Consider the following 57671-nt stretch of genomic DNA (forward strand, 5'->3'; position numbering starts at 1 on the left):
AAATAAATTTATGAGAGTAATAAAGGAGATGAATTCATGAGTTTTGGTTTTAATAAAGTTCAGGACGTTCTGGAAAATTATAAATCTGCAATTTATGAGAAAGATGTTGAGAGATTTGTATCTACATTCGCTTCTGACATACATATTTATGATTGTTGGGAAAACTGGGAGTGCATCGGCATTTCTCAATGGAAGGAAATAGTGAAAGAATGGTTTAATGGTTTAAGCGAGGAAGGTGTTTTACTCAAAACCGATATTGATGATGTAGTAGTTGAAGAAAATTCGAATCTCGCTTTCGTTCATTGTGCTGTTACGTTCGCTGCTTACAACGAATCTAGAGAGAAACTTCGTCAGATGACAAATAGATTCACATTCTGTTTAAGAAAAGAAAATGAATCTTGGACTATAACACATACACATTCATCATTGCCAATAAGTATGGAAACTGGGAAGGGCATTTTTAACTTAAAGTAAGAACCTATCCTATATACAAGTAAAAATATACTGTTTTAAAAAGGAAATTGTTAAACTAAACGGAGAACGATAGTTAAACATTTGAAGGGCTGCCGCGTGGGCCGCGTGGCAGCCCTTCACTCCGCTAACGGGCAGAAATGCTAAATTAGGGTAAACATATACATTACACTTAAAATAGCTTTGGTGGGTCGAATTTATGTAGTGCAACTCATTGATCTAAGGATGGAGGAACTAATGAGTCCAAATTCAAATACCGTAGGTTTACTTGTTGGGTTTGGGATGATGTTGTTCAGTGGTATCTTCTTTATATTCAATATTTAACATACAAGCAACTCAATGATCAAAATAAAATAAGAAGGATTATTTGGTTTCTGGTTTTTGACATGGTATTGGATGCATTATTATCGTTTTCTACGGGCATCCTAGGATTGATTGGAGTCTTTTTGTTAGGTTTTCTTATCGTTGTCTTAATTACCCTTGAGTTTTTTAGAGTAATACCCTTCAGTTAATATTGCTATGCGGCAGCTCCTTTTTCGTTTGTTGAAGTAACTGGCAGATATGTTAAATATTGAATAGTGGTTGCTTCAACGGGGGATGTTGTTATTGTATAACACTCATTTTTGGCTGGAGGAGCAGTATGAGGAAAACAGGATTATGTCTTACGGTATTGGTTTGTCTAACATTATTAAATCCATTTCTACCACTGTTAAGAGCGAAAATGTCAGTATTCTCTCCACAAGATATGATTGGTATTTCGGATTATATTGTAGTTGGAGAAATTAAAAAAGGCGTTACTACAAAAAAACGAAATGCTGAATATACAGCCACACACAAGGAAGTAACGATTTCAATCGAGTCCGTTCTAAAAGGCGATATGGCTCAAAAGGAAGTTGTATTAAAGCGTGATTTTCGAACAGATATCATGCTTACAGATGGTGTTGACTTCAATTTCCCTAAAAAAGGCACAAAAGTTATGCTGTTGTTAAGGAATTATGAAAGAAGTGGAATATCACTTACGTATGCTAATAGTATTTGTGTAATTAAAAAAGGCAAGGTTCAACTATATGATGGTATGGGATTTGGTAGCAATGATGTAAACTTTGAACCAAATGATTATGAGAAAGCTTACCAAACCTTTTATGACAAACGGAAACGAGAGATTAGCTATTGAACTAACGGGAGAAGTACGACAAGTTCTGCCATAAGCACCAAACAGTGCGAAAAGCAGGAGATTACAATGAGTAATTTTAACTTTACAACCAAGGATGGGAATGACGGAACCATGTATCCGGAAACCATCCCGCCAATACTCCTGCACGCGTCATAGCGGCGCTACGTTCCTCGTTTGCTTGAATTTTAGCTTATTCCACGTAAATAGCGTCGCTACGTTCCCATAGGTGGAGGCTGGAAGGAATATCCATCCAAGCTTCGGATGGCGCCACACGCGAGGAAATACAAGAATTGATTGATGTGGCACTGCAGCTTTGGCCTAAATAAATTAGAACAAAAACCCGCATAATTGCGGTTTTTTTGTTGCAGTCCAATATTTCAGAGATATAAATGGACAGCATGCAAATAACGGGATAACAATCCCTTGGACAGGCTTGTCATTTATTAATTAACCAAATTCTTGTAATCAACATATAAATAACAATGTCAAACTCATGATTCCTCTCTCAACCACCTACCCAATTAGGTGGCCTTTTTGTGTAAAAAATAAAGTATTCTAATGAAGGCGGGGATTGAATGCCTGGTAAGTTAGGTCTACATTTATTTTTTTCAAAGGATCGTCATATCCGTTCGTATTTGCCCCCGACGTCCGTATTGAATCGGAATTCTTTTGTTCACTTCATGAGGCGATATCACTCGGTGTACATCAAACCGAATATGTCCCACATGGGTAAAGGTATCATTAAGACTTGGTTGACGAATGGACAATACCGATTAGTCAAAGTGAAAGGGACCGTTAAGACCTTTAGAACGCTCGAAGCCACCTATAACGCTGTTCGCAAACAATCATCAAATGGCCTCTATATCATCCAAAAAACAATTGATTTAGCCAAACTCAAAGACAGACCTTTTGATATCAGAGTCATGATGATGCGTAACCCACAAAATGACTGGCAGTATGCCGGGATGTTAGCCAAAGTAGCGGGACAATCCAGCGTTATTACCAATGTGAATCGTGGAGGAGGATACGCCACTCCAATTGGAAATGCTTTATCCGCAGCACTTCAATTGTCCAAGAATGAGCAGCAAAAAATGATTCAAGAGCTAATTCGTATAAGCTATCGCATTTGTAATCGATTCAACTACTACAAGTATTCTTCTCAAATAGGTATTGATTTTGCAGTCGATCACCATCGCAGGATATGGATCATTGAAGTTAATTTTGATTATCCATCCCATGGCCTATTTGAGAAACTCAGTGATAAAACCATGTATAGAAAGATTAAGGTTCTAAGAAATTCCTATTTAAAATCTTTGCGTGCAGGGAAAATAATACGAAAGTAAAAAGATTTCAAACTAAACCCACGAGCTTCGTGGGTTATATGTATTTACAAGTTTCTCATCCAATTCCTATCTAATACTCATTGAGATCTAATTAAGCAATGATAAACTGTGTGCTAAGTGGTAAAGGAGGGGGATTCGTATGATTCTTGCTGAAAAATTAACAAAACGGTATGATAACGGATTTATAGCTGTAAATGAACTTCAACTTCATGTTAAAAAAGGGGATATCTATGGTTTCCTCGGTCCCAACGGAGCTGGGAAAACGACGACAATACGTATGTTAACAGGTCTACTCACTCCAAGTGAAGGGAACATTCGTATTAATGGCATGGATCTTCAAGAGCATGTAACTAACATAAAACAATACATTGGTGTTCTTCCTGAGTCTCATGGTTACTACGATTGGATGACAGGTACCGAGTATCTTACCCTATTTGCTGAACTATATGGCATTGCGAAAGAGAAAAGAAAACTGCGTGTGGCTGAGGTCTTGGAATTGGTGGGTTTGTATGATAAATCTCACATAGCCGTTGGTCAGTATTCCCGCGGCATGCGGCAACGACTTGGAATCGCCAAGGCAATTGTGCATGAACCGGCTATTATTTTTTTGGACGAGCCAACGCTCGGATTGGATCCTCAGGGTCAAAAAGATATTCAATCCATCATTCGTGATTTGAATACGAGACATCAAATTACCATTTTCATCACCTCGCATTTATTGAAAGAAATCTCTGAAATATGCAATCGGGTAGCCATTGTGAACCGAGGAAAGCTGGTAGAAGAAGGAGAGATTTCTACTTTACTTCAGGGCTATCGGGAAATCATAGGGGTTGAAAATCCTACCTTAGAGGAAGTATTCTTTTATCTAACCAATAAAAAATAAGATGAGGAGGGGGAATAACGAATGATGGCTTTATTTCGCAAAGAACTTCGGGAACATTTGTTTTCCAGGAAGGGATTGCTTATCTTTTTCATCATTTCTGTACTGTATAGTGTCCTGGCATTTAGCTTTATTTCCGTTAAAGAGCTAAGCTTATTAGCCCAGGTCGAGGTTAATATGACTTTTATGAAGCTGATGTTAGGTGTAAATAGTCTTGTACTTATCATTCTGGGATCGACGATGATTTCCGGAGAAAAAGAAAAGGGGACACTCGAAAGTTTACTTTTGACGCCTTTGTCTAAACTGAAAATTATGATGTCTAAACTTTTGGCTATGACATTGTTTTGGGTCGTACTCATTTTGCTGTCTTTACCTTATCTCATCGCGTTAACCTCTGGAACGAATCTGTTCTCCATTGTGTTGTTATTTATTCTTTGCAACGGGTCCGTACTTGTGCTGAGTTTCTCAGCTCTTTCACTTGCGATTTCGGCATGGCTAACGTCCACGAAGAACGCTTTGATGATTTCAATCATTATGTTTGTCGTAGCCGTTATTCCGATGTTTTTATCCACAACGATGAAGAAAGTAGGATTTGCTCATCTGGTTGATAAAAGCAGTCCTGTATCCTCGAGTATGTTAGCGATGAAAGATAGCTTGGTTAATAAGCTTGGGTTCAATGCTTTTGTCATGGATAGCCTCCCCGTATACATCTTTTTTGTGATCGTGCTGCTACTATTCATAGGTGCAAGCAAAAAAGTTAATTTCTTGGGGGGCGAGTAAAATGAGAATAAAAGCAGTCTTCTTCCTACTTTGCTTCCTTTGCTTAAGCCTGCCGCTTACTGTTTCTGCTGCCGATAAGCCGGGCGTGGAAGTAGAGATTATTGCTCCCGATAAGGTCAAAGATTTCCCAGGCATTGAGATGAAAATCACAGCTAGAATAATGAACCATTCAAATCAAAAGATTGATGACATGATGGCCTATATTACTATGGCTGATCTTAACAAGCATTGGACTGTAAATCTTGAAGATTATGGCGCGGATCAGCCCATAACCATTGGGACGCTTTCACCCAATGAAACCAAAGAAGTATCATTGCCTATACGGTTCGTGTACACGAGTCGCTATCATTTATACGTTACGGCTACAAGTACCAAAGAACCTTGGATTTATTCCAGTTCGGCGATACCCATCGAGATTATGGGGAACACTCAAATCGATCCGATAGTTGTAAAAGTTGTATCGATCGTAGAGCCGGTATTACTTCTAGGCGTCTTCATTCTTCTCACGATCAGAAGAAGAATGAAAACGATATGACAAGTGTTGGAACCCAGCCTATTTCGTCATTGAAATAGGCTGTTTGTTTTTTATCCTAGAGAGAAGCTATAATGGATGACAACAAAATGAGGGAGAAAGGACGAAAACAAATGAAGGGGAACATCCTTATTATCGAGGACGAAGATAAAATTGCCAGACTATTGGAGATGGAGCTTACCTATGAGGGCTATACCGTAGCTTGTGCATCAACCGGGAGAGAGGGATTGAATAAGGCTCTATCAGGCGGATTTGATGTGATACTTCTTGACATCATGCTGCCCGTATTAAGCGGCTTAGAGGTACTGCGCCGACTGAGAGAGACAGATAAACAAACAAGCGTCATTCTACTAACGGCCCGCGGCGCTACACCAGATAAGGTAAGCGGCTTGGACCTTGGGGCAAATGATTATATGACCAAACCGTTTGAGATTGAAGAAGTATTCGCTAGGATAAGGTCTTGTCTACGAAATCGAATGACAAACGCAGCCCCAATGAAAGAAAATACAGAACTTGTCTTAGAAGACTTAACGATAGATCCAGTGACTAGAGAAGTGGAGCGTGGCGGAATTCAAATTGTTCTCACACAAAAAGAGTTTGAACTCCTTCTTTACTTGGTCCAAAATCGGAACCAAGTCCTTAACCGAGAGCAAATTATTCAAGCTGTGTGGGGGCATGATTTTGTAGGGGAAACGAATGTGGTTGATGTTTACATTCGCTATGTTCGGAAGAAAATGGACTACCCCTTTGATAGACAGCTGATTCATACTTATCGGGGTGTTGGTTATTGCATAAAGGAGAGCGAAAAATGAGTATCAAACATAAGATTGCTGGTCTCGCTACTTTATGGCTTGTAGGAATCTTGATAGCCGTAAACGTTACCATTTACTTCGCCTTTATGCAAATTACAACGGATAACGAACGAGATTCTTTATCCAATCGCGCTAATTCACTAATGAAAAAAGTGAAGTTTACGGAAGCACTGCAAGGAAAGCAAATGGACTTGCTTCAGAGTTTCGTTCTGGAAAATAGCATGCTCCGGTTATTGGATCAAAACGGTTCTGTCCAGCAGCAGTTTCAAAGTGACGATGAAGTGACGGCCGTTGAACCGAAACGTGTCCAATCTGATGAAACTCAGCTTTACCAACTTGGTAAAGTGAAGGTACTGGTAGCGAGAACACCAGCCATTGTGGACGGTCAGGTAGTAGGTACCTTGGAAATAGCGGAGAAACTGGATTATCTGAATGAAAATATAGGCATTCTTATTTCCATCCTGATGCTGACATCACTTGGGGCTGTAGGAATGAGTGTTATCGGAGGCTTATGGCTAGCCAAGTGGATTTTGCGACCGATCTCATCGATGGTTAAGACCATGGAAGACATTGAGAGAAATCTTGTTTTTCATAAAATTCCTATCCGTGATGGCGGGAACGATGAGCTCCATGCAATGGCGTCTACGTTTAACCGTATGATGGACCGCATACAAGTCAGCTTCTTTCGGCAGCAGCAATTTGTTTATGATGCATCTCATGAACTGAAAACACCGCTTACGATCATCGAAGGCTATGCCCGAATGCTGCAACGATGGGGGTTGCAAGATGAGGTGAAAGGACGAGAAGCCGTTGCGAATATTTATTCAGAAGCGGTTAGGATGAAACAATTAACCCAGCAGCTGCTTGACTTGGCAACATTGGAACAAGAACAAAAGTTGGAACGAGAAGAGATGGAGTTTGTTTCCTTTTGTAAAAGCACGGTCGCTTTACTCCAAAATTCTTATCATAGAGAAATCACTGTTCAGACATCAGTGGATAAGATTTCTTGCCGCGCAGATTCTTCGAAAATGAAGCAATTGCTTCTTATTTTGCTTGATAACGCAATTAAATATAGCAAGAAAGAAATAAAAATCATTCTAACGGAAGTAAAGCCTGATGATAGTGAGCCTATTGGGGTAGAAATTAGAGTTGTAGACAATGGCATTGGCATTCAAATGGAAGAGCTCCCGCGCGTATTTGAGAGATTTTATCGAATCGACTCCTCTAGATTTCGCAAGACTGGAGGTACTGGACTCGGGTTGTCAATCGCCAATGAAATCGTCAAGCTTCATAACGGTACGATAGATATCCAAAGCGAAAAGAACACGGGGACAGAGGTCATTGTCTTCCTCCCATTTCGATAAGGAGAGTAACGACGAAATTCTGCCCCTGTGTCCAGAATAGTTAAATCAAGTCACGATATGGGGCTAGCCTGATCTTGCATGGAACGCTGCCGCTTCCTTACCAACGTTAGAAGGGTTAAAAGGACAGGTATGATGACGGTTGGGAGGAGTGAGGAGAAGGGAAGAATTTTAAAGTCATAGGCAGCCAAATCCATCATCCTTGTATAACTAATCTGGGCCAAAGCATAGAACAATAAGCCCGTAGGTATAATAAAAGGTTTCGTTTCTTTGATCTTGAAAACTTGTTTTATCACGATTAAAAAAACGTAATGAAGCACAATAAGTTCAAATAAAGTGAAAATAGTCCAGATCGCGATGATAAGAATTTCAATCCTTTCCATATATTCTCCGAATTTAACTAATTGAATGGCTGTGAAAAAGGGAAACGCAGACAATTTGGTTAAATGTATGCCAAGCGCACCAAACGTCAAATAACTTGCCATTAATAAATAAATGCCTGATAAAACTACTGCTGCTGCTAAATTTACGAATGTTTTTTTTATGTTTTTCACCCTTGATAGAAGAAAACCGAATACAACAGCTTTTCCAAATGGAAAACCGAAAGAGAGCATCCCTCCATAAATGATTACGGAAAGTTTGCTTTGTAACATGGGTAGGAAAGGATTAATCTCCACTTCACGCAGAATAAACAAACTAACGATGCAGATACACACAATGAAAAATGGAAGAATAAATTGAACCGTGCGGACTAAAGTACCTAAACCTAAATAAATGGAAGAACTAACCAACACGATGAGTATAATTAAGACGTTAGGGGCAGTGTTTGGAAGGATAGCCGTCGTATAGAACCAAGAAATAGCACGATAGGCCAACACACCAGTTTCAAGGAAATAGATAAGATAGATGACTAGTGCGAGTTTGGAAAACCATTTCCCCAACAATTTTTCGAACGCCTCCACCATACTTAATTGAGGATGCTGCGATTGAACAAAGGTTAAGAGCCATAAGACCCCTATTGAAGTTACAATAGCCAAAAGATTTGACATCCACACATCCTGCTTGACCAGCTTCGCCTCGATTAAAAACAAAGTTGAGAATCCACCATTTTCCAATCCCCTCAGTGAATGTTCTAGGTCAAATCGGAAACATTTCATAATAAAGGAATTATTGGCTTTACTCCCTAGGATTATGCACAAAAAAAGATCAAGCTCCCAATCGGTGAGGACTTGGTCTTTTTTGTATAGAAAATAGTTGGATGAATCCCGATGTAAACCTAATGCAATGTTGAAATAAAATTTCATAAATGTATAGACAAAGTGAAATAAAACTCTATAATAAGGGTATGCAAGTTCAAAGCTACACATGAAACCGTGGAGGGTGACCCCATGTTAAAAGGTGGATTAATAAGTATAGAAGCGGCTATTGGGAGCTTAAAGCCGATGGAGCGCAGGGCAGCACAATATATATTGGAGCATCCGGAACAGGTGGTAAGCCTTTCCGTGCAGAAGCTGGCAGAGTTTGCTGACGTAAGTGAAGCAACGATTGTAAGGCTTTCACGCTCCCTTCACTGTAAAGGATTTCAAGAGTTGAAGCTGAGGATCGCGGGTGATATATCCCAATCGTCGCTGCCTGCAGAATCGTACCAAGAAATCCGCACCGACGGATCCATCGTAGATCTCATTAAATCGGTTTCCAACAACAATATTGTTTCTATCCAAGATACGTTAACGGTACTTTCTCCGGAAAGTGTGGAAAAGGCCATTCATTCACTGAGCAGCGCAAGAAAAGTTGGCGTTTTCGGGGTAGGCGCATCGGCGGTTATCGCGAAGGATTTCATGCAAAAGCTAACGCGTATAAATCGCTGGTGCGAAATCGGCACCGGGTTTGATGCTCAAGCAACCATCGCTGCCAATTTAATTCCCGGTGACGTTGTTTTCGGTATTTCCTATTCAGGCCAAACCGAAGACATGATTCGTGCACTTGCCGTCGCTAAGAATAACGGTGCTTCTGTCATTACGCTGACCCGGTTCGGAGCTAATCCAGTATCGGAGCTTGCGGATATCCAGTTGTTTATAAGCACCTTAGAGAAGAGTATTCGCAGCGGGGCGATGGCCTCAAGGATTTCTCAACTGAACGTGATCGATATTTTGTACGCTGGCATCGCTGGCCGACATTATGAGGAAAGCATCAAATCTCTGGAAAAGACGCGACAAGCCGTCAGTGTGGGGAAACGAAATGGATAAAGTGGATCGCTTGGTTGAAGGATGGGTGCGCGATGGGCTCTTACCCGGCGCTGTTCTAGACATTACGGTATTGAACCGCTTACGATTTCAAAAATCATATGGATCATTCTCCGACGGCACAAAGGAACATCCGATTCGTTTGAACACCATGTTCGACATCGCATCTCTTACGAAGGTAACCGCTACGCTTCCAGCTATTCTGGTACTCGTAGCCAAAGAGAAGCTGTCGCTTGACAGCTCCGTGCAGACTTACTTGCCTGCATTTCGTCATCCGCAAGTCACACTGCGTCATCTCTTGTTGCATGTGTCAGGGCTGCCGCCGGATATGCCTTATCTTCCGCGCAAAGAAGCTCGGCCTAATTTAATCGAGGATATTCTGGCGCAAGAGCTTTTATTTCAGCCAGGTAAGGAAAAGCTGTATAGTGATATCGGCATGATCCTCCTTGGGATCATTGCAGAGCGTGTGTCAGGCGAGCCTTTGGATCGATTTGTTAAGCAGCATATCTTCGATCCGCTTGAGATGCGGCATACGGTTTTTAACCCCGGCGCCGAACTTCAAGAACGTATTGCCGCAACCGAACTTGTAAACGGAGCTTACATCATCGGCGAAGTTCACGATGAGAAGAGCTTTCACCTCGGCGGTGTTACCGGCAGCGCAGGATTATTCGCAACAGCGGACGACCTAGCACGCTATGCGGCATGGTGGTTGCAGCCGGAACAGTGGGATATTGTTCCGCCATCGCTGATGCGAGAAGCCACTGCGGCTCCAGTACGCGGCCGCGGACTTGGCTGGGAAGTCAAGCATGATTCAGCTGACGTTCCTAGCTGCGGAGAAAGCTGGCCTACCGGTAGTTTCGGTCATACAGGATTTACCGGAACGAGCTTGTGGGTTGCGCCCGAACAGGGCATCAGTGTTGTCTTTCTTACCAATGCTGTTCATTTGGGTCGAAACAACAAGATCCGGGAGCTGCGTCCAATTTTACATGAAGCGGTTTTGTCCTCATATCATTCATGAGGTTAAAATAGATAAGTAAACATTAAAGGGAGGCTTTCAAAATGAAACGTTTATTCAGTGGGGCATTATTAACTATGGTCGCTGCTTCTTCCATGCTTGTCGCTTGCAGCAGCAACAATACCGCAACTCCTAGCACAACCCCTGGTGGAGCTAGTACAGCGCCATCGGCAGCACCTCAGGAAAAAGTAAAGTTGACAATGGGCAGCTGGCGTACCGAAGATTCGGATGCTTACGCTAAAATCATTGCTGAATTTAAGAAAACCAACCCGAACATTGATATTGATTTCAAGCCGATTAAAAATACGGAATATAACACAGCCCTAAACACAGGTCTGCAAAGTGGAAATGGCCCTGATATTATTCATCTTCGTCCTTATGCTGCAGGTGCTGTATTGGCAGATGCCGGTTACTTAGAGCCGCTGACTAGCCTCAAAGGTATGGACGTTTTCTCGAAGGACACGTTGCTGGCCGCTACAGGATCAGATGGTAAAGTATACGGCGTACCGACTGTATTCAGTTCGACGCAAGTATTTTACAACAAGAAAATCTTCCAAAAATATAATCTGACAGAGCCTAAAACGTGGGATGAGCTGTTGAAAACGGCGGAAACTTTGAAGAAAAATAAAGTGACTCCGTTTGCTTTCGGCTCTAAGGAAGGTTGGATTCTTTCCCTGACACAAGGTACGCTTGCACCTTCCGTTTACGGGACAGATTTCATTAAGAAGATACTTTCTGGCGAAGCGAATTTCAAAAGCCCTGAATATGTAAGTTCGATTAAAATGCTCAAAGATTTGACACCATACTTCCCAGATAACTATGTAGGGATCGGTATGGACGACATGAGAAACATGTTTGTTTCCGAGCAAGCAGCCATGATGGTCATGGGCGATTGGGAATATGCCGTTATGAAGAAAACGAATCCAGATCTGCAAATGGATGTGTTCCCAGTTCCGCCGATGAAAGCCGATGGCAAAGCAACGGTTACTACTTGGGTAGACGGATCTTTCTCCGTAAATGCGAAATCTGCTCATAAGGCGGAAGCTCTGAAATTTATGGAGTTTTTGACAACAAAAGAGTTCGGTGCACTAGCTGTCAATGAACTGCAAAAACCAAGCACAATCCCAGGTGTGGCTGCGAAAGATCCGCTTGTAGCCAAAATTGCTAAGAATGCAGATACGATTTCTACACCTTACGCATCCGTTGTCTATTTCAATGCAGGCAACCCTACAACTAAATCTACGTTAGAAAACTCCATTCAAGGGATGTATTTAAACAAATTGACTCCGGAGCAAGTGGCGGAAGAAGTTCAGAAGAGCGCAGATACATGGTTCAAGCCTAAGAAATAAATCAGTTTATACAGAGGGGGGGGGCACATGAATAACTTTGCAAAATCGCCTTGGTGGAAAAAGGGAGCAGTTCATCTGTTCCCGGTTCCTGCCCTCGCAGTTTACATTCTCTTCGTGATCTATCCGATCCTTTCGGCTTTCGGTTACAGTTTTTATGACTGGAAAGGTCACACCCGCGGGGAGTTTGTGGGGCTGGGCAACTTTGTGAGCCTGTTTACGAAAGAACCGTTCAACCACTTGTTTTGGAATGCGTTTGGTCATAATCTTTATTATTTTGCTGTTGAAATGGCTGTTCAGAACGTGATTGCGTTCATTCTTGCCTATCTGGTTTACAGCAAACTTAAGGGTTCGAACTTTCTGAAAATGGCTTACTTTTTACCGAGGCTGCTTTCTGTCATCGTCGTAGGCTTTTTGTGGAAACTCATGTTGAATCCGAACAACGGTATTGTCAACGTGCTGCTCAAAAAGATCGGTCTTATTTCGTGGGCTAAGCCTTGGCTCGGGGACCCGGCTTATGCGTTAACATCCATAACAATCGTCAACAGCTGGTTTGGCGTCGGTTTCTCTATGTTGATATTTCTCGCAGGTTTGCACGCTATTTCGGCCGAAGTCATTGAAGCGGCGAGACTGGACGGAGTAAAAGGTTTCCGCTTGATCCGTTCCATCATCCTGCCGATGATGAGTCAGTCATTGATCATCATTACTGTGTTTACCTTTATTCATGCTTTCGAAGCGTTCGAACTCATCTATGCCATGGAAGGTTCGCAAGGAGAACCGTACAACTCCACCGACACGCTGGCTGTGTTCTTTTATCGGATTGCGTTTGGCGGCTCGTCTGGCGGCGATTCAGTCGCATTAGGCTTGGGCTCGGCATTGGCAGTGGTCCTATTTTTCATTATCGCAACCATATCCGCATTGTTCCTGTACTTTACTAGGAATCAATCGTCTCATTCATAATGAGAGACTTTGGACTACGCCAAAGATCCCTATATTAGGAGGCACACCATGAAAACCAACAAATCCGTTCGGGGGCTCCAATACGTTGCGGCGTACGTGGGAGCACTGGTCAGTTTGTATCCGATCTTTCTGATGCTGACCTCCTCTTTCAAAACGAATATCCAGATCTTGAAAAACCCGATGTCGCTCCCGACTTCTATATCGTTTACGGCATATAGCAAGCTAATCCATCAAATTCCGTTCGGAACTTATTTTTGGAACAGTGTCGTGGTCAGTGTCGTTTCCGTCGTTTTGATTTTGCTGTTTGGCGTTTTGGCATCATTTTATATCGCCAGATATCCGTTCCGATGGAATGGTGCGCTGTTCTTCTTTTTCCTCTTAGGCATGATGATTCCTATTAAGCTTGGGATCGTTCCCCTGTTCCTATTGATGAAGAAGCTAGCCCTGCTGAATAGCATTTGGTCGCTTGTTAGCGTGTATACGGCGATCGGAATGCCTCTCGCTGTACTGATCTTAACTGGCTTTTTTAGAACGCTGCCGAAGGAGCTAGAGGAAGCAGCACGCATTGATGGTTCTTCGGATTTCGGTGTTATGTGGCACGTTTTGCTGCCGCTTATTCGCCCTGCACTGGGGACGGTCATGATTATGAACTTTATTATGGCGTGGAACGATTTCTTTTTCCCGCTGATTTTTATCCAAGACGATATGAAAAAGACGATACCGGTTGGCATGCTCTCACTATTCGGACAATACTCTACGGATTTAAGTATGCTATTTGCCGGGCTCACGTTGGCATCCGTGCCAATGATTGTGATGTTTTTCCTAGCATCGAAACAGTTTATGGAAGGCATGACGGCAGGAGCGGTGAAATAATATGGCTGAAACTAGATATATTGGCATTGACGGCGGAGGGACCAAGACGGTATGCATTCTCGGCGATGTGGAAGGCAACATTTTGGCTGAAAGCCGCGGTGAATCCAGCAGCGTAAAGTCCCGTCCTTGGGAGGAGGTTCAGCGAGTTCTGCTCACTCTCATCCGGGACGTATTAGACCAATCGGGTACGGACATGTCCCTGTTAGGCGGGATCTTCCTGGGGCTGGCCGGTAGTGACCGCCCTGAAGACCGGAAGCGAATCGGCGACTGGCTGCAAACCGAATTGCCGGAAGGTGTTCCGATCACGGTGCACAATGATGCAGTGACCGCTTTGGCCGCCGGTACTTGGGGACAGAAGGGGATAGCACTCATTTCAGGCACGGGCTCGATCGCCTATGGATTCGATCCGGCGACGGGCGGATTTGTAAGAGTCGGAGGCTGGGGTTATTTACTCGGTGATGAAGGAAGCGGGTTTGATCTCGGGAGGAAAGCCCTAGTAGCAGTTATGCGAGCGCATGACGGACGAGGGGAGCCTACTGCGTTAACGGGGTTAGTTCTCGAACGTTGGTCCTTGCAGCACCCTGGGCAATTGATCAACACCATTTATGGCCAAGACAATGTACGGACCGCGATTGCGGATGGATCCAAGCTCGTCATGCAGGCTGCAGCGGATGGGGATCCGATTGCTGTTAAGCTCGTGGAAGAAGCGATTCAAGAGCTGGAAGAACTCGTCAAGACCGTCATAACCTCCATGGATAAACAACCGCAAATTGAGGTAAGCGATAACCAACACATAACTGAGAATAAAACCCCTCTTGTGATAACGGGCGGCTTATTTTCAGATCACATGTTCGAAAATCGTTTTATGCAGACACCGTTGATACAGTCCGGCATGTTCGATGTCCGACTGCTTGAACGGCCGCCTGTCATTGGAGCCTATCTTCTTGCTTTGCAGGAACAGGGAATCGAATTAACGGAAGTCATGAAACAACGGATAGCAGGATTTGTCTTCCTTAAATAGACGCAAAGCAACGTATCGATAAAAAGGAGGCAAGGTAACGTGGTACAACAAGTGAATCAAACGGTTACCGAGCAGAGAAATGCAAAGTCAAGTCACCTTGACCGACTTACTGTTCGGGAGATCGTGACGCTAATGAATGAAGAAGACCAAACGGTAGCAGTCTCCGTTAACGGAGCTTTACCGCAAATCTCTGATGCAGCTGAAGCGGTGGTCGAAGCCATGACCCGCGGCGGCCGTTTATTCTACATCGGAGCTGGTACCAGTGGCCGTCTCGGCGTTCTAGACGCATCCGAATGCCCGCCTACGTTTGGTGTAGAGCCAGAGCTTGTGAACGGCATTATTGCTGGAGGAGAGATAGCCATTCGTGCAGCTGTAGAAAACGCTGAAGATGATGAAGCAGCTGGTGTACGTGCGATAGCAGATGTTGTACGAGCAGGCGATGTTGTCGTCGGCATTACAGCAAGCGGAACCGCTCCCTATGTAATTGGCGCTATACGAGAGGCTAATAGGCTGGGGTTATTGACGATCGGTATAAGCTGTAATCGGGATACACAGCTCAGCGCAGTTGTGAAATATCCGATCGAGGTGCCTGTCGGGCCTGAAATTATTACGGGGTCCACAAGGTTAAAAGCAGGAACAGCGCAAAAAATGGTTCTCAACATGATCTCCACGACCGTGATGATTCAGATGGGCAAGGTGTATGGTAATCTGATGGTAAACGTCCAGGCGACGAATAAGAAGCTCAGGGATCGTACTGTGCGGATTATTCAAGAGGCGACTGGCACAAACGAAGAAACAGCCCGCCGCGTCGGAATGGAAGCAAAGGGCGACGCCAGAGTCGCCATTCTGATGCTGATGTTCAACGTAAGCCGTGAGAAGGCTTTGGATGCGCTAGTTCAAGTAAATGATCATTTCGGTAACGCTGTAAAGCAGCTGGAACAAGCTCAATAGTTTTATTTTAAGTAATGCCTGAACTGATCGTAATCAGTTTAGGCATTTTTTATTGTATTCGAAATTATGCAAGATGCCGATCTGTGGCTAAGTGCGGGTTTTGCATACTGAGAAGGTGGAAAAGGCCGTCTCGGATGCTCGAATGCAGCGAAAGAGGCGCGAGCCGTCAGAAAAGGACCTCTCAGCGGCTGAAAGCAGACGAGCGAGCTGGGTTTGCATCCTGAGAAGGCAGAAAAGGCCGTCTCGGAGGCTCGAATGGAGCGAAGTTGGCGCGAGCCGTCAGAAAAGGACCTCTCAGCGGCTGAAAGCAGACGAGCGAGCTGGGTTTGCATCCTGAGAAGGCAGAAAAGGCCGTCTCGGAGGCTCGAATGGAGCGAAGTTGGCGCGAGCCGTCAGAAAAGGACCTCTCAGCGGCTGAAAGCAGACGAGCGAGCTGGCTTTGCATCCTGAGAAGGCAGAAAAGGCCGTCTCGGAGGCTCGAATGGAGCGAAGTTGGCGCGAGCCGTCAGAAAAGGACCTCTCAGCGGCTGAAAGCAGACGAGTTAGCGGGCTTATGCTTGAAGAGGTTATCATTCTTTGGCGATATTAATGCCAAAACGGATGCGAATTCATGTGCGATCTCTGATATGCTATAATGTACCCGATTAACAGCAGGAGTTGATGGCAGGATGGGGTTCCGCAAGATGTACCGAAATTACTTGAAAAATAATTTGTTTATGAAGCTGCTGCTCTTGTTCTCATTGATTACCGTCATTACGATTATTTCGTTTTCTTATTTCATGTATCATTCGATGTCGCAAGCGGCGATCAATCGACAGCTGGATATACAGAAGAAGGCCATGACGAATGTGAACAATTATTTGGGTGGGAAATATGATTCAGCACAGTCTATCGTGTTCGGCTTATATCGGGATAGCTCGCTTGCCGCGGGCATCTCTTTCATGTTGACGCACCCCTTCCAAGAGTATGTGCAGCATGGTCTGGAGCAATACAATTTAGGCGGCAACAGCACGTGGAATGCCGGCCTGCAATATTTTAAAAACCGGGTGGAAGACGACGAAGATATTCGCAGTTTGATGCTGTACAGCGTGGATCAGATGACCTTATATGTGCTGGATCGTAACCGGCAATTGAAGATCGTTCCCACGAATGCAGCCCATTCCTACATACCTGAAGTCATGGCGCTTGATAGCAAAAGCGTTACCTTGCCGAATATTTGGGTCCGTGAAGCCGCAGGTCAATGGGATAACCATCTTTACTCGATTAGGACGCCAATTAACGACAAGCAATCCTTGAAAAATATAGGACAACAGATCGTGTATTTCAGCTCGGACGGCATATGGAAGATTCTGCCCGATGATAAGGAAGAGTTAAAGGGAACGATTCTTGTTCTATCACCGGATGGAGGCGTCTTGTTTGATTCTTCGGATCAGTATTACGGCAAGCCCTATCCGTTCATGGATCAGGTTAGTTCGTTGTACGAGAATAGCGGTTCAAATCAAAGCGGTTATGTGACGAAGCTGACGCAGAGTAAAGGAGACTTTATTGTCGTCGGGATCATTCCGAAGAATGAACTTGCTGCAACCTCGAGGCGAATTGGGAGCACGATCTTTATGATTAGTGCGATATGTATCTTTTTCGCCATTCTGATTCCTTCTCTGGTTGTGATGAATGTCTCTAAACGCACCAATCAGATCATTCGTTTTACGCGGAAAGTCAAACAAGGTGATCTGAATGCACGGATTCCGGATGTGCGAGAGGACGAGCTGGGACAAATTTCGCGCAGCTTCAATGAGATGATCGAAGAGTTGAATCAATATATCGATAGGGTGTATAAGGCGGATATTAAGCAGAAGCATAACGAGTTAACGGCTCTGCAAGCTCGCGTCAATCCTCACTTTTTATACAATACACTCGAAGTTATTCGGATGCGAGCTATCTCTCATGGAGCTCATGACGTTGGCGAAATGATTTACAGCTTATCCGCATTATTCCGGAGCCTGGTACAGCAGAAAAAGATTTATACATTAAAGGATGAGCTTGAAGCTTGCCGCTTATATCTCGAGCTGTTCCAGATTCGTTATAAGGACAAGTTCACCTATTCGATCGAATCGGATCGGAAGCTGGCATCTACTCGCATTATGAAAATGTCGCTGCAGCCCGTGATTGAGAATTACATCGTTCATGGCTTGCGAAGTGAAAGCATTGATAATGAGCTTCATATCCGAGTGAAACAAGTGGAAGAGTTCCTTCATGTGCAGGTGGAGGATAACGGAAACGGCATAACACCTGAGCGTTTGAGCGAGCTAGAATCTTTTTTACAAGCGGAGGAAACCGAAGGGGAATCCTTCGGCTTGCGAAGCATCAATCAACGCCTCAAGCTGCTCTACGGCAGCAAGTATGGCTTGAAATTAGGTAGTGAGCCAGGCAAAGGAACGGTAGTTGATATATGGCTGCCTATGGACGACGGAAGAGAGGGCTATGATGTTTAGGGTTTTTCTTGTGGACGACGAGCCTTTCATTATTGAAGGGTTGTATGACATTATCGATTGGGCCGAAACGGGGTTGGAAATTGTCGGTCATGCCAGCAATGGGCAGAAGGCTTTGGATGCCATGCAGGAAACATCGGTGGATATTTTGTTGACGGATATTTCCATGCCGGTGATGACAGGTTTGGAGCTGATTCGGCATGCCCGAACCGTTCATCCAGATTTGAAGGTCATCGTGCTTAGCGGTTTCGATGAGTTTAGCTATTTAAAAGAAGGCATGAAGCTCGGCATCGAAAATTACCTGCTTAAGCCAATCAATATCCAAGAGCTCAAGGCAACGCTTCACAATACGGTCGAGAAGCTGAATACGTTGGAAGAGAATCAGCAGGTTCAGGCCTACAGCAAACAAATATTGAAAGATAACACATTGCATCGTTGGTTAACTAATCAGATTGCGCCTTTGGAATTTGACGAACGCGCGGACCTTCTTGGTATGAACCTCGATCGTGCTTATATGTTAGCCTCTGTAATCCGAGTATCTTCGGATGCAGCAGCGGTTTTCGAATTTATCTCCGATCAGGTGCAAGCCTACGATTGGATCACCTCATTCTTCGATATGGATGGCGATATCGTCCTGCTTGCAGCTATGGATGATGCCGACCGCGGCAGAGCGGATTTGACCGCATTGCTTCAGCAGCTTCAGACTGATCTTCAGGATCGTCCTCTCCGCATATCTATCGGCAGTGTAGAGCTTTTGCCAGAGCAGCCAGGACAAAGCTATGCGGCCGCGAAGAAAGCGCAGGAGTATTTCTGGGTATACCCGGAACTGAACATGATTGATTATACGGAGCTTGCGATGAATCAAGACAATCGAAAGGTCGATTTCTCCATTATTGACTGGCCAGTCTACGCGAAACTAATTATTGCCAAAGATCAAGAGAAATTGCGGGAGCAAATTCAAAATGATTTCAAACGAATTCAAGCCCTTCCGGGAATAACACCGCACGATTTTCAGAATATTGCATTTGAGATGATCATTCATTTTAAGCTGGAGATTAAAGCGATTCGCCACACCGAGGAACTGGATGCCTATAATCATGCTTTTCACCAAATCAGGAGCGCGGTAACGCTCGAGGAGCTGGAAACAGCCATCCTCGAGATTGCCCATACAACAATTGGTTTCTTAATTTCAGACGTCCGAAGTCCCATTGTGCAGCAGGTATTAAAATATATCCATCAGTCTTACGCTGAAGAGCTATCGCTCAAAATGCTGGGGGCGCACTATCATATTCACCCCGTTTACTTGGGACAATTGTTTCATAAGGAAATCAATGAGACTTTTACGGAGTATATTAATCGGTACCGAATCGAAAAAGCGAAAGAACTACTCAAGACCACGCATTCAAAAGTTCATGTTATTGCCAATGAGGTGGGCTACTCAGAATTGGGTTACTTTTATAAACAATTTAAAAAGTATGTGGGAATCTCCCCAACGGATTACAGAGGATTGCTCTAGGGAAAACTGAGGAGCAGTCCTTTTTTTTGACGGAAAGGATAAATAGCTGCTTTTTTCTTAACTTTAGACAGGGTTCATTTAGTTTATCGTCTATTTGTAACTGCTTTCATGAGGTACTGTAAAGGTAGCCCAACGGGGCGTATACAATAGAGCACTTAACAGGGAGGATACAAAATGAAAAAACGTTTGGTCACCACACTAGGATTGACGCTAGCCGTTTCCATGGCTCTTAGTGCGTGCGGCAGCAAAGATGCCGGCGGTGCGAAAGGGAATGAAACGACAAATAAACCGGTAGAGTTAATCTGGTACACAATCGGAACACCGCAAAAAGACGTTGACCGCGTCATGGCTGAAGTTAGTAAATATACCGCGGAAAAAATCGGCGTTACCGTGAAAATGAATATGGCGGACTGGGGCGACTACGCACAGAAAATGCAAGTCATGACAGCATCCGGCACACCAATGGACATTATGTTTACGTCTTCATGGGCTTTTGATTACGTGCAAAACGTGCGTAAAGGCGCATTTAAGCCGATTGACGAGCTTCTTCAAAAAAATGGACAAGGTATCGTGAAAGAATTGGATCCTGCCTTTCTTAACGGCTCCAAAGTGGACGGGCATAATTACGGCGTACCTGCCAATAAAGAGCTGCCAGCTCAAGACGTATGGCGTTTCAACAAAAACCTGGCCGACAAATACAACCTTAGCCTGGATAATGTGAGCTCGCTTGAAAGTTTGGAGCCATTGCTCAAAACAATCAAAGAAAAAGAACCTAACATTTATGGATTAGCCGTTGATAAAAATTACATGCCATATGTGCCTTATGATTACATTATCGAGAAAATGCCGATGGCCGTGAGTGTAAACAATCCGGATTTCAAAGTGGTAAACATTTTTGATACGCCAGAAATGAAGCAAGCACTTAAAACCATGAACAAATACTACAAAGCGGGATATGTTCCTACAGAAGCATCGACGCTTTCCTCGCTTAACGATGTACAAGTAACTGGCAAATGGTTCGCGGATAAAGCGACGAATCAACCTTTTGCAGACAACCTTTGGTCAGCTAGCTATGGTTATCCGGTTGTTTCCAAGGCGGCAAGCCCTGCTTTGATCTACAACTGGTCCGTTATGGGCTCCATGCAAGCGATCTCGGCTAATTCCAAATATCCGGAAAAAGCCATGGAATTCCTGAACTTGCTGAACACCGATCCTGTGCTTCGTAATATGGTCGATTCCGGTATTGAAGGAGTTCATTACAAAAAAGTCGATAACGATAAAATGGAAAACTTACCAGAATCCAAAAACTACGATATGCCGACTTTCTCACTCGGAAACGTTCTGCTGACGTATAAAGATGTTAAGGATCCTGCGAACAAATGGGAAGAGTTCAAGAAGTTTAACGATACCGGCAAACCTGCACCATTGCTTGGCTTCAACTTCGATCCATCCAAAGTGATCAACGAAATCGCCGCGGTTCAAAACGTAAAAGAAGAATTCTGGGCAACATTGATGACGGGTACGGTAGATCCGGATAAATACATTCCGCTAGCCAACGAAAAGTTCAAAAAGGCTGGTTTGGATAAAATCATGGCTGAAGCGCAAAGTCAGATTGATGCTTGGAAAGCAGCGAATAAAAAATAATTCAGATTAGTTGATTAGGCGAATGTCCAACATTCGCCTGATCTTTTTCACTACAATGATCTAGAGGGGTGATTTTATGAAAGGAATAGGAGCATTTTTTAAAGATGTTAAACAAAGTAGAGTTCTGCTGCTGATGGCATTGCCAGCGACGCTTTGGTTCCTGTTCTTCTCTTATTTGCCGATGGCCGGCATGGTGATTGCTTTTAAGCAGTATCGCTATAGTCGCGACGGGTTTTGGGCAAGTATTATGGAAAGCAAATGGGTAGGACTGCAAAATTTCAAATTTTTATTCAGCACCAATGACGCCTATATCATTACGAGGAACACGCTGCTCTATAATATTGTCTTTATTATTGCAGGGCTTGTGCTATCCGTGGGGTTAGCCATTGTGTTATCGGAAATCGTCAATAAAAAACTTGCGAAGCTGTATCAAACAGGGATGTTCCTGCCGTACTTCCTATCGTGGGTAATCGTTGGTTACTTCGTGTTCAGCTTTCTAAGTGTAGATAAAGGTATGCTGAATCACATTCTCTCCGGGTTTGGAATCGATCCGATCCGTTGGTATAACGACAAGACGTATTGGCCTCTTATTATCATTTTTGTTTATCTGTGGAAATCGGTCGGTTACAGCAGTGTAGTGTATTTGGCCGCGATCATGGGGATCGACAAATCGCTGTATGAAGCTGCGATGATTGATGGAGCGAGCAAATGGCAGCAAATCAAGCATATTACCTTCCCCATGCTGAAGCCGCTCATGACGATTCTGACACTGCTGGCAATCGGACGCATTTTCTATGCAGACTTCGGATTGTTCCTGCAGGTGCCAAGAGATTCAGGAACGCTGTATTCCGTAACGAATGTTATTGATACGTATGTTTACCGTGGCCTCAAATCTACGGGAGAAATCGGTATGAGTACCGCAGCCGGTCTTTACCAGTCGGTTATTGGGTTCATTCTGGTTATGACTTCGAACTATATCGTTCGAAAATTCGATAAAGATAATGCATTGTTCTAAGCTATTTTCATGGAAAGGAGGACATTCAAATGATTGCTAAACCAATTAAAAGCCGTGATTTTCATAAATTGCCGCCTGCTTTGAATATACTCTTTAATCTTATTGCGGGTCTCTTTGCGCTCGCTTGTATCTTTCCGTTTTTGTTTGTAACGATCATTTCATTTACGGATGAGAAGTCGTTAAGTACGAATGGATACCGCATTATCCCAGAGAAATGGAGCCTCGAGGCTTATCGCTATCTCTTCAAAGCGGGTGATCAGCTGCTGCTTTCCTATGGCGTTACCATTCTTGTAACTGTGGTAGGGACGATTGTAAGCTTGCTTATCACTGCTACGTTTGCTTATGCGATTTCACGCAAAAGCTTTAAATTCCGCAATGCCTTCGGTTTTTTTGCTTTCTTCACGATGCTGTTTAACGGTGGACTTGTACCGACATATATCGTTGTTACTCAATTGATGGGACTTAAAGATTCGGTCTGGGCTTTGATTTTACCTTTGGCCGGAAATGCATTTTATATTATGATTATGCGTACTTTCTTCGTCACATCTGTTCCTGACGCCATTATTGAATCTGGGAAAATCGACGGGGCCGGCGAATTTGGGATTTTCGTCAGACTGGTGCTGCCGCTTTCGCTTCCGGGACTAGCCACTATAGGTTTGTTCAGTACTTTGGGATACTGGAACGATTGGTTTAATGCGCTGCTCTATATCGATACACCGAAACTAGTGCCTTTACAATCGATGTTGATGCGGATTGAGAACAGCATGCAATTCCTGCTCCAGAATACAAGCAACCCTTCTGTTGGCGTAGGCTTACTGCAATCGCTGCCGCAGGATACGTCCCGTATGGCGATGGTTGTTCTTGCAACCGGGCCGATTATTTTTGCTTATCCGTTCTTCCAACGTTACTTTATTCAAGGCTTGACGATTGGTGCCGTGAAAGAGTAACGTAAAATTGCATTCTTCGAAACTAGAAAAATTTGGAGGACTTACCGTGGAACAATTCAGACTGCCGAAAATTCCGATGCCGAAGCTGGAGCTGCCAAAGGCCATTCAAGAGGTATTGCTGGAAGCCGAGGAGAAGCTGGCACATCGTCCGAAGCTGTTGCAGCTATTTAAAAATTGTTTTCCTAATACATTAGAGACGACGACCAAATTGATGGAGGATGGCACGACCTTCGTCATCACCGGAGATATCCCGGCTTTGTGGCTGCGCGATTCTGTGGAACAAGTCATGCACTATGTGCCATTTGCCAAACAGGATTCTGATCTACAGCGCATCATTAGCGGCTTAATCAAGCGTCATATCCAATATATTCATATCGATCCATATGCCAATGCGTTCAACGAATCAGCGAACGATTGGCACTGGAACAAGGCGGATCAAACGGAAATGTCGCCATGGGTATGGGAACGTAAATTTGAACTGGATTCGTTATGCTTCTCGATGCGGCTGGCTTATGCGTATTGGAAGGAAACGGAGTTAACGGATATTTTCGATGCAGGATTTAAAGCTGCGATGTTTAAAATCTACGAATTGTTTAAGACGGAACAATATCACTTTGAAAAGTCCCCTTATCGGTTCACGCGCAATAACGGAATTCCGACGGATTCGCTGCGCAATAACGGGATGGGGATGCCTGTGAATTACACGGGCATGGTATGGTCAGGCTTTCGTTCAAGCGACGATGCCTGCGATTTTCATTACAATATTCCAGCGAATATGTTCGCGGTTGTGGCTCTTCGCCATATGAAAGAGTTTGCGGAGTGGGTGTTCAGGGATATGGACTTCCTCCAAGAGCTGAAAGCTCTTGAAGCGGATATCGACCATGGCATTCAGCTGTACGGCATCTATCGTCATCCTGAATTTGGTCCGATCTATGCTTATGAGACAGACGGTTTCGGCAATTACTGCTTGATGGATGATGCGGGCACTCCTGGACTGATGTCGATTCCGTATCTGGGTTATGTGTCGGCGGATGATCCGATCTATCAGAATACAAGACGATTTGCGCTAAGCAAAGAGAATCCGTTTTACTTCGAAGGCAAAGTTGCCAGAGGCATCGGTAGTCCGCATACGCCAGACGATTACATTTGGCATATGGCTTTGTCCATGCAAGGCTTGACGGCTTCCACAGCAGAAGAGAAGCTGGCTATGATTGCGATGCTTGAAGCAACGGACGCTGACACCGGGTTTATGCACGAGGGCTTTCATGTCGATGATCCAACGATTTTTACGCGAAAATGGTTCGCTTGGTCGAACAGTTTATTCTCCCAGTTGGTGTATAAAGCGATGAAGGATGGTTTGCTATGAGTCAACCGGTCATTATTTTCTATGATGCCGCATTCCCGATCAGCAATTCTTATGAAGTACATGCTAATCTGCTTGCGGAGCAAGGTGCTATTGTAGTAGGCGCCGAAGCACTGGGAGAAGCTCTCCAGGCAGAGGTAGGCGGATGTTTTGTTAATATGCACGCTCCGTATTTCCCAAAGTCCGTATGGCCGGAGATCCTTGCATTCTTGAAACGCGGCGGCGGGCTGCTCAGTATTGGCGGCGCCGCCTTCAAACGGCCTGTGCGCCGGGAAGCTGACGGCTGGCAAATAGAGTCGGAGCAGACCGCTTATCATCAGCAGTTATACATTCATGAAATACTTTGTGTTGAAGCCGTTCCTATGCGCTCCTATTCCGCGTTAGAAACCTTGCCGCTGCTTCAGGGGCAGGATTCGATGTTCGCGCTTGCAGATACGTGGAATATGGTGCCGCACACGACTCGCAACAGCGACTTGCCCGATCAAATGGGAGCTGCGGGTACCATGAGCACACAGATTTATCCGCTTTTGAAAAGCATCAGCAAGGACGGCCGCGAAGTGGCTGCGCCTGTCGTGCTTTGGGAAAACTCGCGGGGCGCGTTTATCGGTTCGCGCTGGATGTTTGTCAATGTACCGCTTAGTCCTTCGTTTTGGAATGATGGCGGTGCTCAAGCATTGATGGGGTGGGCGGCATTTTGCGCAAATGGCGTTACGGAACTGTGGATTAAGCCGAATTATGCCAGCTTCGAGCCGGGAGAACATGCCATGCTGACGCTTCAGACTCAGCTTATCGGAGGGCTGCAAGCTGGAGCTGCCTCGAAGCAATGGACATTTGATCTTCGTGTAGCGTATGAGGGTACCGCACAGATTGTGTGGTCCCATCGTTTGACTGCCCAAGTGAATAAAGAATTCAACGTGGTGCGAATTCCGGTGCCGATTGACATACAACCTGGCTTATATCATGTGATTTGCCAGGCAACGTCTGAGGATGGAGAGCTTCGCGCGCTTCGTCAAGGCTTCTGGGGGCATGATCCCTTGCTGCTTGCGGAGGGACAACCGATTACCTGCGATCGCGATTATTTCATTAAGGACGGACGTCCGCTGCTGATCGTCGGCATGACGTATATGACTTCCGATGTTGCTCGCAAATTCTTGTTCCTTCCCAATAGCGATGTCTGGGATCGAGACATGGCCCAGATGGCCAAAGCCGGCATCAATTGGATTCGAACAGGGATTTGGACGGCTTACCGCAATATTATGCAGGTGGATGGACATGCTTCCGAAGAGGTTCTGAGAGCTATTGATGCTTTCTTCTTAACGGCTAAGAAGCACAATCTCCAGGTTACGTTCACCTTCTTCTCCTTTACGCCAGAAACTTGGGAAGGGGTTAACCCTTATCTCGATCCGCAAAGCGTAGAGGCACAGAAGCGGTTTATCCGCTCCATTGTTTCGCGTCACCGTGCAACGACGCATGTGGATTGGGATTTGATTAACGAGCCTTCGATGTTTGATCCTGCGCTGATTTTTTCCGAGGGACCTCGTTCCACCCGGGATATCTACGAACGGCAGGCTTTTGTAGAGTGGCTTAAGCAGCGTCATGGCAGCATTGAACTTCTTCAGGAGCGATGGAATATGTCGCCTGAACAGCTTCCTGCATTTGAAGCGGCAGCTATTCCAGAGGCTGGAGAAATCAATTTTGACGTGCAGGATATGCATAAGGGCAAAAAAGGAACGCGCTGGCTGGATTACTGTCTGTTCTCGATGGAGATGCATAACCGTTGGGCCAAAGAGCTCTACAATACGATTAAAGAGATCAGTCCGGATCATCTTGTGGTGGTTGGACAGGATGAAGCGCTTGGCGCGCAACGGCCTTCGCCTTTGTTTTATGAGGAGGCAGTTGACTATACAACCGTGCACTCGTGGTGGCTCAACGATAACCTCGTTTGGGACGGCATTTTTGCCAAAACAGCCAATAAGCCGAACGTCATTCAAGAAACAGGCATCATGTACGTGGAGACACCAGATGGACGCGCTAAACGTTCGGAGAACGAACTGCGCAGTTTGTTGGAGCGCAAATATGCCTATGCTTTCGCAACCGGAGGCGCTGGTGCTATTCACTGGATTTGGAATACTAACTTCTATATGGATAATGCTAACGAATCGCATATCGGCGCGCTTCGTGCTGATGGCACAGAGAAGCCAGAAGCTGATGTTTCATACGATTTCGGGCGGTTTATGGCTGGAATCAGAGATTTGTTCCAGGATCGGATGTTGGAGGATATCGTCGCGATTTTCCCTTATTCGAACGATTTTTCCAATCGGAAATTGGCGTTTGATGCGACGACTAGAATGACGCGTGTGTTGTCGTATCAAATGAATATGCCGTTCCGTGCGGCATCTGAGTATCATTTGGATGCGCTGGAGGAGCAGCCGGCGAAGCTGATCATTTTGCCGAGCGCGCACAATCTTGATGAACAAGCTTGGCTGAAGCTTGTAGATATTGTTCAGCGTACAGGTGCGACGCTGCTGGCGACAGGTCCGCTCAGCCTTGATGCGTATTGGAAGCAAACGCCGCGTCTTATCGATGAACTAGGTGAAGCAGAACTTCAGAATGTTCGACGGGAAGAAATGCTTGGGCTGCAAGGCGCAGCACTCCCGGTATCCTTTGATAAACGCCGAATAGCTGAGGTCGTAAAGGAAGTGCGGGTTGGACGTTCGGAAACGGGTACTGTATCTGTGTCGGGAAGCTCTGGCGATGCGATTGTCGATATTCCGCTGGGCAAAGGCAGACTCATTTGGAGTCCGCTGCCTGTTGAATTGAACGAACGACTGGACACGGTCGCTCGCCTTTATCGTTATGCCATCAATGCCGCGGGCTGTGAAAGCGGATTGGAATGGGTGCAAGGCGGCGACATTGCAGGTGTTTACGGAAGGAAGCTACGCTTTAAGAATGGATTCCTGTATGTATTCGTATCTGAATTTGCATGGAATGTGAATATCGAAGTGAAGGATACGGATAGCGAGGCAACCTATGCATTTACGCTAGAGAAAGAGCGTTCCGTTCTCTTTGCTGCAGATGCGCAAGGCAATCTCATCTCTGTATACCGTCCTGACGAAGTCCATATTGAAAGGAGTTAAACGATGAGCACCAAGAGAACCGCTCATATCATTTCCCATACGCATTGGGACCGGGAATGGTATTTACCCTATGAGAAGCATCATGTTCGTCTCGTTAAGCTAGTAGATACGCTGCTGGATAAAATGGATCAGGATGCGAAATATCGCAGCTTCTTTTTGGACGGTCAAACGATCATTCTGGAGGATTACCTCCAGGTCAGACCGGATCAAAAGGATCGATTGACCAAATTTATTCAGGACGGCCGTATTTTAATAGGTCCGTGGTATATTTTGCAAGATGCATTTCTGACCAGCGGCGAAGCCAATGTACGAAATATGCAGATCGGGCATCAAGATGCGAAGAAATATGGCGATGTTTCGAAGATCGGTTATTTTCCCGATACGTTCGGTCTTGTAGGCCAAACGCCGCAATTGATGCAGCAGTCAGGGATCACGAATGCTTTGTTTGGCCGCGGCGTGAAGCCGACTGGTTTTAACAATACTGTTTCTGACGGAGATTATGAATCGTCATTCTCGGAACTGCTTTGGGAAGGACCCGATGGCTCCCAAGTACTCGGCATTCTTTTCGCCAACTGGTATTCGAACGGAAATGAAATTCCAGTAGACCGGGAAGAAGCGAAAGCATACTGGGAGCGGAAGCTAGCGGACGCTGAGAAATATGCATCGACTGGCGAGCTGCTCTTTATGAATGGCTGTGACCATCAACCGGTTCAATTGGACTTGCCCGAGGCGATTCAAGCTGCGCGCGAGCTGTATCCGGATACGAATTTTGTTCATTCGAATTTTATCGATTACTTGCAGGCTGTTCAGCGTTCCTTGAAGCATGAGCTTTCTACGGTAAAAGGTGAGCTTCGCAGTCAACGGACAGACGGTTGGTCTACGCTCGTGAACACTGCTTCGGCTCGTGTTTACTTGAAGCAGATGAATCAGCTGGGGCAAGCGATGCTGGAAAAAGTGGCTGAACCGCTGGCCGCTTTCGCACATGTCCTCGAAGTTGGGGAGAAATACCCGCTTCATCTGTTCACCTATGCTTGGAAAACATTAATGCAGAATCATCCGCACGATAGCATTTGCGGCTGTTCTGTAGACGAAGTTCACCGGGAAATGGTGACGCGCTTCGAGAAAAGCCGTCATGTGGCCGAAGCGATCGTCGATGACAGCAAACGAGCGATTGCTGAAGCAATCGATACGTCGAGCTTTGCGCAAGCGGGCGAAAACGCCTTGCCGGTCGTTGTTTTTAATACAACCGGATGGGAGCGTACTGGTGTTGTGAGTATCGAGCTTGATGCCTTGCGTTTGTACTTCCGTGATGGATACACGCTGGAAGAAGCAAGCAGTTTTGCGAAGGCGGCGGATCTTTCGGGCCGTACACTCGTGGACGAGCTGGGGAACGTCGCTGCATGTACGTTTGAAGATCTCGGACTGCAGTTCGGTTACGATTTGCCGGACGACAAGTTCCGTCAGCCATATATGTGCCGCAAAGTGAAGCTGACCTTTGAAGCGGAGAAGGTTCCTGCTTTGGGACTGAAGACATACGCTTGGGTCAAAAGGGAAGAGGAGACTGTTGATTCCTCACTGTTAGCGGGAGACCGGGTGTTGGAGAATGAATCGCTTAAGGTCGTAATCGCGGATAACGGTTCATTCACATTGACAGACAAGAAGAATGGCCGAACTTACAGGGATTTAGGCGTATATGAGAATACCGGGGATATCGGTAACGAATATATGTACAAACAACCGGATGGCGAGACGCCGCTTACAACGCAAGGCTTGGCTGCAAATATCCGTGTGTTAAAGGATACGCCCTATCAGACATCGTTTGAAATTGTTCACGACTGGGAAATTCCTGCGTCAGCGGACGAATTACTGGAAGAAGAGCAGCGCGATTTGATCTACTTTCCACACAGGAAAGCGCAGCGATCAGCTCGCATGGTACCTATGCAGATCCGTACCATTATCAGTCTGAGCCGCGGCGGCAAAGGGGTAGAAATCGAAGCATCCTTCAACAATCAGGCCAAAGATCACCGTTTACGGATGTTGTTCCCATCTGATCTGAATACACAAGTTCACCGAGTGGACTCCATGTTTGAGATCCCGCAGCGCGACAACACGCCGTCTGCCGAGTGGGAAAATCCAAGCAATACGCAGCATCAACAGGCATTCATTGATGTAAGCGAAGCGGAAGCTGGTCTTGTAGTTGCTAACCTCGGATTAAATGAATACGAGGTTTTGCGAGACAGACGCAACACGATTGCCGTGACGCTACTTCGTGCGGTTGGCGAGCTTGGCGACTGGGGCTTGTTCCCGACGCCGGAAGCGCAGTGTCTGGGCGAGCACACCGTCCGAATGACCCTCATTCCGTATAACGGCGAAGGCGAACAATACGGCGCTTACCAGCAAGCCTACCAGTTCCAAATTCCGTGGACGTTGTGTCAAACGGGCATTCACACTGGACGAATTGCACCGACGTATGCACCATTCCATTGGGAAGGCGATAAGATAGGTTTTTCCTCCATGAAAATGAATGAAGGAAACGGCGATCTGATGCTCCGTTGGTACAACATGAGCTCCCAAAACACCGAGCTCAAACTCAGTTCCAACATACCTCTATACTCCTTCTATAAGAGTACGATTATGGAAGTACATGGCCCGAGCATTGAAGCTGACGCCGAAGGCCAATTGTCATTGCCGACAGGTCCTTGCGAAATTGTTACCGTCGGGATTCAACGATAAGCTTAGTTGGAACATTTGAAGAGGTATTTAGCTTGAAATCAATGATTACATTGGAATTTGTCCAATGTAATCGACTCTCCTGCTTCGAAAAGCGCAATTCTAGACTGTCAAATCCCAAGTTCCACTGGAGTAAATCCAATGGAAGCGGTATTCAGGCTATGAATTCACAAAGCGTGAGCTGAATTTTCTGAATTGGTACGTCTGGTGAGGTTGGCGAATTGAGCAGTTTTGGATTGAGCAATGAGTAGTGAGGCATAACGGAAATTGACGCAAATAGACCAATCTAAGTCTACAGACTTTAGTTTGGTCTATTTTTAGATTTAATTGAAATGTTTTGCGGTCTGGGGCTGACCCAAAATGATAATATATAAGAAGGGCAGCTTTATGGATAGGTGCAGCCATCTACCATGCTTACACTAAAGGGAACGTAGAGACTATTTACTTGAAATGTGCGCTAATCCAGCAAATGCGGAACGTACGAGACTGTCGATTTATTCATAATGGCTCCTCAACACTAGTAGGCATGACTCCAAAAGATGATTTTAGAGTCGTTGAGCTGTGTTGTGAAGGGTTATGATATTGTGGTTTACAATGTTGTAATTTCTGTAACAATTTGCACGCCTAAAGGCTATTTTGCAGCTTGGAGTTGCATTTCGTACAACAATTCGAGCCTATTTGTTGCAAAATCGCCTATTTCGGGCCCAATTGTTGTACATTAAGCAACAACGAGTGGAGAGAGGCGGGATCCAGACAGCAATTGTTGCACTTTTTACAACAACATTCAACACAATCCTCCAAGGACTGCAAGTAGCATGTGGGCCGATTGATTCCGATTTAAGACACTCTCATGTAGAACTTGATTGGATGAATGAATCGAATCAGGATTGAACGTCAATCAAAGGCATTTTTCTGTGCTTCGCCTTGAAAGCTAGATAAATACTAGTCGCTACGGCACCTATGGTTCCGCAAATGATATCCGTCATCGTGTCGACCAAGCTTCCGTTTTGTGAATGGAGTCCGAATAGTCCGTCCGTCGTAAACTCGTAAATTTCCCAAACACCCGCCATGGCGGTGGAAAAGAAAAGGCAAAACCATATGGCAACTTGCGCACTCGGCGCGGCCGTTTTCTCGCCTCTGCTTGCTTTCATATAAATCAACAAACCGACGAAGCAAAGGATCAAGCCCGAAAAGAGATGCTCGATTTTATCCAGGTATGGAATTACTTTGTAAAATCCAAACTCATTTGCCAAAAACATAGAGACAAAAATGAACAATAGGACTGAAAACCGCAAAGCTGCAAACAGCGTGGTCTTTGTGAGTTTGACCACGATTCGGATGATCAGCAGCACTGCAATAATCAAACCGGCCTCAAACATTTTTGCTGGGATGTCTTTCACCCAAAAATAAACAAAGCAGACTGCGGCAGTCACATACAAAGCCAGTTCGAAGAGATCGTTCCATTTGTCTTTGCGTTTTTTTATTTGCATCTCCATCACTCGCCTCGAATTCCGAAATTAGTCTTTTCGTAAACATTAAACAATATATTTTACGCTTAAACAAGGCAGTACAATCATTATGAGTTAAAAATGTTGCCGCCTCTTTCAATAATTGCCCGGGAAATACCCAAACCAGCTCGTTATTTCCATTTTTATCCACAATCCGTACTGCCTATTCCGGATGATTCCGTTTGATTTGATGGAGAATTTCCTCGAATGACCGTTTGTTGTTTCGATGCTAGGGATGACACCTAAAAATGTTATCCGTTTTTCAATCATTGCTAGCTGTTAAAGAAGATGGAATGTACTATATTTGCTCTATGAAAGGTGTTAAAATACGATGCAAAGGAGTAGTCTTCCATGGTTTTCACAAGTTCGCTGAAATCAAGCAAGTTTATCACAAGACATGCTATGAACCCGATTCTAGCTCCGGGCGATGTCCCCTATAATCCTGCACTTGTTTTTAATGCAGGTGTTGCCAAATATGAAGGACAGTATGTCATGATGTTTCGTAATGATTATGGCGATGCGGCAAATGAAACGTTACTTCCGATCAGCACCACCAATTTGGGGCTTGCTTTTAGTAAAGACGGCATTCATTGGGACGTGCAGAAGCAGCCATGCTTTGGCATTGAAGGCGATGAGATTATTCGAACGTACGATCCGCGGTTAACGGTAATTGACGGGCGCTGCTATGTTTGTTTTGCAGTAGATACTAAGCACGGTGTGCGCGGGGGAATCGCGGTTACGGATGATTTCGTGGACTTCGAAATTCTTAGTCTCTCTGCCCCAGACAATCGAAATATGGTGTTGTTTCCTGAAAAATTCGATGGCAAATATATCCGTTTGGAACGGCCATTCCCGGTCTATGGTAAAGGCGGAAAAGATAGCTTTGATATATGGATCTCCGATTCGCCTGATTTAAAATATTGGGGAAATACCGAACTGCTTCTCGGCTTGGAGCAGGTGCCGTTCGCCAACGATAAGATTGGTCCGGCCGCGCCTCCGATACGAACCTCCAAGGGCTGGCTCACCACGTTCCATGCGGTAGATATTGATCATGCCCGTGGCAAAAACGGCTGGGAACCGTATTGGAAGAAGCGATACACAGCTGGCATCATGCTGCTGGATTTGGACAATCCCTATCGAATCATCGGAATGTGCCAGGAGCCTTTACTAGCACCGGAAGTGAGCTATGAAATAGAAGGCGGTTTTCGCAACGATGTCATTTTTCCAGGAGGAATGATTTTGGAGGACAGTGGTGAGGTCAAAATCTATTATGGAGCGGCAGATACGGTAGAATGTCTGGCAACAGCCCATGTTTACGATCTAATCCGGTTGTGCTTGCCGGATACAAAATAATAGTTATTACCTAGGGAAGTTGCGTTCAGTGAGCAACTTCTCTTGTTGGTTTTCAAAGCGCTGTTCTTCAGGAGGAATTCATTGCCCTATGAAACATAACCACCTCATTCAATATATCAATCAACATTTTAAAGTAAAATTAATTCTAACACTGTCAGTTATTATCATTGTCTGTTCATTGATAACGGGATATGTTTCATATCGGGTGAATGTAAACCTGTTTGAGAGCGAGATCAGCAAGCAGTATCTCAAAACAAGCGAACAAACGATTCAACAGCTCGGTTTTAAAATTCAGGATATGTACCGCATAACCGACTTTGTTTTTTTTCATCCGTACGTGGAGCAGATCGTTCAAGAGATGTCTGCCGAGCCGGCAGAAGGTGAAAGCGGTGCTTACCGAAATTTTTTGCTGGAGAGGGATCTGGCCAATATTTTACTCCCCCTAAAAAATGAAACACCGCATATCCGAGCCGTATATCTTGTCGATTTGCAAGGTTACAACATGTACTATAGCCAATCGAACCCTTCGATACAGGTTACCTTTCCTGATTTTTATGAAAAGGTCAAGAACGGCAGGAAAGATACGTCTGCGGAATTGGTGTGGCAGCGGATGAAAATTCCCGATTCCTCCGAACCGTCAGGTGAAAAAAGCAGCCTTGTTGCTGCCCGTTGGCTTAAATCTACGAAGACGCAAACCGTATACGGCATGATGATTTTGATCATCGACGAGGCATTTTTGGGCAATTCGTTGGACCCGCTTTTAGCAGGCCGGACATCAGGAGCCTATATCTACGATCAATTCAATCGATTGCTTTATAGCCGTGAGCCAGAAGGCAGACCGGGAATTGAGCCAAAGCTGGAAACTAAGGAAGCAACGGTGATTCAACATCACAACGGGGATGATTACTTATTTGTCAAAAGTGTATTCGAGCCGCGTTCGTTCACACTGGTGAGCGGGATATCACTGGCAGAGATCAAAGCTAAGGGATTGAGTGTCTATCATTTGGCCATTTTCTCTGGATTTGTCAGTATTATTTTAATGGCGGTGAGCGTTTCCTTATTTAGCGGCAGGATGCTGAAGCCCTTACACGTGCTTGTAAAGGCTATGCAGCGGGTGCGGGAGGGAAATTTACGTGTCGTTATTCCCAAAACGTCGAATGATGAATTCGCTTTTTTGGCGGAAAGCTTTAATAAGATGGTTACGGATATTCAATCGTTAATACAGGAGGTGTACGTTAGCAAGCTTAGCGAAAAGGAGGCTGAACTTAAGGCGCTGCAAGCTCAACTGAATCCTCATTTTTTGCATAATGCCTTGAATTCAATTTATTGGAAGATCATGCTTCTTTACGATGATGATGAAACGGCGGCGCTCGTTACCAGCTTGTCGGAGCTGCTGAGATATTCTTTGGCAACGGTTACAACACCCAGTACCCTGCGGGACGAGTTGGCTCAAATACGCAACTATATAACCATTCAGGAAGCGCGTCACGGCGAAGAGCTTTATGTTCATATTGAAGCGGATGAGACACTAGCGGAATGCCAAATGCAAAGGCTGCTGATTCAGCCGTTGGTCGAGAATGTGTTCGTTCATGCTTTTCAGAATCAGACTGTGAACAAGCGATTAACGATTCGCGCTCTCCGTAAAGATGCTAATATGCTGATTGAAGTTGAAGATAACGGATGCGGCATGCATCCGGATACCGTGATGAAACTTTTGGCTGATCAGAACATGTACGATGGGAGCAGGGAACGCGAAAGCATCGGAGTTCGCAACGTTATCAGACGTATAGACTTAGTTCACGGTGAGCCTTATGGGTTGGATATTGTTCGTTTACCTACGGGTACTTTGATTCAGCTAATGTTGCCTTACAACATTGATCATACCAGAGAGGGGGCAATGGCAGATGACACGAATACTGCTAGTTGAAGATGAGCCCTTATTTCGCAAAGGGCTTGCGAAAATGATCGCAGAATCCGGAACCAGCTGGAACGTCTGCGGGGAAGCCGAGAACGGACAAGAAGCAGAGCGATGGATTGCCGAATTGCAGCCTGACCTTGTCATAACAGATATCCGTATGCCATTAATGGACGGTTTGGAGCTGTTGAAGCGTGTAAAGACTCATTTCCCCGAGATTGAAGTCATTGTCATTACAGGGTATCAGGATTTCCAATATGCACAAGCGGCGCTGCGTTACGGAGCACTCGATTTGCTTGTCAAACCTTGCAGTAAACAGGATATGTACGGAGCCTTGGAGAAAGTGAGCGTCCTCATGTCCGACAAGCAGGCCAGACTGAGAAAAGAAGCAAGCGAGAACCAACTGCTACTGGAAAATACGATTCGCGCAATGATGCTAAGATTTCCTTACCCTATGGAATCGGTATTACATTTACGGGGGAAGCTACAGAATTGTAAGTTCGTTTTGTTTCAAATTACCGACTATTTTCCCATTCAGAAGCAATATCTTAAGCGTGATGTGCCGCTGCTGCAATTCGCTGTCCTGAATATTATTAGCGAAATACTGGATGCATATGAGATCTCTGGAACATTGCTGCTTATCGAATCCGGGCGATTTGCACTTTTCGTCAAGCAAGACGTGGAAGCACAAACCTTGTGTAAGGAGGCATGCGAAACAATTCAACAGCTGCTTGGTTTAAACGTCCGAGCGTTTGAGGCTGGCCTCATTCATAATCCAATAGAACTGCCGGATCTCTATGAGTCCATGCTGACAAACGCCGGGATTGACCAGCCTGCAAGTCCCGGTAAGGGACATGACGTCGAGCCTGCTTTACAGATCAATCGGGCCAAGGTGCAGCTAGTCAGCGCACAGATGGGGGCATTTCTGTTAGCCGGACAATCTGATTCTTTAAAACAGTATTTGGAGCAGCTAATGAAGGACATCTGCCGCATGCACGCCGATATATGCAAGATTGAAGCATTATCACTAAGTTTCGCTATGCAGGAGACGGCCCGTAAACAGCTTGAACAAGATCACAATCCGCAAGCATTGAGCGATAGGATTAGTAAGCTGCACGATTGCTCCAGCACGGAGGAAGTTTATGATTGGATGAGGGATGAGACGGATCTTTTCATGAACACGTTTTTCGAATGGCAGTATAAATACAGCGCCAAAACGGTATCGAGGGCGATTCACTTTATGAAAGAGCATTTTTCCGAACAGCTTTCTTTGCAGCATGTAGCCTCGCAGATTCATTTGAATCCGGCCTATTTCAGTCATTTGTTTAAAAAAGAGACGGGGCGCAGCTTCGTTACCTATTTGATCGAATTGCGGATGGAGAAAGCCAAACAACTGCTTTCGAATACAGATATGAGCGTTACCGAAATATCAGGCCATGTCGGCTATGATCTGCCTAATTATTTTGCCAAGCTGTTCAAGCAGTTTACCGGCTGCTCGCCGAAAGAATACCGCAAGCTGAGTGAAGTCAACTAGGAGAGAAAGGAAGAGATGATTGACTTGATGAAACGGGTTCTCCTTCCAACACTGATGTTGGCTGCACTTCTAAGTATGGCGGTTAGCTGCAGTACCAAAGAGAAGGATGCGGAAGCGCCGATAAGCGTAAAAAGAGGTGAAATTACAGTCACTATCTATGATCGTGGAAACATTCCTTCCCAAGAAGGGAAGGTCGATAACAATAAGATTACGCAATGGATTAATGAAGCTGGACCTGTCGATGTCAAGTTTGTTCCTGTCCCTCGGACGCAGTCGGAACAAAAGCTGAATGCGTTATTCGCCGCGGGAGAAGCGCCGGATTTGATTCTGGAATATGCCCCGCAAATTAAAAATACGCTAATCGATCAAAAATTGCTGCGTCCAGTCGACGACATGATTGATACGTATAGCACGAATTATAAAGAGCTGCTGAAGAAGTATCCGGCACTACGAATTGCTGGAACCGGATCCGATGGCAAGTTATATCACTTTGGGCGGATTAATGAAACCATACCCCAGAGAGGCTTGTTTATACGTACTGATTGGTTAAAAAAGCTGAAGCTGGACATTCCCAAGACGACGGAGGAGCTTTATCAGGTAGCTAAAGCTTTTACCAACCTCGATCCTGACGGCAACGGCAGAAACGATACGTACGGTATGGCCATGTCCTATAATTCCGGAGCTGTTCTGAACGAAATGTTTGGTGTTACCTACCCGGACTTCGTAGTTCAAAACGGCGAACTTGTCCATGGATGGGACCATATCCAAGCGGTCGTTGCGTTCAAAAGAAAGCTGTACAGCGAAGGTTTAGTCGATCAACAATATTTGAACGATAAGAACGGCTCGAAGGCGAAGCAGGATTTCCTTACAGGCAAAATCGGCATTTATATGGATCAATTTAATGTTCCGATTACCTTTTATAACGACTATTATATGCCTTTGAAACGATCTAATCCGAATGCCGAGATTACGGTCATTCCTTATCCGAAGACGCCGGTGGGGCAATTTAATCCTATTTTTGTGAATCCAATTCAAATGACGGGTGTTGTCAATGCGGGGACGAAGGACCCGGAGGCCGTTATGAAATTTGTCGATTTCGCCTCTTCTGAAGCCTTTATGAAAACGATGTATTACGGATTTGAAGGTGTGCACAGTAAAACGGAGCCGGGGAAATGCCCGCAGGTGACGGATCTGGACAAATGGAAAACCGAGTTTAATTTCGCCACCGGTGATTTTGCCATGCTGGCTTCTCCTATTTTGTCGGGCAATTGTTATTACGGAACGGAGAAGCTGAATGCGAATGATCCCTTTCAGGCGGACGTAAAGAAAATGTTTGAGCTGAACTCTTCATTTATCAATTTTGATCTTCAAGTTGCGGGTCCGACGCATTCCGAGCAGATGCCTCAGCTGCCCAAAGAATTGCAGCAGATCTTGTCCAACACAACGAATCACGTGGGCGTCGGCGATGGCGATATCTGGATCAAGTCCATTTTGACCCCCAATTATTTGCCGGAGCAGGCCATGCAGGATGCCATTGCACTATGGGAGAAGGCTGGAGGGAAGCAGGTCGATGATTGGTACAGAAATTACTATGTGAATGAAAAGAGCCATATGATTTTAACGAAAGACATCTATGACATTTTCAAACAGCAGCGCGCTGCTCAAAATAAATAAACAGAGTCCGGATGATCGCATCCGGGCTTTTTTTTGTCTCACCTAAAAATAGTATCCATTTTCCCAATGTTTGTAGATGTTGTCGAATTGCGTAACTACTATACTTGCTTCATAGAGGTGAACGAAAGCCACAGAAACACATATCAACAAGAATTTGAGGTGAAGGAAATGAGTTCCGTATCTGCCAATGTCAAAGGCACATTTCGTTATTTGAACAAAAAGAAGTATCTGTATTTGTTATTGCTGCCCTGCGTCATTTATTTCCTCGTTTTCAATTACATCCCCATGTATGGGGTGATGATTGCGTTTAAGGATTTCAATTTTGCAAAAGGCATTCTTCACAGTCCTTGGATAGGGTTGGAAAATTTCAGGTACATGTTCGGTTTAAGCGACTTTTACAAGGTGTTTTGGAATTCACTTTACCTTGGTCTATTGCGGCTCGTTTTCGGGTTCCCATTCCCCATCATACTGGCCTTGTTATTGAATGAAATCCGAATGGCTAGCTTTCAACGCGTCACTCAGACCATGATCTATCTGCCTCACTTTATTTCGTGGGTTGTTATTGGAGGCATTCTGGTCAACTTCCTCTCCCCATCTTGGGGAATTGTCAATATCTTTCTCAAAGAGATGGGTATAGACCCCGTGTTCTTTCTAGCCGATCCGGATTATTTCCGCCCAATTGTCGTGCTCAGCAGTATATGGAAGGAATCAGGCTGGGGGAGCATCATTTATCTGGCTGCAATAGCAGGCATTAATTCGGAATTATACGAGGCAGCGAGTATAGACGGGGCAAGCAGATTTCAGAGATTATTGCACGTAACACTGCCAGGTATCAAATCTACGATAGTCATTCTATTCATTCTGAGACTTGGTCAATTGATGGGAAATGGCTTCGAACAAATTTTCGTGCTTCAAAATCCAATGAATCTGGACGTCTCCGAGGTATTCGAAACGTATGCGTATCGAGTGGGTATCCTTGGTGGTCGCTTCTCTTTTGGAACAACCGTCGGGCTATTCACTTCCGTCATCGGGTTTATCTTTATCCTCATTAGCAACCAAATTGCCAAACTGCTGAAAGAAGACGGGATTTGGTAAGCCAATTACATTAGAAAAGGAGGCGCCTGTATTGATAATTCGATCCTTTGGCGATAAAGTTTTTGACTTTTTCAACTATATCATTGTTTCACTATTTGCTTTAGCTTGCTTATTCCCGTTCTTTTATGTGGCTTCCTTCTCAGTTACACCCTACTCAGAATATTTGCAAAATCCTTTAAAGCTGATACCCAGTCACATCGAGTTCGGTGCTTACAAACAGATTCTTCAGATGCCGCTTATGTGGACCGGCTACAAAAATACCATTTTAATCACCGTTATCGGAGTGGCCCTAAATATCTTTTTGCTGCTTGTTTCTGCGTACCCGCTCTCCAAACCGGATCTAAAGGGGAGGAACGTAATCTTGGTCCTTATCACATTTACGATGTTTTTCAATGGTGGATTAATCCCGAATTTCTACCTTGTGAAGACGCTGCACCTTTATAACACGCTTTGGAGTATGATTTTGCCTGGCGCACTCGGTGCCTATAACCTGATTTTGATGAAAAACTTTGTAAGCGCCATACCGGCGAGTCTTGAAGAATCCGCTTTTATCGATGGCGCCAATGAAATTAAAGTACTTTACAAGATTATTATCCCACTCTCCAAGCCAGCGATTGCCACTTTTGTGATTTTTCATGCGGTGACGCAGTGGAACACCTTCTTCTCGGCCATTATTTATACCTCCAAACGGGAGCTTTGGCCGCTCATGCTGATCTTGCGGGATATGGTTGTAGATGATGGAGGCATCGTGAAGGATGCGATGGATACCAGCTCGGGCGTAACGGAATTTACGATAAAAATGGCAATCATCATCTTTGCCACACTGCCGATCGTGCTTGTGTATCCCTTTTTACAAAGATTTTTTATGAAGGGAATGCTAGTAGGCTCGATTAAAGGGTAAGCGGTTGAGTTCTGGAAGTTCGGTTTTATCTGCAAATCATTTGCAGTTGAAATATACCATTCGATGTAAAAGGGAGTGTTCGCTATGAAAAAGGTGGGAAGAAATTTCGCAAGTACGTTCGTTAGTCTCCTGCTGATAGCCGCTGTTTTAGAGGGCTGCGGCGCCAGTACGGACAACAAGAAGGGTGAGGCGGCACCTACAAGCACCAGCTCGGCAGCAAGCTCGAGTCCGAAGGCTGCGCCTGTATCTATTAAGATGTTCAATAGGGTGAATGCCGGAATTGTGTTAGAAAATAATCCTGTCATTGCCGAAGTTGAAAAGCTGGCCAACGTCAAATTATCCATCGAAGCTCCACCGATCAATAACTATGTGGATAAGCTGCAGGTGTTAATGGCATCGGGCGATCTGCCGGATCTTGTTTACAACTGGGGCGGCGCTGATGCCAATATGGAAACTTGGGCTAAAAACGGTCTTCTAGCGCCCTTAGATGACAAAATTGCCAAATACCCCAATCTGATGAAAAACATCACGAAAGAAATGTGGGACGGCGTCAAATCAGTTAACGATGGTAAAACCTACATCATTCCCAGAGCGAATGTCGTCAATCATTGGGGATATATGATCAATCAGCAATGGCTCGATAAGTTGAATCTAAAGGCTCCTACAACCCTTGATGAATTTACGAATGTTTGTAAGGCGTTCACAAAGAATGATCCTGATGGCAACGGAAAACCGGATACGTTTTGCTTAAGCTTCTCCAATCCATCGCTAGGCAACAACTCGATATGGAACGCATCAAACTTTCTTGCTTCCGCATTCACTCTACCTATTGTTAATGGCGCAAAGGACACGGACGGAAGCTATAAAATACGTGAAAAGATGTCAGGCTATATCCCTTACTTGACTTACTTAAAGCAATTGAATGATGAGAAGTTGATCGATCCTGAATTTTTGATCAATAAAATTTATGTGGATCAAGAAAAGCTAAACCAAAACAAAATCGGTATCATCTACGCTCACCAATACGCGGTAATGGGCAACATTTCCAAGGAAAAAGAGTCGGATAAGAAGTACACCTATCAAGGCGTTTTAAAGGACAGCAAAGGTGTTGCTACGGATTGGGTGACTCCTGCAACGTGGGGCGGATGGATGATTTCCAAGTCGTCCAAAAATATGGATGCTGTCTTGAAATTCCTGGATTGGGGCAATACGACGGAAGCTAATACCTTATTCCAAATCGGTTTGAAAGGGCTTACATTCGATAGCTATGAACCTTCCACGAAGATCATTAGCCGTACAGCGGACCAGACAGCCAAGCTTCCAAGCACGACAAGTACTTACATGACAATCGCTAACGCGATTGACGGCAATCCCGCGATCATTGAAAATGCCGACACGCCAGAGCGTCTTGGCAAATACAAAGCACAGTTAGATACAGCAATGAAACAAATGACATCCGTAAATGTGCCGGCCGTAAGATCGCCAAAAATATTAAACTTGAACAGTACAATTCCTGATGTTGTAAAGAAAAAAGATGACAGAGAAATGAAATACGTCATGGGTGCTATTTCGCTGCAAGAGTTTAAAGATTTCCTTGAAAAAGAATGGTATCCGGCAACCGCCGATGCCGAAAAGGAATATGTCGACTACATGAACAAGCTTAAATAAAAAGCGGAATCCCGCGCAGGGCAGAACGCAATGGTCATGCGCGGGCTAAGCTTTAATAACAGGTACTGAGGGAAGGAATGCTGAGACCTATTTTTTCATACTCGATAAAGGATGTGTTGATCATGTTAAAAAGAAAATTTCGGCTGCTATTGTGCTTTGTCCTATTGGCAAGTGTATGGCTAACAGGCTTGCCCATTGGTGAACAGGGAACCGTTCCGAAAGCGGAGGCAGCAGCCTCGCTAATAACCAAGAACGGAACGAGTTGGACGCTGGAAAACGATGTCCTGCGGGCAGTAGTTTCATTTGCTGGTGGCAGTATTCAGATGACAAGCTTCTACAATAAAGAAGCGGGCAAGGAATATTTGACCGGAAGCGGCAGCAGCTATCTGTTTTATTATAATTATGGAGGCAGCGACCTCTATGCGAATGACGGCGGCTGGACACTGGGTACGGATGCAATAACCAATATTTCCAAATTCGGTACGACTTGGGGGAAATCATTGGAAATCCCGATCACAAGAGTGTCTCCGCAAAATGTCACCATCACACTCAAATTTGAAATGTATAACGATAGAGCCGGTTTAAAGTATTCAAATTTCATCAAAAATAATTCGACATCGAATAAAACCATTACAAATTCGGATATCATTGCGTTGAATTTTCCAAATGACGCCCATACCTTGCACTATGTGCCTAATATGACATGGTATAGTACTTCAGGGTCGCTGGCGCCAAATGCGGGACGCAACGCAGTGGTTAATTATGATACAGGCGATGGATGGATCATTCAGCCCGAAATGAATTGGAAAACACAGGACGCCACAGACAGGCTGCCATTTGCGAGTATTAATGCCTGGAGCGGAATTCCTAACGTTAAAGTGTCCACAAACACGGGATCGCTTCAACTGGTCCTATTTCCCAATGAACAATTTGAGTATATTCCCGTCAACTTGACTGTTTTCAAAGGGGATGCACTCGATGGCAAGATGGCTATGGAAGAGCATTTCAGAAAAAGATTTAAGTATCACGACACGGAATCGATCTTTCTGACCAATGATTGGGATTGGCAGGGCAATCGCAATGACGCTTATTATCGGAATACGGTCGTTCCAAAAGCCGCTCAGGCTGGTCTGGATATGGTGATGATCGACGATTTGTGGAATACCACAAGAGATACGACCACACCGGTAAGCGGCTTCACTACCAACCTGCAATCGTTAAGCGATTATATTGTATCCCAAGGCATGAAATTCGGGTTGTGGTTCAGCATGACAGGCGATAACCATAATTTGGGCAGGGATTTGGCCGATCCCGCCAATATCGAATTTAAAAGAAGCCAGGTGGAAGATTACATGATTCCACAATATAATTTGTCGCACCAAATGATAGATTTGACGGAATTCTGGCCCAATACATCAGCAACCTCGACTTCGCATCCGAGCGACAGCGTATACCGCAAGAACGTTCTGGTCAGGAACTATCTGAACGATCTAACTTCGCGCCATCCTGATTTTATTGGGAAGCTGACTAGCGAAGTGGATATTTACCCGACGCAGGGGGATCGGAATGTAGGACTCCTGCACATGGCGGACAATGGATTCGTGTCGTCCAAAGGCGACGTTGATAAAAGTATGAAGATTGGCATGTACAGCTTCGGATATTTGCCGATGAGCTCTGTCTATTACGGCGGCGCGCCTACAGGCAAGATGGAGGACTATTATTCCTATATGTTGGCTAGAGCCATTAAGTTCAAAACCGATCCAGGAACCTGGAGTACGACTGGCATAAATTCGCTTAAAAAGTTCAATGATTGGAGAAAAAGTCCTAGAATTCAAGCCTTAACGAAGGATACGATTAGACCGCTGTACGCAGGTCCGAATTTCGATACTTCGGGACCGTATGCATGGATGTATACGCCGGCGGATAAGAGCAATGCGTTGGTCATCGTTACGGCTGCCAGCGAAGTGACGCCAGCTAACGATTTGACACTCAATTTGAGATGGCTCGACAATAACAAAACCTATCTGGTTGAAGATATCACGATGGACGACAGTGGGACTTCCTCTTATTCGTATAAAGGGAGATATACCGGAGCGGAGCTGAAGTCAACTGGTCTATACGTGAATCTGACGGAGAACACGTCCAAAGGCAAAGCTTTCTGGATCCAAGAAGACAATGGCTCGAGTATGCAGGTTGTGTATGCCGATGAGCAAATCGCTTCCTTCACGACAAGTGCCGGTTCTTCAAGCATAACTGTGAATGTAACTGGGACGGCCAATTCAACCGGTCAAATTGTTGTCTTCGACAGGACGGCAAATAAAGCCTTCGTCAGCCAAGTATCTATTGGTGCAGGAGGAACGGGCAGTTTAACCATTGATTCAGGTATTAAATTCGAAGCGGAAAGCCTTGTAACTTCCGTGTCGACCGGGGACAATCATGTAATAGGCACGGATACAGCTGCAAGCAACGGATCTTTAGATTATGCCAATCTTAACGCCGTAGGCGACTGGGTGGACTATACGGTTAATGTGCCAAGCGCTGGAACGTATAACGTGAAAGCTCAGGTTAAGAAGCATCCGGACAGGGGAACAGCGCAATTGTATATTGACGGCTCTCCGCAAGGAGTCCCTATTGACGAATACGCTAGTTCTCAGGGATATACGGAACTGGATCTGGGACAAATTGCTTTCACGTCGGCAGGCAACAAAACATTTAGATTTCAGATCACAGGAAAGCATGCAAGCAGCGGAGCTTATACGCTGGCCACTGATTTTATTAGGTTGACGTATAAATCGCCAGATTTACTGCTGCCGCCAGCAGTGCCTGAACTGGTTAAGTATGAAGCTGAAAACTTGGTAGCAGCTATTTCGTCAGGAGATACGATAGCAAGTGCATCGGATTCGAGTGCAAGCAATGGAGGATTAAGCTACGGGAATGTTAACGCTATTGGAGACTGGGTACAGTATACGGTGAACGTCCCGTCTTCTGGAACCTATAACGTTAAAGTACAGGTTAAGAAACATCCTAATCGAGGTATGGCCCAATTGTATATTGACGGAGTTGCGCAGGGTACTGCCATTGATGAATATCAAAGCGCACAGGGTTATGTGCAGGTCGATTTGGGCAATGTAACGTTCGCTGCTCCCGGAAACAAGCAATTCAAGTTTCAAGTGACGGGAAAAAATGCAAGCAGCGGTGCATACACGCTGGCTACCGATTATATAGCTCTAACGCGGCAGCCTATTCTTTATGAAGCTGAAAGTCTGGCAACTACCGTATCTGCCGGAGACACTAGCGTAAATTCTGCAGATGCTGCGGCGAGCGGCGGATCACTCAGCTATGGCAACTTCAATGCCGTTGGCGATTGGATTCAATATACGGTAAATGTTCCGACTGCTGGAACTTATATCGTAAGCTCAAGAGTCAAAAAGCATCCCGATAGAGGCACTGCTCAATTGTATATTGACGGTATTGCTCAAGGGAACCCGGTTGATCAGCGTCAGAGCAGCGCGAGCTATACGACAGTAAGCTTTGGGGAAGTGACCTTTGCCTCACCTGGCAACAAACAATTTAAACTACAAATTACAGGCAAGGATCCGAGCAGTAATTCGTACACACTGGCCAATGACACCATTTATCTTACAAAGATAAATTGATAGATTTGTTTTAGCTGAGGCTGACTCAAATGGTTAATAACCTAGCGAGCAGCCTCTATTTTGTTTCGATATGGAGATAATAAAAAAATTAATAATAATTTTCTCAAGAATCAACCGCATAAAAAAAACTGCATTGGTTAAATTATGATAAAAATGGAAGAAAGGACATCGCGATGCTTAAGAATCAATCACCCCGAGTATTCCTTCCGCAATTTCCAGAATCCTACTGGATAGCAACCGCAAGCATCCCGAGTTTTCCAAGGTTGACACATGATATCCAGGTAGATGTAGCTATCGTCGGAGCTGGCATCTCTGGCATAACAACCGCATATCTGCTCTCAAAGCAAGGTCTTAAAGTCGCATTAATCGAAGCCGGACAAATGCTTACAGGAACGACTGGTCATACAACGGCAAAGATTACTGCACAGCATGATCTCATCTACGATGAGTTCATTTCGCATTTAGGTAAAGAACAAACAAGGCTCTATTACGAAGCTAACCGAGAGGCATTCCAATTCATTAAACAAACCATTCATGAGCATCAAATATCGTGCGATTTTACAGAGGAAGATGCTTATATTTATACGAGCTCAGACGAATTCGTAGAAAAAATCGCCGCTGAATTCGCTGCATATGAGGCATTGGGAATACCCGGTGATTATTTAGAACAAGCACCATTGCCTTTTCAGACTAAAGCCGCTGTAGTCATGAAACATCAGGCCCAGTTTAATCCGATGCCTTATCTCTTGCATTTAGCAAATCATGCAGCGCAAAAACAAGGATGCCAAATTTATGAGCATACAACAGCCGTAAGCATTGAAAAAGGAAATCCTGCTACTGTGATTACGAATGAGGGACATCGAATCACTTGTAAGTATGCCGTATCGTGCTCACACTTTCCTTTTTATGACGGAGGAGGATTTTACTTTGCGAAAATGCATGCGAAAAGAGCTTATATTCTTGCTGTAAAAACCTCTGAACAATTCCCGGGAGGAATGTTTATAAGTGCCGAGGAGCCCAAACGGTCTCTTAGATCCTTTATGGCAAATGGGGAAAAGATGGTGTTAATCGCAGGCGAAAGCCATAAAACGGGACAAGGGATCTGCACGTTCAAGCATTATGAAGCTTTGCAAAACTTTGGAGAACAATATTTAGGAATTCAAGAAATCTGTTATCGATGGTCGGCACAAGATTTGGTCACGTTGGATAAATTACCTTATATTGGGCGTACCGATTCGGACGAACCCAACATTCTTGTAGCCACCGGATATAAGAAATGGGGCATGACAACCGGAACAGCAGCGGCTTTATTAATCGAAAAGCTGGTCACGGGAGGACATAGCCCATATCAAGAACTTTTTAAGCCGGATCGATTTCATGCGGACCCGAGCATAAAAACGTTCATCGTGCAAAATGCGGATGTGGTTGATCATTTTATTTCCGGAAAGCTGGAAATGATCTTCAAGAAACCGGAGGAGCTGCAGAACGATGAAGGAGCAGTGGTGAGGGCTAATGGCAAAAGAGCCGGCGCCTATCGCGATCAACAAGGTCAGCTGCATATCGTTGATACAACATGCACGCATATGGGTTGTGAGGTTGAGTGGAACGATGGAGAACGAACTTGGGACTGCCCATGCCATGGTTCAAGATTTTCATACAAAGGGGGAGTGCTTGAAGGACCCGCTAAAAAGCCTTTAAAGAGAATTGAATAAACCAAAAGGTAAGCGTATTGCTTCTACCAAAGAACAGCTCTTTTTACAAGGGCTGTTTTTTTGTATTGTTTTATGCTTTCTATCATATTGAAATGAAAACACGAATAGATTGTTTAAAGTAAGGTGCTTGTCTGAGTATTCAAATGGATTTCATGAGAGGATGAATATACGAAATGAATCAAGCAGATCAAATGATTGCGATCCTGGGAATAGGAACAGCCGTGCCGGAAAATCGACTCGACCAAGCGGACACATCACAAAGATTAGCTCAGGCATTAAGTGAGCATCCTGACTCTATGCGCTGGGCAAAAAGAATTTTTAAGCAATGCGGCGTGGAAACCCGTTATACCTGTGAACCGAATCTGCTTGAATCCGCCGAAGATTGCCGGTATTTCTTGCATAAATCAAATCATACTATACCTTCGACCGCCGAGCGAATGGAAACTTATAAAAGGGAGTCCGTTCCGCTAGCACTGCATGCTGCTAGAAATGCCCTTTTGGATGGAAAAGTGGATGTATCGGACATTACTCATCTAATCACGGTTAGTTGCACAGGTCAATTCCTTCCAGGGATGGATGCAGAATTAGTCCAACGTTTGGGACTAGCCGTCACTGTGAATCGGATTCCTCTTAACTTTTTAGGATGCGCTGCCGGCTTAAAAGCCGTTTGCCTGTCACGACAAATCGTGTCAAGCGATCCACTTGCCAATGTATTAATCGTTTGCGTCGAGTTATGTACGCTTCACATTCAGCCATCTATCGAGCGTGAGGCCTTATTTGGCGCTTCTTTTTTCGGAGATGGCGCGTCAGCTTGCATTGTAGGTACCGCTGAACCTACCCATAATGAAATATTTCAACTTGGAGATATACATTCCGTACTCCTGCCCGATTCCGCGGAAGAGATGGTATGGGAGGTTGGTAATTACGGGTTTGATCTTTATCTTTCCCCGAACATTCCTAAACTGATCGGTAAATTTATACCGGAACAAGTAGAACGACTGATCAGCGGAAGACAAAAGCCTGAAATATGGGCGATTCATCCCGGGGGCAAGGGCATTATCGATACGCTGGAAAACATGTTCGGCCTAACGGAGGAACAAACCCGTCCCAGCCGCGCCGTACTGAAAAATTATGGAAACATGTCCTCAGCCACCATATTATTCGTGCTAAATGAAATGAGGCAGGAGCTAAAAAAACGCGGCATCGGACCAGTTAACGGCTTATCCCTGGCATTCGGACCGGGCCTTACTTGCGAGATGATCATGATTACTTATCTTCCATCCGTCATTTCTCAAGAGCATCTTTTAGACGAAGTCCATGTTTAGGGGGTTCAAGCACCGGGCTAAAGCACTCGAGTTAATGGACGACCATACAACAGGCGGGCTAGAGCTTCGGGAAGCTTTACGGCATCTTCAAATACTCAACCGGATCTTCGGTGCCGCCGGGCCTACTCTCTATGGCCTGCAGCGCTTATGGATGGAAGCGGATAAGCCGAGGCGCTTATCCGTATTAGATATAGGATCAGGGTCTGGCGACGTGAATCGGCATATCTTGCGATGGGCAGATGAGAACCGGATCGATCTGAAAATCACATTGGTTGACATTACAGAAGAAGCTTGTGAAGAGGCGAGGCTGCTTTTTCGCAACGAACCGAGGGTTGATGTGATTCGTAGCGATTTGTTCGAGCTTCCGGAAGGCTGCGCGGATGTGATTACCGGAACTCAGTTTGTTCATCATTTTAATACCGATGAGCTTCCTAACGTTATAAATTGCATGCTAAAGGCGTCCCGATTAGGTGTCGTGATCAATGATATCCATCGGCATTGGATCCCTTGGGCTGCTGTATGGCTTACGGCACGAATTGTCTCCAGTAATCGGTATATTGTAAATGACGGACCGCTGTCCGTTGCGAAAGGTTTTCGTTCGGAGGATTGGAACAATCTCAGAAATGCTTTGAGTGCTGCGAAGATGTTCTATTCATGGAGACCCTTGTTTCGATATGTAATCGTCGTCTGGAAAAGCAATCTATAATTATTCAAATCATCGGAGTTGATTGGGATGAATCACATCCAGGATGTAGCGGTGCTTGGCGCAGGTATAGCCGGCAGCAGTTTGGCCAAGTCTTTAGCGGATCGGGGGTGGGAAACAGTCTTGATCGACCGTAAGCAATTTCCTCGCCATAAAGTTTGTGGAGAATTTCTTTCCCCTGAATCCCAAAGTATGTTGAATTCTCTAGGCTTGCATGAACTCGTAGAGTCGCTGCAGCCCAGCTTGATCCATCGTTCGCGTCTGATTTTCAGCAATGGGGATGCATTAGAAATTCCTTTTCCTGGAATTGCTTTAGGGGTGAGCAGATATTCGCTCGATGCCGCACTCCATAGTTCGGCGCTGAGCTCGGGTGCGCTTGTGCATACCGCAACAACGGTAACGTCCGTGCGTCCCGATAAAGAGGGTTACACGATTGAGGCGAAACAGGGAGCAGAAAGAAAAATATTTCGTGTACGAGCTGTTGTTTCTGCTTTGGGCGCGAATTGTCATTCAGTTCTTCCAGGTCGAAGACCAAATAATACTATAAAAAATTCGTTTATAGGTGTGAAATCCCATTTTCGGGGGTTAGCAATGGAGCCCGTTGTAGAGCTCTATTTTTTTGATGGCGGATATTTGGGCATTTCCCCCATCGAAGGCGGAATTTTCAACGTTGCGGCGCTGCTGAAATGGAATGCTTTTCAGAACACTGAAAAAACAATCTTAGGGCTGATTGATGCAGCTTGCCGGAGGAATCCAAAGCTCTATCAAAAGCTGGCTAACGCCGTTCCAGTCCCCGGTACTCAGGCAGCCGTTGCCCCGGTAGATCTAAACCGCAAGCTGCTTGCATGGGACCTCATTCCTCTTGTAGGGGACGCCGCTGTCATGATACCGCCGCTCTGCGGAGATGGCATGTCGATGGCGCTCCGTTCGGCCAGCTTGTGCGCCCCCCTTGCTGACAGCTTTTTAAGGGGGCAAATTTCACTCCGTGAGTGGCAGCATGAATATTCGCAGTCCATAGAAAGGGAATTTAAGAGCCCTTTGCGGTGGGGACGTCTTCTTCAATGGCTGTTGGGTGTTCCAATACTGCCACGACTTTTGCTAAGCGCAGCACAGGTAACACCTGGATTGGCTTATGGATTACTGCAAGCGACCAGGTTAAAAGAAGGCGATTCATAGGCATCGAGTCCGTGTAAAAAGCGAAGCTTCCGAAGCCAGTTTTTCTGGCGAAAAACTCTAAGGAGCTGTGTCATGGATTTACAAAAACTTGCCATCCTCTCTCATAGACACCCAAAAGTACTAATCCTGGTTTGGACCTTATTCTTTATTGTTTTTGGATACTATGCCCCTAAGCTGTCTACAGTTCTTAAGGATCATGGTTTATTTCCGGATGGAGCATATGTCCAAGTTGAACAAATCCTTTCTTCCGATTTCCACATCCCCAAAGATCCCGTCATTCTTGTGTTTGAAAAAAAGCCATCTGTATCCCTGCAGCAATTTCAACAGTTCATTCAACAAACTATGTTTCAATTGCAGGGAATCGACGGTCTAGGTGAAATGGTGTCACCGCTTCAAAGGGAGGGGATGTTCAAAGGGGATTTCGCCTATTCGCTGCTTGGTTTCAAACATAATTCCCAGGAAACGAAGCTTATCCTTGATGAAATTCAAAGACGCCTGCCGAAAAATAAAGAGATCTCTGTAAATATGACGGGGAAACCTGTGGTACAAGCTGATGTGAACCGGGCGAGCCAAAATGATCTAAAAAAAGCGGAACGGATAGGAGTAACAGCTGCCTTCATTATACTTTGGCTGGCTTTTGGAGGAATCATATCCGCTATTATTCCCATAGTCATCGGGGTGATCGGGGTTACTGGTACAATGGGAATCATGTATTGGATAGGGACGAAGATCGAGTTGTCTAACTTTATATTGAATGTTATTCCCATGGTGGGACTTGCTCTCAGCATTGATTTTGCGTTAATGCTAGTCAGCCGCTTTCGAGAGGAATTAGGGAGAAAGCCTGTAAGACAAGCATTGATTACAACTATGAATACAGCTGGAAGAGCTGTTCTATTTTCTGCGGCCAGCGTCTTTCTAGGCTTAATGGGGATATTGTATATACCGCTTCCTATGTTTTCTTCTATTGCCATAGGGGCTATGACCGTATTAACGGTTTCGGTATTGTTAACCTTAACGTTAGTTCCGGCGCTCTTATCTGTTTTGTGGCCTGCTATACAATCAGAAGGTAAGCCGCAGACTGATTTTGTGCAAAGAAATATTTGGTACTCAATATCGCTTTATGTGTTAAAAAGGCCTGTCCGAATGGGTCTCTTGGCTTCGTTATTGTTAATCGGCTGCTGCCTGCCTTTAAGTGAGATGAAATTAGCCATTCCCGATGCAGCTTCTTTACCGCAAGGCTATCATTCACGTATTGCTTTTGAGGACTATCAAGCTCAATTCCTTTCCCGGAAGAGCTCTGATGTTTACATGATCGCCCAAGGAAAAACACATGACTTGAAAAAAGATGATTGGCTAAACGCTTATACACTCGTAAAAAGACTAGAGAACGATCCAGACGTACACAGGGTGGATTCTATATTCTCAAGCTTACGGGTTCCGCCCGAACAAATTTACATCTTATTGCAAAATGCGAAATTAATAGAGAAATACAAGCCGGTCATTCAACAATTTGTGAATAAAAACAAAATGTTCATTCATGTTACATTGAACGGCGAATCATCATCACAAAAAGTGATGAATTGGCTCAGACTCTGGGAGCAGAAGGGAATGTCTTCAGATATTCATTTCATGTTAGGAGGAGAAGCGAAATACCAGCAGGAAGTCTTTGACGATATATTTCAAAACATTAAATATGTGCTTCGATTTATTTTAATTTCCAACTATCTGGTATTGTTTATTGCTTTTCGCTCCATTCTCATTCCGTTAAAAACGATTGCTATGAATCTCTTAAGCTTGGGGGCATCGTTCGGAATTCTGGTATGGATCTTTGAAGAAGGTAATTTTGGAATGGAACCGAACAGCATCGCGATCATGATCCCGGTATTCATTTTCGGATTGGTTTTTGGGATTAGTATGGATTACGGGGTATTCCTGGTGTCGCGCATATCCGAGGTTTACCAGCAGACACAAGATAATAGTCGCGCGGTACTGGTAGGATTAGCTTCAACCAGCAGGATCATTACCTCAGCTGCCGCAATTATGATTGCGGTCACCGTGCCCTTTGCATTCGGAGAGGTTGTCGGGGTTAAACAATTAGGAATTGGCATAGCAGCAGCGATTTTAATTGATGCAACGGTCATCAGAATGATTTTAGTTCCAGCATTAATGAAAATGCTTGGCAAATGGAACTGGTGGGCACCTAGATGGATGAAGTAATTTGATTGCGTAGGTTTAGTAATTGCACACCTCTTTTGGAATAATATAAGCGTAGCTAAACTCTAATGGTGAACGTTAGTAAAATAGCGGTTGCTTCGGCAGCCGTTTTTACTTCTCCGCGCGCCTAGCCAAGCTAGGCACAACTAGCCGGTGAAAGTCCGGTCGAGGTAAGAGCCAAGTCGCCTCGTAGCTGACAGGCAACTGGTGGAGAGATCCTAAGGTTGAAGCCCTGTGACCTGAGAGGGGAGCGAGCAAAACAGCAGGCCGTAACGTAAAGTGAATCCTGTCGCATCGTCAAAAAAGCCCTGAGAAGGACAAGAGGGAGTCGAGCCTCGAGAGGATGGGCGAAGACCATGGAACGCGTGAAGCCCTTGGAAGTGCAGCGCGGAAGAACCCAAAGCAGGATTCGACTTTTTGGGCATGCATCACCGAAAAATCCCAAAGCAGGTCAAGGGAGCAGAACGTTATATACTGCGAAGCTATCCCTCGACGAAAGCCATGAAGAAAATGAAGGAGAAGGTAAAGGAGGTCACGGAGCCGCGTAACCGACTGTTTTGGACAATGAACCAGTCAAAGAACTCAATCCGAAAATTCAGGGATGAAGAAATTACTATGCTATGGATTCGTTTGCCGATCTCTGATGTGGTTAATTGGTAAGCTCCAGCCAGACCACGGCACTTTATCTGCTTTTATGAAGAGTAACCAAATGGCCATAAAAAAGCTGTTTAAAGAATTCACCTTAATGTTAAAAGGTTTCGGGTTAATCGATGGTCAACTTGTCGAGATTGACGGAACGAGCTGCAGGTAATGAAACAAGAACTCAAGGAAACAGGTGAAAGTCAGCTTTGTGTTACCGATCCGGATGCCAAATCAATGAAAAACAACGGAAAGCATGAAGTGTGTTTCAATGTTCAAACTGCAGTGGATAGCAAATATAAGCTAATTGTTGACAGCGACACGGTCAATGATGTCAACGACCAAGGGCAGTTGTCTAATATGGGGCATAAAACAAAGCAGGTTTTTCGTGATCAAAAAACTACAATCGTGGCCGATACAGGTTATTATAATTACCTTGAAATTATCGATGTTGTCGACGAAAACACAGAACTCTTAATTAAGCCGCAAAAGGGAAAGCAAGACAAAGTGGCAAGTGGATTTGACAAAGGAAACTTTAAATATGATTCTATAAACGATAAATATATTTGCCTGTTGGGTTATGAATTACCGTTCAAATGGAATGGAAAACAAGATGGGAAAGAGTATAAGCGTTACACTTGCGAAGCTTTCGATTTTTGCGGACAAAAAGAGTTCTGTACTTCTGCCAAAGGCGGAAGGGCGGTAACCAGGCTTAGTGACGAAGAATTGATCGAACAGATTACTGAGAATACACGTAAACAAAATAATATTTATAAGCAAAGAGGACAGATTGTTGAGCACCCTTTTGGGACGATAAAACGTCACTGGGGCTATACATACTTTTTAACGCGAGGGTTGAGATCAGTAGGTACTGAGACCAGTCTGATTTGCCTTGCCTATAATTTCAAAAGAATGATCAAAATAATGGGCGTGAATGAGCTCATACGTCTCTTAAGAGACCGAGCTCATTCTTTATCTAAAATTTACAACGTTTATTTGAATGAAATTGCATAAATGCATGTTTTAAGCGTGCTACACAATTAATTGTTAGACAGACTGACGTACGGATCTGTGAGGGGTATGGGGCACAATCTGTAATAGAGAGGCCCCGCCTACTCGACCAACATCGAAGGGAAATAGGCGAGATTTAGGCAGCAATTGTTGCAATTTTTACAACATCATTCTACCGCGTTTAGGGATTCATTCATCCAGCAACCTCAAGTGAGCCTAAATGTAGATGATGTAGATGATACCGATATATGACATCATTATGTAGAACAAAATTTGACGAATAAATAGACGGTCTCCAGAGATGCCTTATTTAGCCAAAAAACGTGTATATCACGTTTTCACGGAACGAGGATCCTCTATCTCCTGCTTTCGAGGCGTAAAAAGCGGTAAAACGGCAAAATAGCGTCCCCACGTTCCGCTTACCAGCCCTCCATCGTGATAATCACTGAAATAGCGGCACCTCGTTCCGTGTGATCCTCAGATTAGCAGCCTATATGTCCGAAATCGCTCCACAGTAGATGGTGCTTATTTTTGTGTTTTAAAAGCGCTATATATGACGTCATATAAGTATATTAACACCTATAATGAGGACGAATAATGATATTTGTGTGAAATTTAAAATATATATTGTGTATTATATAACATTATGATACATTTATGACATACTAAATAACGAATTGGAGGATGGAGATGCGAGTTGGAATTAGTGGTACAGGTAGAATCGGGAGGCTTTGTTTGAGAAAAGCATTGACCGAGAAACAGCAGGAGTTTGACATCAACGTGATCAACTCAACAAGCCCCATTCATGTATTAGCCCATTTGTTGAAATATGATTCGGTTCATGGCACATGGGACGCGAAAATCGATGTTATAAATGACAACTTAATGAGGGTTAACGGAAAGCTGATTTCCGTCATTTGTGAAAGAGAGCCGGATTTATTGCCGTGGGAGGATTATGGCGTTGAATTGGTTGTGGATGCAACCGGAAAGTTCAATCATCGGCATGGTGCTGAACGACACTTATTTGCTGGAGCCAAGAAGGTTTTGATTACTGCACCAGGGACGAACATGGACCTCACAGTTGTCATGGGTGTGAATGAAGAAAAATATGATCCGAAGCAGCATCGCTTGGTATCTGCAGCTTCCTGTACAACCAACTGTATCGCACCAGTTCTACATATCCTAGATGAAGCTTTTTCTGTTAAACAGGGTTGGATGACAACGGTGCATGCTTTTACGAATGATCAAAATCATATGGATAACCCGCACAAAGATCTTCGACGTGCCCGGGCATGCACGAATTCGATTATTCCGACTTCGACTGGCGTGGGCAAAGCACTTATTGATGTGATTCCTCATCTGGCATCCCAAATTCAAGGCGTCTCCGTTCGCGTGCCGACACAAGATGTTTCTCTGTTAGATCTTCAAGTGGTGGTCGGCCGTAAGGTTAGCGTTGATGATGTAAAGTTCGCCATCAAGAAGGCGATTGCCGGGCGAATTGGTACCTTTGTTGACTACAATGAATTACCGCTAGTTTCTGCGGATTATATAGGTAATGAGAAATCTGCCATCATTGACGGTCTTAGCGTTATGACGCACGAAAACCAAATTAAGCTGCTGGCATGGTATGACAACGAATGGGGTTACACAAACCGAGTCATTGATCTAGTAGCTCATATGTCACGTGCTGAAAGCATACAACAAAAGGGGGAAACGAAATGTCTAACACAAACCATGTAACATTGGCGGCCATCCATCGGTATGATCTTGGTGTTATCATTTGTAAATCATGCAATGAAGTGATTGCAACGTTACCTACGGACGGATACAAAAAGTTTTATAGCTTGTGCAATTCTAGCATCTGTATCGATAAAAATAAGGAGGCTAGCAAATAATGATTCAGAAACAAGTGGTACCCTTTCAAGAGGGAAATGCTTCAATGAAAGCTTTGCTGGGAGGAAAGGGGGCCAATCTCGCTGAGATGACACGTGCCGGCCTTCCTGTACCACCGGGTTTCACTATTACGACAGAGGCCTGCTTAGCTTTTTTTAAGGTGGGTAATCGGATCTCGGAAGGACTGCTTGAACAAATTGCAGAAGCTCTCAAGCAGCTAGAGAAACAGAAGGGTCAAACGTTCGGGGACGCCAGCAATCCACTTCTTGTTTCCGTACGATCCGGTTCTGTGTCTTCGATGCCAGGTATGATGGATACCATTTTGAATCTAGGCCTCAACGACTTAACGGTTCAAGGGTTGGCAGCTCTTACGAACAATGAAAAGTTCGCTTACGATTGCTACCGTCGTTTGATGCAGATGTTTGGAAACGTGGTGCTGGGCATTGAAGGCTACCATTTCGAGCAGCTGCTGCACCGTTTGAAGGAGAAAGAAGGCGTCCAGCAAGATCAGGATGTTACAGCTGACGGTTGGAAGAGTCTTATCGAAGATTACAAAGCGTGCATCCTGGCTAAAACAGGCCAAGCTTTTCCACAGCATGTCTACGAGCAGTTGCGACTGGCCGTCGAGGCTGTATTTAAGTCATGGAATAATCAAAGAGCTCAGATTTATCGCAAAATAAATCGGATTCCTGATGAGCAAGGGACAGCCGTTAACATTCAGAGCATGGTATTTGGCAATATGGGCAGCAGCTGCGGTACAGGCGTTGTCTTTACGAGAAACCCCTCCACAGGTGAGAATACATTTTTCGGTGAATACCTAATAAATGCTCAGGGGGAAGATGTGGTTGCAGGCATCCGAACTCCGCTGGCGATTGCCGCGCTAAAAAGCGAAATGCCTCAGATTTATGAGCAATTGTTCAGAGCATCTAAGCAGTTAGAGAAGCATTACAAGGATATGCAGGATATCGAGTTTACGGTTGAAAATAATAAGCTTTACCTGCTGCAAACGCGAAACGGGAAACGAAACGCCCAAGCTGCGCTCAAGATTGCCGTCGATTTGGTCCAAGAAAGTTTATTAACTAAGCAGGAAG

At 44.8% G+C, this 57671-nt stretch carries 45 protein-coding genes (1 of these 45 running past the window's edge); 43 read left to right on the forward strand and 2 right to left on the reverse strand.

From position 1 onward, the window contains the following. The first annotated feature begins 36 nt into the window (after positions 1 to 36). The 8 genes from G519_RS0138330 (at position 37) to G519_RS0138365 (ending at position 7356) form a co-directional block, all read left to right on the forward strand. On the forward strand, positions 37 to 474 hold the full coding sequence (locus G519_RS0138330) for a YybH family protein (protein ID WP_029199023.1): 438 nt from the start codon (positions 37 to 39) through the stop codon (positions 472 to 474). Positions 475 to 1111: 637 nt separating this feature from the next. Next, on the forward strand, positions 1112 to 1645 hold the full coding sequence (locus tag G519_RS0138335) for a hypothetical protein (protein ID WP_029199024.1): 534 nt from the start codon (positions 1112 to 1114) through the stop codon (positions 1643 to 1645). Between the two features lie 575 nt (positions 1646 to 2220). Next, complete coding sequence (locus G519_RS0138340) at positions 2221 to 2988, forward strand: YheC/YheD family protein (protein WP_029199025.1); 768 nt, start codon at positions 2221 to 2223, stop codon at positions 2986 to 2988. A gap of 139 nt (positions 2989 to 3127) precedes the next feature. Beyond that, entirely contained in the window at positions 3128 to 3871 is a 744-nt protein-coding gene (locus G519_RS0138345) for an ABC transporter ATP-binding protein (RefSeq protein WP_029199026.1), read from the forward strand. 21 nt (positions 3872 to 3892) lie between these two features. Further along, the gene (locus tag G519_RS0138350) at positions 3893 to 4648 is read left to right on the forward strand and encodes an ABC transporter permease (protein WP_029199027.1); all 756 of its coding nucleotides are present in this window, start codon (positions 3893 to 3895) and stop codon (positions 4646 to 4648) included. A gap of 1 nt (position 4649) precedes the next feature. Then, a complete protein-coding gene (locus G519_RS0138355) occupies positions 4650 to 5183 on the forward strand; it encodes a hypothetical protein (protein WP_029199028.1) in 534 nt (177 codons plus the stop codon). 110 nt (positions 5184 to 5293) lie between these two features. Then, positions 5294 to 5992 carry a response regulator transcription factor gene (locus G519_RS0138360; RefSeq protein WP_029199029.1) on the forward strand — a complete coding sequence of 233 codons (699 nt, stop codon included), beginning with the start codon at positions 5294 to 5296 and terminating at the stop codon, positions 5990 to 5992. Further along, positions 5989 to 7356, forward strand: coding sequence for a sensor histidine kinase (locus tag G519_RS0138365; RefSeq protein WP_029199030.1), 1368 nt, complete (start codon positions 5989 to 5991; stop codon positions 7354 to 7356). The genes G519_RS0138360 and G519_RS0138365 overlap by 4 nt, the downstream gene beginning before the upstream one ends. A 50-nt stretch (positions 7357 to 7406) precedes the next feature. On the opposite strand, the gene G519_RS0138370 is transcribed toward G519_RS0138365, so the two are convergent. After that, the gene (locus G519_RS0138370) at positions 7407 to 8444 is read right to left on the reverse strand and encodes a GerAB/ArcD/ProY family transporter (RefSeq protein ID WP_161632988.1); all 1038 of its coding nucleotides are present in this window, start codon (positions 8442 to 8444) and stop codon (positions 7407 to 7409) included. 297 nt (positions 8445 to 8741) lie between these two features. Here G519_RS0138370 and G519_RS0138375 point away from each other — a divergent pair, with 297 nt between their 5' ends. The 16 genes from G519_RS0138375 (at position 8742) to G519_RS0138450 (ending at position 30606) form a co-directional block, all read left to right on the forward strand. Further along, complete coding sequence (locus tag G519_RS0138375; protein ID WP_029199032.1) at positions 8742 to 9599, forward strand: MurR/RpiR family transcriptional regulator; 858 nt, start codon at positions 8742 to 8744, stop codon at positions 9597 to 9599. Next, positions 9592 to 10614, forward strand: a complete 1023-nt coding sequence (locus G519_RS0138380; protein ID WP_029199033.1) for a serine hydrolase domain-containing protein — start codon at positions 9592 to 9594, stop codon at positions 10612 to 10614. The genes G519_RS0138375 and G519_RS0138380 overlap by 8 nt, the downstream gene beginning before the upstream one ends. Positions 10615 to 10655: 41 nt before the next feature. Beyond that, positions 10656 to 11960, forward strand: coding sequence for an ABC transporter substrate-binding protein (locus G519_RS0138385; protein ID WP_029199034.1), 1305 nt, complete (start codon positions 10656 to 10658; stop codon positions 11958 to 11960). A gap of 27 nt (positions 11961 to 11987) precedes the next feature. Then, positions 11988 to 12917 (forward strand): carbohydrate ABC transporter permease, encoded by a 930-nt coding sequence (locus G519_RS0138390; RefSeq protein WP_029199035.1) that lies wholly within the window; start codon positions 11988 to 11990, stop codon positions 12915 to 12917. A gap of 48 nt (positions 12918 to 12965) precedes the next feature. Then, on the forward strand, positions 12966 to 13790 hold the full coding sequence (locus G519_RS0138395) for a carbohydrate ABC transporter permease (protein WP_029199036.1): 825 nt from the start codon (positions 12966 to 12968) through the stop codon (positions 13788 to 13790). 1 nt (position 13791) lies between these two features. Further along, entirely contained in the window at positions 13792 to 14811 is a 1020-nt protein-coding gene (locus tag G519_RS46745; RefSeq protein WP_036635605.1) for an N-acetylglucosamine kinase, read from the forward strand. A gap of 39 nt (positions 14812 to 14850) precedes the next feature. Further along, positions 14851 to 15762: an N-acetylmuramic acid 6-phosphate etherase gene (gene murQ, locus G519_RS0138405; RefSeq protein WP_029199037.1), complete on the forward strand. Its 912-nt coding sequence runs from the start codon at positions 14851 to 14853 to the stop codon at positions 15760 to 15762. Between the two features lie 368 nt (positions 15763 to 16130). Then, entirely contained in the window at positions 16131 to 16397 is a 267-nt protein-coding gene (locus tag G519_RS0138410) for a hypothetical protein (RefSeq protein WP_029199038.1), read from the forward strand. A 33-nt stretch (positions 16398 to 16430) separates the two neighbouring features. Next, a complete protein-coding gene (locus tag G519_RS0138415) occupies positions 16431 to 18254 on the forward strand; it encodes a sensor histidine kinase (protein WP_029199039.1) in 1824 nt (607 codons plus the stop codon). Next, entirely contained in the window at positions 18244 to 19767 is a 1524-nt protein-coding gene (locus tag G519_RS0138420) for a response regulator transcription factor (RefSeq protein ID WP_307720097.1), read from the forward strand. The genes G519_RS0138415 and G519_RS0138420 overlap by 11 nt, the downstream gene beginning before the upstream one ends. A gap of 174 nt (positions 19768 to 19941) precedes the next feature. Then, entirely contained in the window at positions 19942 to 21411 is a 1470-nt protein-coding gene (locus tag G519_RS0138425) for an ABC transporter substrate-binding protein (protein ID WP_029199041.1), read from the forward strand. A gap of 76 nt (positions 21412 to 21487) precedes the next feature. Continuing rightward, positions 21488 to 22426: an ABC transporter permease gene (locus tag G519_RS0138430; protein ID WP_029199042.1), complete on the forward strand. Its 939-nt coding sequence runs from the start codon at positions 21488 to 21490 to the stop codon at positions 22424 to 22426. Between the two features lie 29 nt (positions 22427 to 22455). Further along, entirely contained in the window at positions 22456 to 23373 is a 918-nt protein-coding gene (locus G519_RS0138435; RefSeq protein WP_029199043.1) for a carbohydrate ABC transporter permease, read from the forward strand. 46 nt (positions 23374 to 23419) lie between these two features. Next, entirely contained in the window at positions 23420 to 24739 is a 1320-nt protein-coding gene (locus tag G519_RS0138440; RefSeq protein ID WP_029199044.1) for a glycoside hydrolase family 125 protein, read from the forward strand. After that, positions 24736 to 27873, forward strand: a complete 3138-nt coding sequence (locus G519_RS0138445; RefSeq protein ID WP_029199045.1) for a beta-galactosidase — start codon at positions 24736 to 24738, stop codon at positions 27871 to 27873. The genes G519_RS0138440 and G519_RS0138445 overlap by 4 nt, the downstream gene beginning before the upstream one ends. A gap of 3 nt (positions 27874 to 27876) precedes the next feature. Beyond that, on the forward strand, positions 27877 to 30606 hold the full coding sequence (locus tag G519_RS0138450) for an alpha-mannosidase (protein ID WP_029199046.1): 2730 nt from the start codon (positions 27877 to 27879) through the stop codon (positions 30604 to 30606). Positions 30607 to 31484: 878 nt separating this feature from the next. Here the strand turns inward: G519_RS0138450 and G519_RS46750 are convergent. Next, complete coding sequence (locus G519_RS46750) at positions 31485 to 32093, reverse strand: hypothetical protein (RefSeq protein WP_127527960.1); 609 nt, start codon at positions 32091 to 32093, stop codon at positions 31485 to 31487. A gap of 369 nt (positions 32094 to 32462) precedes the next feature. Between G519_RS46750 and G519_RS0138465 the strand changes: the two genes are divergently transcribed. From G519_RS0138465 to ppdK, 19 genes are all read left to right on the forward strand, one after another. Next, the gene (locus G519_RS0138465) at positions 32463 to 33464 is read left to right on the forward strand and encodes a glycoside hydrolase family 130 protein (RefSeq protein ID WP_029199048.1); all 1002 of its coding nucleotides are present in this window, start codon (positions 32463 to 32465) and stop codon (positions 33462 to 33464) included. Between the two features lie 88 nt (positions 33465 to 33552). Beyond that, positions 33553 to 35391 carry a cache domain-containing sensor histidine kinase gene (locus tag G519_RS46755; RefSeq protein WP_051254102.1) on the forward strand — a complete coding sequence of 613 codons (1839 nt, stop codon included), beginning with the start codon at positions 33553 to 33555 and terminating at the stop codon, positions 35389 to 35391. After that, positions 35369 to 36913 (forward strand): response regulator transcription factor, encoded by a 1545-nt coding sequence (locus G519_RS0138475; protein ID WP_029199049.1) that lies wholly within the window; start codon positions 35369 to 35371, stop codon positions 36911 to 36913. The genes G519_RS46755 and G519_RS0138475 overlap by 23 nt, the downstream gene beginning before the upstream one ends. A 15-nt stretch (positions 36914 to 36928) precedes the next feature. Next, positions 36929 to 38587, forward strand: coding sequence for an extracellular solute-binding protein (locus G519_RS0138480; RefSeq protein WP_036635608.1), 1659 nt, complete (start codon positions 36929 to 36931; stop codon positions 38585 to 38587). 168 nt (positions 38588 to 38755) lie between these two features. Further along, the gene (locus G519_RS0138485; protein WP_029199051.1) at positions 38756 to 39682 is read left to right on the forward strand and encodes an ABC transporter permease; all 927 of its coding nucleotides are present in this window, start codon (positions 38756 to 38758) and stop codon (positions 39680 to 39682) included. 31 nt (positions 39683 to 39713) lie between these two features. Next, complete coding sequence (locus tag G519_RS0138490; protein ID WP_029199052.1) at positions 39714 to 40583, forward strand: carbohydrate ABC transporter permease; 870 nt, start codon at positions 39714 to 39716, stop codon at positions 40581 to 40583. Positions 40584 to 40667: 84 nt separating this feature from the next. After that, a complete protein-coding gene (locus G519_RS0138495; RefSeq protein WP_029199053.1) occupies positions 40668 to 42251 on the forward strand; it encodes an extracellular solute-binding protein in 1584 nt (527 codons plus the stop codon). 122 nt (positions 42252 to 42373) lie between these two features. Beyond that, entirely contained in the window at positions 42374 to 45907 is a 3534-nt protein-coding gene (locus G519_RS0138500) for a carbohydrate-binding protein (protein WP_029199054.1), read from the forward strand. Positions 45908 to 46080: 173 nt separating this feature from the next. After that, entirely contained in the window at positions 46081 to 47619 is a 1539-nt protein-coding gene (locus tag G519_RS0138505; RefSeq protein ID WP_029199055.1) for an FAD-dependent oxidoreductase, read from the forward strand. A 173-nt stretch (positions 47620 to 47792) separates the two neighbouring features. Then, positions 47793 to 48944 carry a type III polyketide synthase gene (locus G519_RS0138510; protein ID WP_029199056.1) on the forward strand — a complete coding sequence of 384 codons (1152 nt, stop codon included), beginning with the start codon at positions 47793 to 47795 and terminating at the stop codon, positions 48942 to 48944. Further along, positions 48937 to 49650, forward strand: a complete 714-nt coding sequence (locus G519_RS0138515; RefSeq protein ID WP_029199057.1) for a methyltransferase domain-containing protein — start codon at positions 48937 to 48939, stop codon at positions 49648 to 49650. Before G519_RS0138510 ends, G519_RS0138515 begins: the two co-directional genes overlap by 8 nt. Positions 49651 to 49677: 27 nt before the next feature. Continuing rightward, complete coding sequence (locus G519_RS0138520; RefSeq protein ID WP_029199058.1) at positions 49678 to 50823, forward strand: NAD(P)/FAD-dependent oxidoreductase; 1146 nt, start codon at positions 49678 to 49680, stop codon at positions 50821 to 50823. A gap of 72 nt (positions 50824 to 50895) precedes the next feature. Beyond that, complete coding sequence (locus G519_RS0138525) at positions 50896 to 53040, forward strand: MMPL family transporter (RefSeq protein ID WP_029199059.1); 2145 nt, start codon at positions 50896 to 50898, stop codon at positions 53038 to 53040. A gap of 353 nt (positions 53041 to 53393) precedes the next feature. Beyond that, entirely contained in the window at positions 53394 to 53585 is a 192-nt protein-coding gene (locus G519_RS0138530; protein WP_029199060.1) for a hypothetical protein, read from the forward strand. Positions 53586 to 53638: 53 nt separating this feature from the next. Continuing rightward, complete coding sequence (locus G519_RS50965) at positions 53639 to 53848, forward strand: hypothetical protein (RefSeq protein WP_127527958.1); 210 nt, start codon at positions 53639 to 53641, stop codon at positions 53846 to 53848. After that, entirely contained in the window at positions 53848 to 54690 is an 843-nt protein-coding gene (locus G519_RS0138540; RefSeq protein ID WP_029199061.1) for a transposase, read from the forward strand. Before G519_RS50965 ends, G519_RS0138540 begins: the two co-directional genes overlap by 1 nt. Before the next feature lie 681 nt (positions 54691 to 55371). Beyond that, on the forward strand, positions 55372 to 56427 hold the full coding sequence (gene gap, locus G519_RS46760) for a type I glyceraldehyde-3-phosphate dehydrogenase (protein WP_036635611.1): 1056 nt from the start codon (positions 55372 to 55374) through the stop codon (positions 56425 to 56427). Beyond that, positions 56406 to 56582 (forward strand): GapA-binding peptide SR1P, encoded by a 177-nt coding sequence (locus G519_RS50970; RefSeq protein ID WP_127527956.1) that lies wholly within the window; start codon positions 56406 to 56408, stop codon positions 56580 to 56582. Before gap ends, G519_RS50970 begins: the two co-directional genes overlap by 22 nt. Then, positions 56582 to 57671, forward strand: partial view of a pyruvate, phosphate dikinase gene (ppdK, locus tag G519_RS46765; RefSeq protein WP_051254104.1) — the beginning only. It continues 1592 nt past the right edge of the window; the window shows 1090 of its 2682 coding nt (coding positions 1-1090); the start codon lies at positions 56582 to 56584; its stop codon lies off the right edge, out of view. The genes G519_RS50970 and ppdK overlap by 1 nt, the downstream gene beginning before the upstream one ends.

Origin of the sequence: Paenibacillus alginolyticus DSM 5050 = NBRC 15375 (assembly GCF_000422905.1) — a bacterium.
Classification (GTDB): Bacteria; Bacillota; Bacilli; order Paenibacillales; family NBRC-103111; genus Paenibacillus_E; species Paenibacillus_E alginolyticus.

Bases quoted from the DNA above. Each gene is read 5' to 3' on its own strand.
- G519_RS0138330 (WP_029199023.1), top strand. From the start codon at position 37: ATGAGTTTTGGTTTTAATAAAGTTCAGGACGTTCTGGAAAATTATAAA.
- G519_RS0138335 (WP_029199024.1), top strand. From the start codon at position 1,112: ATGAGGAAAACAGGATTATGTCTTACGGTATTGGTTTGTCTAACATTA.
- G519_RS0138340 (WP_029199025.1), top strand. From the start codon at position 2,221: ATGCCTGGTAAGTTAGGTCTACATTTATTTTTTTCAAAGGATCGTCAT.
- G519_RS0138345 (WP_029199026.1), top strand. From the start codon at position 3,128: ATGATTCTTGCTGAAAAATTAACAAAACGGTATGATAACGGATTTATA.
- G519_RS0138350 (WP_029199027.1), top strand. From the start codon at position 3,893: ATGATGGCTTTATTTCGCAAAGAACTTCGGGAACATTTGTTTTCCAGG.
- G519_RS0138355 (WP_029199028.1), top strand. From the start codon at position 4,650: ATGAGAATAAAAGCAGTCTTCTTCCTACTTTGCTTCCTTTGCTTAAGC.
- G519_RS0138360 (WP_029199029.1), top strand. From the start codon at position 5,294: ATGAAGGGGAACATCCTTATTATCGAGGACGAAGATAAAATTGCCAGA.
- G519_RS0138365 (WP_029199030.1), top strand. From the start codon at position 5,989: ATGAGTATCAAACATAAGATTGCTGGTCTCGCTACTTTATGGCTTGTA.
- G519_RS0138375 (WP_029199032.1), top strand. From the start codon at position 8,742: ATGTTAAAAGGTGGATTAATAAGTATAGAAGCGGCTATTGGGAGCTTA.
- G519_RS0138380 (WP_029199033.1), top strand. From the start codon at position 9,592: ATGGATAAAGTGGATCGCTTGGTTGAAGGATGGGTGCGCGATGGGCTC.
- G519_RS0138385 (WP_029199034.1), top strand. From the start codon at position 10,656: ATGAAACGTTTATTCAGTGGGGCATTATTAACTATGGTCGCTGCTTCT.
- G519_RS0138390 (WP_029199035.1), top strand. From the start codon at position 11,988: ATGAATAACTTTGCAAAATCGCCTTGGTGGAAAAAGGGAGCAGTTCAT.
- G519_RS0138395 (WP_029199036.1), top strand. From the start codon at position 12,966: ATGAAAACCAACAAATCCGTTCGGGGGCTCCAATACGTTGCGGCGTAC.
- G519_RS46745 (WP_036635605.1), top strand. From the start codon at position 13,792: ATGGCTGAAACTAGATATATTGGCATTGACGGCGGAGGGACCAAGACG.
- G519_RS0138410 (WP_029199038.1), top strand. From the start codon at position 16,131: ATGGAGCGAAGTTGGCGCGAGCCGTCAGAAAAGGACCTCTCAGCGGCT.
- G519_RS0138415 (WP_029199039.1), top strand. From the start codon at position 16,431: ATGGGGTTCCGCAAGATGTACCGAAATTACTTGAAAAATAATTTGTTT.
- G519_RS0138420 (WP_307720097.1), top strand. From the start codon at position 18,244: ATGATGTTTAGGGTTTTTCTTGTGGACGACGAGCCTTTCATTATTGAA.
- G519_RS0138425 (WP_029199041.1), top strand. From the start codon at position 19,942: ATGAAAAAACGTTTGGTCACCACACTAGGATTGACGCTAGCCGTTTCC.
- G519_RS0138430 (WP_029199042.1), top strand. From the start codon at position 21,488: ATGAAAGGAATAGGAGCATTTTTTAAAGATGTTAAACAAAGTAGAGTT.
- G519_RS0138435 (WP_029199043.1), top strand. From the start codon at position 22,456: ATGATTGCTAAACCAATTAAAAGCCGTGATTTTCATAAATTGCCGCCT.
- G519_RS0138445 (WP_029199045.1), top strand. From the start codon at position 24,736: ATGAGTCAACCGGTCATTATTTTCTATGATGCCGCATTCCCGATCAGC.
- G519_RS0138450 (WP_029199046.1), top strand. From the start codon at position 27,877: ATGAGCACCAAGAGAACCGCTCATATCATTTCCCATACGCATTGGGAC.
- G519_RS46750 (WP_127527960.1), bottom strand. From the start codon at position 32,093: ATGCAAATAAAAAAACGCAAAGACAAATGGAACGATCTCTTCGAACTG.
- G519_RS0138465 (WP_029199048.1), top strand. From the start codon at position 32,463: ATGGTTTTCACAAGTTCGCTGAAATCAAGCAAGTTTATCACAAGACAT.
- G519_RS46755 (WP_051254102.1), top strand. From the start codon at position 33,553: ATGAAACATAACCACCTCATTCAATATATCAATCAACATTTTAAAGTA.
- G519_RS0138475 (WP_029199049.1), top strand. From the start codon at position 35,369: ATGACACGAATACTGCTAGTTGAAGATGAGCCCTTATTTCGCAAAGGG.
- G519_RS0138480 (WP_036635608.1), top strand. From the start codon at position 36,929: ATGATTGACTTGATGAAACGGGTTCTCCTTCCAACACTGATGTTGGCT.
- G519_RS0138485 (WP_029199051.1), top strand. From the start codon at position 38,756: ATGAGTTCCGTATCTGCCAATGTCAAAGGCACATTTCGTTATTTGAAC.
- G519_RS0138495 (WP_029199053.1), top strand. From the start codon at position 40,668: ATGAAAAAGGTGGGAAGAAATTTCGCAAGTACGTTCGTTAGTCTCCTG.
- G519_RS0138500 (WP_029199054.1), top strand. From the start codon at position 42,374: ATGTTAAAAAGAAAATTTCGGCTGCTATTGTGCTTTGTCCTATTGGCA.
- G519_RS0138505 (WP_029199055.1), top strand. From the start codon at position 46,081: ATGCTTAAGAATCAATCACCCCGAGTATTCCTTCCGCAATTTCCAGAA.
- G519_RS0138510 (WP_029199056.1), top strand. From the start codon at position 47,793: ATGAATCAAGCAGATCAAATGATTGCGATCCTGGGAATAGGAACAGCC.
- G519_RS0138515 (WP_029199057.1), top strand. From the start codon at position 48,937: ATGTTTAGGGGGTTCAAGCACCGGGCTAAAGCACTCGAGTTAATGGAC.
- G519_RS0138520 (WP_029199058.1), top strand. From the start codon at position 49,678: ATGAATCACATCCAGGATGTAGCGGTGCTTGGCGCAGGTATAGCCGGC.
- G519_RS0138525 (WP_029199059.1), top strand. From the start codon at position 50,896: ATGGATTTACAAAAACTTGCCATCCTCTCTCATAGACACCCAAAAGTA.
- G519_RS0138530 (WP_029199060.1), top strand. From the start codon at position 53,394: ATGGAACGCGTGAAGCCCTTGGAAGTGCAGCGCGGAAGAACCCAAAGC.
- G519_RS50965 (WP_127527958.1), top strand. From the start codon at position 53,639: ATGAAGAAATTACTATGCTATGGATTCGTTTGCCGATCTCTGATGTGG.
- G519_RS0138540 (WP_029199061.1), top strand. From the start codon at position 53,848: ATGAAACAAGAACTCAAGGAAACAGGTGAAAGTCAGCTTTGTGTTACC.
- gap (WP_036635611.1), top strand. From the start codon at position 55,372: ATGGAGATGCGAGTTGGAATTAGTGGTACAGGTAGAATCGGGAGGCTT.
- G519_RS50970 (WP_127527956.1), top strand. From the start codon at position 56,406: ATGTCTAACACAAACCATGTAACATTGGCGGCCATCCATCGGTATGAT.